The 56,435-nt window shown below is 62.4% G+C and carries 54 protein-coding genes and 7 tRNA genes (1 of these 61 running past the window's edge); 44 read left to right on the top strand and 17 right to left on the bottom strand.

Features of this window, described 5'->3' with window-relative positions; all coding sequences use genetic code 11:
- The 4 genes from O3299_RS11550 to O3299_RS11535 form a co-directional block, all read right to left on the bottom strand.
- Window positions 1–108: the start of an AlpA family transcriptional regulator gene (locus tag O3299_RS11550; RefSeq protein ID WP_289910732.1), read on the bottom strand. Its footprint begins 414 nt before the window's first position; 108 of the gene's 522 nt are visible here — the first part of the coding sequence; the start codon lies at window positions 106–108; its stop codon lies off the left edge, out of view.
- Window positions 109–113: 5 nt separating this feature from the next.
- Window positions 114–392, bottom strand: coding sequence for a hypothetical protein (locus O3299_RS11545; protein WP_251351586.1), 279 nt, complete (start codon window positions 390–392; stop codon window positions 114–116).
- Between the two features lie 72 nt (window positions 393–464).
- A complete protein-coding gene (gene fabI, locus O3299_RS11540) occupies window positions 465–1,253 on the bottom strand; it encodes an enoyl-ACP reductase FabI (RefSeq protein ID WP_099667252.1) in 789 nt (262 codons plus the stop codon).
- 103 nt (window positions 1,254–1,356) lie between these two features.
- Window positions 1,357–2,769, bottom strand: coding sequence for a transglycosylase SLT domain-containing protein (locus O3299_RS11535; RefSeq protein WP_034779271.1), 1,413 nt, complete (start codon window positions 2,767–2,769; stop codon window positions 1,357–1,359).
- 338 nt (window positions 2,770–3,107) lie between these two features.
- On the opposite strand from O3299_RS11535, the gene O3299_RS11530 reads away from it, so the two are divergent.
- Both O3299_RS11530 and O3299_RS11525 read left to right on the top strand, forming a co-directional pair.
- Window positions 3,108–3,680 carry a DUF1415 domain-containing protein gene (locus O3299_RS11530; RefSeq protein WP_305062362.1) on the top strand — a complete coding sequence of 191 codons (573 nt, stop codon included), beginning with the start codon at window positions 3,108–3,110 and terminating at the stop codon, window positions 3,678–3,680.
- Complete coding sequence (locus tag O3299_RS11525) at window positions 3,680–3,874, top strand: DUF1289 domain-containing protein (RefSeq protein ID WP_034779267.1); 195 nt, start codon at window positions 3,680–3,682, stop codon at window positions 3,872–3,874. The genes O3299_RS11530 and O3299_RS11525 overlap by 1 nt, the downstream gene beginning before the upstream one ends.
- An 80-nt stretch (window positions 3,875–3,954) precedes the next feature.
- On the opposite strand, the gene O3299_RS11520 is transcribed toward O3299_RS11525, so the two are convergent.
- Complete coding sequence (locus O3299_RS11520) at window positions 3,955–4,461, bottom strand: DUF1993 family protein (protein ID WP_034779265.1); 507 nt, start codon at window positions 4,459–4,461, stop codon at window positions 3,955–3,957.
- Between the two features lie 259 nt (window positions 4,462–4,720).
- Here O3299_RS11520 and O3299_RS11515 point away from each other — a divergent pair, with 259 nt between their 5' ends.
- The gene (locus O3299_RS11515; RefSeq protein WP_305062361.1) at window positions 4,721–7,858 is read left to right on the top strand and encodes an EAL domain-containing protein; all 3,138 of its coding nucleotides are present in this window, start codon (window positions 4,721–4,723) and stop codon (window positions 7,856–7,858) included.
- Window positions 7,859–7,868: 10 nt separating this feature from the next.
- Window positions 7,869–10,151 (top strand): xanthine dehydrogenase family protein molybdopterin-binding subunit, encoded by a 2,283-nt coding sequence (locus tag O3299_RS11510; RefSeq protein ID WP_305062360.1) that lies wholly within the window; start codon window positions 7,869–7,871, stop codon window positions 10,149–10,151.
- Window positions 10,152–10,153: 2 nt separating this feature from the next.
- Here the strand turns inward: O3299_RS11510 and O3299_RS11505 are convergent, their stop codons facing one another.
- A complete protein-coding gene (locus O3299_RS11505; RefSeq protein ID WP_305052652.1) occupies window positions 10,154–10,585 on the bottom strand; it encodes a thioredoxin family protein in 432 nt (143 codons plus the stop codon).
- Window positions 10,586–10,637: 52 nt separating this feature from the next.
- Complete coding sequence (locus O3299_RS11500; protein WP_305062987.1) at window positions 10,638–10,943, bottom strand: hypothetical protein; 306 nt, start codon at window positions 10,941–10,943, stop codon at window positions 10,638–10,640.
- Between O3299_RS11500 and O3299_RS11495 the strand changes: the two genes are divergently transcribed.
- Window positions 10,863–11,780: a 23S rRNA (adenine(2030)-N(6))-methyltransferase RlmJ gene (locus O3299_RS11495; RefSeq protein WP_070255356.1), complete on the top strand. Its 918-nt coding sequence runs from the start codon at window positions 10,863–10,865 to the stop codon at window positions 11,778–11,780. The two genes, O3299_RS11500 and O3299_RS11495, sit on opposite strands and share 81 nt — an antisense overlap.
- A gap of 76 nt (window positions 11,781–11,856) precedes the next feature.
- On the opposite strand, the gene O3299_RS11490 is transcribed toward O3299_RS11495, so the two are convergent.
- Entirely contained in the window at window positions 11,857–12,606 is a 750-nt protein-coding gene (locus O3299_RS11490; protein WP_289910727.1) for an SAM-dependent methyltransferase, read from the bottom strand.
- Window positions 12,607–12,624: 18 nt separating this feature from the next.
- On the bottom strand, window positions 12,625–13,233 hold the full coding sequence (locus tag O3299_RS11485; RefSeq protein ID WP_305062359.1) for a Maf-like protein: 609 nt from the start codon (window positions 13,231–13,233) through the stop codon (window positions 12,625–12,627).
- 223 nt (window positions 13,234–13,456) lie between these two features.
- On the opposite strand from O3299_RS11485, the gene O3299_RS11480 reads away from it, so the two are divergent.
- The 30 genes from O3299_RS11480 (at window position 13,457) to O3299_RS11335 (ending at window position 36,703) form a co-directional block, all read left to right on the top strand.
- A complete protein-coding gene (locus O3299_RS11480; protein WP_289910725.1) occupies window positions 13,457–13,954 on the top strand; it encodes a DUF177 domain-containing protein in 498 nt (165 codons plus the stop codon).
- Between the two features lie 316 nt (window positions 13,955–14,270).
- Entirely contained in the window at window positions 14,271–14,453 is a 183-nt protein-coding gene (gene rpmF, locus O3299_RS11475; protein WP_034749653.1) for a 50S ribosomal protein L32, read from the top strand.
- A 210-nt stretch (window positions 14,454–14,663) separates the two neighbouring features.
- Window positions 14,664–15,731 carry a phosphate acyltransferase PlsX gene (gene plsX / locus O3299_RS11470; RefSeq protein WP_034779241.1) on the top strand — a complete coding sequence of 356 codons (1,068 nt, stop codon included), beginning with the start codon at window positions 14,664–14,666 and terminating at the stop codon, window positions 15,729–15,731.
- A gap of 15 nt (window positions 15,732–15,746) precedes the next feature.
- Window positions 15,747–16,745: a beta-ketoacyl-ACP synthase III gene (locus O3299_RS11465; protein ID WP_251351580.1), complete on the top strand. Its 999-nt coding sequence runs from the start codon at window positions 15,747–15,749 to the stop codon at window positions 16,743–16,745.
- Between the two features lie 32 nt (window positions 16,746–16,777).
- Entirely contained in the window at window positions 16,778–17,719 is a 942-nt protein-coding gene (gene fabD, locus O3299_RS11460) for an ACP S-malonyltransferase (RefSeq protein WP_305062358.1), read from the top strand.
- A gap of 49 nt (window positions 17,720–17,768) precedes the next feature.
- Window positions 17,769–18,512, top strand: a complete 744-nt coding sequence (gene fabG / locus O3299_RS11455) for a 3-oxoacyl-ACP reductase FabG (protein ID WP_035820245.1) — start codon at window positions 17,769–17,771, stop codon at window positions 18,510–18,512.
- 178 nt (window positions 18,513–18,690) lie between these two features.
- The gene (gene acpP / locus O3299_RS11450; RefSeq protein ID WP_008449912.1) at window positions 18,691–18,930 is read left to right on the top strand and encodes an acyl carrier protein; all 240 of its coding nucleotides are present in this window, start codon (window positions 18,691–18,693) and stop codon (window positions 18,928–18,930) included.
- A 29-nt stretch (window positions 18,931–18,959) separates the two neighbouring features.
- Window positions 18,960–20,210 (top strand): beta-ketoacyl-ACP synthase II, encoded by a 1,251-nt coding sequence (gene fabF, locus O3299_RS11445; RefSeq protein WP_099667260.1) that lies wholly within the window; start codon window positions 18,960–18,962, stop codon window positions 20,208–20,210.
- A 121-nt stretch (window positions 20,211–20,331) separates the two neighbouring features.
- Window positions 20,332–20,862 (top strand): hypothetical protein, encoded by a 531-nt coding sequence (locus O3299_RS11440; RefSeq protein ID WP_305062357.1) that lies wholly within the window; start codon window positions 20,332–20,334, stop codon window positions 20,860–20,862.
- Between the two features lie 66 nt (window positions 20,863–20,928).
- Window positions 20,929–21,552 (top strand): RNA polymerase sigma factor RpoE, encoded by a 624-nt coding sequence (gene rpoE / locus O3299_RS11435; protein WP_171985072.1) that lies wholly within the window; start codon window positions 20,929–20,931, stop codon window positions 21,550–21,552.
- A 72-nt stretch (window positions 21,553–21,624) separates the two neighbouring features.
- Window positions 21,625–21,960, top strand: a complete 336-nt coding sequence (locus tag O3299_RS11430; RefSeq protein ID WP_077406705.1) for a sigma-E factor negative regulatory protein — start codon at window positions 21,625–21,627, stop codon at window positions 21,958–21,960.
- Window positions 21,961–22,197: 237 nt separating this feature from the next.
- On the top strand, window positions 22,198–23,700 hold the full coding sequence (locus tag O3299_RS11425; protein ID WP_305062356.1) for a DegQ family serine endoprotease: 1,503 nt from the start codon (window positions 22,198–22,200) through the stop codon (window positions 23,698–23,700).
- Window positions 23,701–23,755: 55 nt separating this feature from the next.
- Window positions 23,756–24,001, top strand: coding sequence for a glutaredoxin family protein (locus O3299_RS11420; protein WP_289904347.1), 246 nt, complete (start codon window positions 23,756–23,758; stop codon window positions 23,999–24,001).
- A gap of 317 nt (window positions 24,002–24,318) precedes the next feature.
- Window positions 24,319–26,109, top strand: coding sequence for a translation elongation factor 4 (gene lepA, locus O3299_RS11415; RefSeq protein ID WP_034749621.1), 1,791 nt, complete (start codon window positions 24,319–24,321; stop codon window positions 26,107–26,109).
- Window positions 26,110–26,112: 3 nt separating this feature from the next.
- Window positions 26,113–27,030, top strand: coding sequence for a signal peptidase I (gene lepB, locus O3299_RS11410; RefSeq protein WP_099667264.1), 918 nt, complete (start codon window positions 26,113–26,115; stop codon window positions 27,028–27,030).
- 74 nt (window positions 27,031–27,104) lie between these two features.
- Window positions 27,105–27,920: a ribonuclease III gene (gene rnc, locus O3299_RS11405; protein WP_077406693.1), complete on the top strand. Its 816-nt coding sequence runs from the start codon at window positions 27,105–27,107 to the stop codon at window positions 27,918–27,920.
- Between the two features lies 1 nt (window position 27,921).
- The gene (gene era, locus O3299_RS11400) at window positions 27,922–28,824 is read left to right on the top strand and encodes a GTPase Era (RefSeq protein WP_099667265.1); all 903 of its coding nucleotides are present in this window, start codon (window positions 27,922–27,924) and stop codon (window positions 28,822–28,824) included.
- A 28-nt stretch (window positions 28,825–28,852) separates the two neighbouring features.
- The gene (gene recO / locus O3299_RS11395) at window positions 28,853–29,710 is read left to right on the top strand and encodes a DNA repair protein RecO (RefSeq protein WP_251351576.1); all 858 of its coding nucleotides are present in this window, start codon (window positions 28,853–28,855) and stop codon (window positions 29,708–29,710) included.
- Between the two features lie 42 nt (window positions 29,711–29,752).
- Window positions 29,753–30,514, top strand: a complete 762-nt coding sequence (gene pdxJ / locus O3299_RS11390; RefSeq protein ID WP_251351575.1) for a pyridoxine 5'-phosphate synthase — start codon at window positions 29,753–29,755, stop codon at window positions 30,512–30,514.
- 20 nt (window positions 30,515–30,534) lie between these two features.
- Window positions 30,535–30,930, top strand: a complete 396-nt coding sequence (acpS, locus tag O3299_RS11385) for a holo-ACP synthase (RefSeq protein WP_305062355.1) — start codon at window positions 30,535–30,537, stop codon at window positions 30,928–30,930.
- A gap of 24 nt (window positions 30,931–30,954) precedes the next feature.
- The gene (uvrC, locus tag O3299_RS11380) at window positions 30,955–32,835 is read left to right on the top strand and encodes an excinuclease ABC subunit UvrC (RefSeq protein WP_305062354.1); all 1,881 of its coding nucleotides are present in this window, start codon (window positions 30,955–30,957) and stop codon (window positions 32,833–32,835) included.
- 127 nt (window positions 32,836–32,962) lie between these two features.
- Window positions 32,963–33,547 carry a CDP-diacylglycerol--glycerol-3-phosphate 3-phosphatidyltransferase gene (gene pgsA, locus O3299_RS11375; protein ID WP_034749601.1) on the top strand — a complete coding sequence of 195 codons (585 nt, stop codon included), beginning with the start codon at window positions 32,963–32,965 and terminating at the stop codon, window positions 33,545–33,547.
- Between the two features lie 105 nt (window positions 33,548–33,652).
- A tRNA-Gly gene (locus O3299_RS11370) sits at window positions 33,653–33,728 on the top strand.
- A gap of 92 nt (window positions 33,729–33,820) precedes the next feature.
- Window positions 33,821–33,896, top strand: a tRNA-Gly gene (locus O3299_RS11365).
- A 71-nt stretch (window positions 33,897–33,967) separates the two neighbouring features.
- Window positions 33,968–34,043 (top strand) — tRNA-Gly (locus tag O3299_RS11360).
- Window positions 34,044–34,099: 56 nt separating this feature from the next.
- Window positions 34,100–34,175, top strand: a tRNA-Gly gene (locus tag O3299_RS11355).
- An 83-nt stretch (window positions 34,176–34,258) separates the two neighbouring features.
- A tRNA-Gly gene (locus O3299_RS11350) sits at window positions 34,259–34,334 on the top strand.
- A gap of 42 nt (window positions 34,335–34,376) precedes the next feature.
- Window positions 34,377–34,450, top strand: a tRNA-Cys gene (locus O3299_RS11345).
- Window positions 34,451–34,729: 279 nt separating this feature from the next.
- Window positions 34,730–36,217 carry a SulP family inorganic anion transporter gene (locus O3299_RS11340; RefSeq protein ID WP_305052647.1) on the top strand — a complete coding sequence of 496 codons (1,488 nt, stop codon included), beginning with the start codon at window positions 34,730–34,732 and terminating at the stop codon, window positions 36,215–36,217.
- Between the two features lie 33 nt (window positions 36,218–36,250).
- Window positions 36,251–36,703 (top strand): hypothetical protein, encoded by a 453-nt coding sequence (locus tag O3299_RS11335; protein ID WP_251348073.1) that lies wholly within the window; start codon window positions 36,251–36,253, stop codon window positions 36,701–36,703.
- A gap of 25 nt (window positions 36,704–36,728) precedes the next feature.
- On the opposite strand, the gene O3299_RS11330 is transcribed toward O3299_RS11335, so the two are convergent.
- Complete coding sequence (locus O3299_RS11330; RefSeq protein ID WP_251348074.1) at window positions 36,729–38,438, bottom strand: methyl-accepting chemotaxis protein; 1,710 nt, start codon at window positions 38,436–38,438, stop codon at window positions 36,729–36,731.
- Between the two features lie 382 nt (window positions 38,439–38,820).
- Here O3299_RS11330 and O3299_RS11325 point away from each other — a divergent pair, with 382 nt between their 5' ends.
- From O3299_RS11325 to O3299_RS11285, 9 genes are all read left to right on the top strand, one after another.
- Window positions 38,821–40,980, top strand: coding sequence for a TonB-dependent siderophore receptor (locus O3299_RS11325; RefSeq protein WP_289897281.1), 2,160 nt, complete (start codon window positions 38,821–38,823; stop codon window positions 40,978–40,980).
- 295 nt (window positions 40,981–41,275) lie between these two features.
- The gene (fdnG, locus tag O3299_RS11320) at window positions 41,276–44,347 is read left to right on the top strand and encodes a formate dehydrogenase-N subunit alpha (RefSeq protein ID WP_143451508.1); all 3,072 of its coding nucleotides are present in this window, start codon (window positions 41,276–41,278) and stop codon (window positions 44,345–44,347) included.
- A gap of 13 nt (window positions 44,348–44,360) precedes the next feature.
- Window positions 44,361–45,284, top strand: a complete 924-nt coding sequence (fdxH, locus tag O3299_RS11315; protein WP_305052645.1) for a formate dehydrogenase subunit beta — start codon at window positions 44,361–44,363, stop codon at window positions 45,282–45,284.
- Window positions 45,271–45,942, top strand: coding sequence for a formate dehydrogenase subunit gamma (locus O3299_RS11310; protein ID WP_289904359.1), 672 nt, complete (start codon window positions 45,271–45,273; stop codon window positions 45,940–45,942). Before fdxH ends, O3299_RS11310 begins: the two co-directional genes overlap by 14 nt.
- A 150-nt stretch (window positions 45,943–46,092) precedes the next feature.
- Window positions 46,093–47,148, top strand: coding sequence for a formate dehydrogenase accessory protein FdhE (gene fdhE / locus O3299_RS11305; protein WP_305062353.1), 1,056 nt, complete (start codon window positions 46,093–46,095; stop codon window positions 47,146–47,148).
- On the top strand, window positions 47,145–48,554 hold the full coding sequence (gene selA / locus O3299_RS11300; RefSeq protein WP_305062352.1) for an L-seryl-tRNA(Sec) selenium transferase: 1,410 nt from the start codon (window positions 47,145–47,147) through the stop codon (window positions 48,552–48,554). Before fdhE ends, selA begins: the two co-directional genes overlap by 4 nt.
- Window positions 48,551–50,506: a selenocysteine-specific translation elongation factor gene (selB, locus tag O3299_RS11295; protein WP_305062351.1), complete on the top strand. Its 1,956-nt coding sequence runs from the start codon at window positions 48,551–48,553 to the stop codon at window positions 50,504–50,506. The genes selA and selB overlap by 4 nt, the downstream gene beginning before the upstream one ends.
- A 19-nt stretch (window positions 50,507–50,525) precedes the next feature.
- Window positions 50,526–50,621, top strand: a tRNA-Sec gene (locus O3299_RS11290).
- Between the two features lie 153 nt (window positions 50,622–50,774).
- On the top strand, window positions 50,775–51,488 hold the full coding sequence (locus O3299_RS11285; RefSeq protein WP_253192659.1) for an ABC transporter substrate-binding protein: 714 nt from the start codon (window positions 50,775–50,777) through the stop codon (window positions 51,486–51,488).
- 8 nt (window positions 51,489–51,496) lie between these two features.
- Here the strand turns inward: O3299_RS11285 and O3299_RS11280 are convergent, their stop codons facing one another.
- From O3299_RS11280 to fur, 7 genes are all read right to left on the bottom strand, one after another.
- Window positions 51,497–52,237, bottom strand: a complete 741-nt coding sequence (locus tag O3299_RS11280; RefSeq protein ID WP_251348081.1) for a GGDEF domain-containing protein — start codon at window positions 52,235–52,237, stop codon at window positions 51,497–51,499.
- A gap of 3 nt (window positions 52,238–52,240) precedes the next feature.
- Window positions 52,241–52,639 (bottom strand): DUF1987 domain-containing protein, encoded by a 399-nt coding sequence (locus O3299_RS11275; RefSeq protein WP_099667278.1) that lies wholly within the window; start codon window positions 52,637–52,639, stop codon window positions 52,241–52,243.
- A gap of 22 nt (window positions 52,640–52,661) precedes the next feature.
- The gene (locus O3299_RS11270) at window positions 52,662–53,219 is read right to left on the bottom strand and encodes a SiaB family protein kinase (RefSeq protein ID WP_071076508.1); all 558 of its coding nucleotides are present in this window, start codon (window positions 53,217–53,219) and stop codon (window positions 52,662–52,664) included.
- Between the two features lie 64 nt (window positions 53,220–53,283).
- On the bottom strand, window positions 53,284–54,501 hold the full coding sequence (locus tag O3299_RS11265) for a SpoIIE family protein phosphatase (protein WP_305062350.1): 1,218 nt from the start codon (window positions 54,499–54,501) through the stop codon (window positions 53,284–53,286).
- A 172-nt stretch (window positions 54,502–54,673) separates the two neighbouring features.
- A complete protein-coding gene (locus tag O3299_RS11260) occupies window positions 54,674–55,264 on the bottom strand; it encodes an NAD(P)H-dependent oxidoreductase (RefSeq protein WP_099667279.1) in 591 nt (196 codons plus the stop codon).
- A 59-nt stretch (window positions 55,265–55,323) separates the two neighbouring features.
- On the bottom strand, window positions 55,324–55,689 hold the full coding sequence (locus O3299_RS11255) for a MerR family transcriptional regulator (protein ID WP_305052639.1): 366 nt from the start codon (window positions 55,687–55,689) through the stop codon (window positions 55,324–55,326).
- A 69-nt stretch (window positions 55,690–55,758) separates the two neighbouring features.
- Complete coding sequence (gene fur / locus O3299_RS11250) at window positions 55,759–56,196, bottom strand: ferric iron uptake transcriptional regulator (RefSeq protein WP_099667281.1); 438 nt, start codon at window positions 56,194–56,196, stop codon at window positions 55,759–55,761.
- Window positions 56,197–56,435 lie beyond the last annotated feature (239 nt).

Below are 56,435 nucleotides of genomic sequence, written 5' to 3'. Positions count from 1 at the left end.
GCCGGCCAGGGCATCGTCGCAACCGCCGCCGCCCAGGCGCTCGGCCAGCGCATCGAGGTCGGTTTCGTTGTCGGGCAGGCGGTATTTGAGAGTAAAGATGTAATCCATGATGGCTACCCCCTGGATTTGCGTTGCATGCAGTCGTGTATCAGCTTATTGAAAGTGCAATTGTCGACCACCCGCCGTATCGCCTGCGCATGGTTGCCGGGATTTTTCGGCGTGCTCCAGATGCAGGCGATGCAGAATTCGCCGCAGCGGCAGCTGGCATCGTTGTAGGGGCAGTAGATCTTGCCCCAGGCATGGCTGCCACCCACCTCCACGCGCCAGCCCTGGTTTTCCGCGTGGCGCAGCGCCGCTTCGATGTCCTTCTTCGGGTGCGGGGAGCGCGCCATGCGATGCCTCCAATGTAGGTCGATATTCTATGGTTGTCAAGTGACAACCGCAGAGTATCGGCTGCCACCGCATTACTCTACTTCGGGATTGACTGCCATCACTTGCGAAAAGCCGCCATCGACGTAGGTAATTTCACCCGTGATGCCCGACGCCAAGTCGGACAGCAGGAAGGCGGCCGTGTTGCCGACTTCCTCGATGGTGACGTTGCGTCGCAGCGGGGCGTGTTCGGCCACAAAGCCCAGCAGCTTGCTGAAATCCTTGATGCCGGAAGCGGCCAGGGTCTTGATGGGACCGGCCGAGATGCCGTTGGCGCGGATGCCGCGCGGGCCCAGCGATTCGGCCAGGTAGCGCACGGACGCTTCCAGCGATGCCTTGGCCAGGCCCATGGTGTTGTAGTAGGGCACGGCGCGCACGGCGCCCAGGTAGGTCAGGGTCAATACGCAGGCGCCCGGATGCAGCAGGGGCAGGGCGGCCTTGGCCATGGCGGGAAAGCTGTAGGCGGAAATATCGTGCGCGATGCGGAAACTGTCGCGCGACAGGCCGTCGAGGAAGTCGCCGGCGATCGCTTCGCGCGGCGCGAAACCGATGGCGTGCACGAGGCCATCGAGGTGTTCCCAGTGCTGCGCCAGGTCGCTGAAGACGGCGCTGATCTGTTCATCGCTGGACACGTCGCAGTCGAAGACCAGTTCGCTGCCGAATTCCGCCGCAAATTCCGTGATGCGCTCCTTGAAGCGTTCGCCCACATAGGTGAAGGCGAGGGTGGCGCCTTCGCGGTGGCAAGCCTTGGCGATGCCATAGGCGATGGAGCGGTTCGACAGCAAGCCCGTGATGAGGATTTTTTTGCCTTGCAAGAAAGCCATGACGACTCCTGTCTGGGTAGGTGGGCGGGTAAGGCGGATGTGCAACCGGCCGCGACAGCAAAGCTGTGGCGGCCGGTGAGGTAGGTCAATACAGCTCAGGCAATCAGTGACGGGCCTTGGCGCGACTGTTGCCGCCGCCGCGCTGGATGCGTGGTTTCACCAGGGAAATTGGCGCGGCTTGCACCTTGCCTCCCTTGGCGGCGCGGCGCAGTGCCTTGGCGGCCCGTTCCGGACGGTCCGCTTCCAGCAGCATGGTGGCGCTGTCGGCGATTTCCTGGGTGATGTCCTTGTTCATCGTGGCCGAGGTTTTCGGCACGAGGATGGTGGAGCCGGCGCGCAGGCTGGTGCGCTGTGGGATATTGTTGGCCTGGCGCAGCACGTCGGCCGTGGTGCCGAATTTCGACGCCAGGGTTTCGATGCGTTCGCGCGCATTGGTGATCTTGTGCGTCGTCCAGCTCGACAAGGCATGGCCCCATTGCGCCAGGTTGGTGGTGAACTTGGCGGCGTTTTCTTGTGGCAACAGAATCTTGGTCTTTTCGCCGCCGATGATGACGGGGCGGTTAAATTGCGGATTCAAGGCCTTGAATTCATCCATCGACAGTTCGGCCAGCTGGGCGGCGACGGTGATGTCGATGTCGCTGGTCTTGTCGATGGCCGTGAAGTAGGGCTGGTTGTCGACCACGGGCAGGGTCAGGCCGAACTGGGCCGGATTGGCGATGATGTTTTTCACCGCTTGCAGCTTGGGCACGTAGTTGCGCGTTTCGGCCGGCATCAGGTCGGCCAGGCTTTCGAAGTCGGTCGGCTTGCCCAGCGCCTGGTTTTTCTTGATGGCGCGCTGCACCGAGCCTTCGCCCCAGTTGTAGGCGGCCAGCGCCAGTTGCCAGTCGCCAAACATGTCATACAGGCGCTGCAGGTACGTCAGGGCCGCATCGGTCGAGGCCAGCACGCCGCGGCGCTCGTCCTTGAACATGTTTTGCTTGAGGTTGAAATCGCGCCCCGTGGCGGGCACGAATTGCCACATGCCGGCCGCATTGGCGCTGGAGAACGCTTGCGGGTTGAAGGCGGACTCGATGAACGGCAGCAAGGCCAGTTCCGTCGGCATGCCGCGCTTTTCCAGTTCCTGCACCACGTGGAAGATGTAGCGCGAGGCGCGCGCCGTCGTGCGGGCGATGTAGTCGGGGCGGGTGGCGTACCAGTTGACGTGATTGGCCACCAGCTGGTTATTGATGTCGGGAATCGCATAGCCGCTGCGGATGCGGCCCCAGACGTCGGCTTCGCGCAGCGGATCGGAATTGTCGCTGAGGTTTTTCAGCAGGCGGTCGGTCTTTTGCAGGCGGTTGTCGAGGGTGGGGAGTTTCGCCGTGACCTGGGCGGTCATCGGGATCAGGGCAGGTGCGGCGGCGGCGACTGGCGCGTTATCGCTCTCAACACCGGCTTCGTACGCCTGGCTGAGGGCGGGCGCAAGCGCCAGTGCCAACGCCGCCAGGACGGTAGATTTAAAGGAGTTTTCGTGCATAGTGTTCCATTGTTGTCGTCGGAGAAACATCGGACAGACCCATGATCAAGCAGCGAGTGTACGTATATCCACATGCAGGAGTCAAGAATTATGTCAGCATGATGACAGGAAATAAGCGGCAATAAGTGGGATACGGCTGAGTTTCCATTCGCAAATGCTGTCATTATTACAAATTTAATTTGCCCAATGCGTGATTCGGCCGCTGTTATAGCATACATGGCGAAGAGGCTGGCGCAAGCCTGGACAGCGCCGGGCATGAGGCTGCGCAAAAGTGCGTACAATTTGGCTTTGGCCGGCCATTCGGCTGCCGGCCGCCATATTGATAGAGAGTTAAGTATATGAACACCCCGACGCGCCACGACGACGACAACGCCGTCATCATCGCCAATACCGTTGCCTGGCTGGAAAAGGCCGTGATCGGCCTGAACCTGTGCCCGTTCGCCAAGGCCGTGCACGTCAAGAAGCAGATCCGCTACGTGGTGTGCGAATCGAGCAATCCGGAAGATTTGCTGGCGCTGCTGATGGACGAGCTGCAAATCCTGGCCGACACGGATCCCGAGCAGATCGACACGACCTTGCTGATCCATCCATATACCCTGAACGATTTCCTCGACTACAACGAGTTCCTCGATGTGGCCGACGCGGCCGTGGAAGACATGCACCTGGCGGGCGAACTGCAAGTGGCCAGTTTTCACCCTGACTACCAGTTTGCCGAGACGTTCGAGGACGACATCAGCAACTACACCAACCGTTCGCCCTACCCGACCCTGCACCTGCTGCGCGAAGACAGCATCGAGCGCGCCGTCGAGGCATTCCCGGAAGCATCGGAAATTTTCGACAAGAATATTGCCACACTGGAAGCGCTGGGCATTGAAGGCTGGGAAAAGCTCGGCTTGCCGAAGGTATCCTGATGGCGGACAAGGAATTGCCGCCGCGTCCCGATACGCCCTGCGTGGCCGTGTGCTCGACGACGTTCGATGAAATCTGCCGCGGCTGCGGCCGCAGCGTGGTGGAAGTGGCCCACTGGGTGTCGATGACGGATGAAGAGAAGGAAGTGGTGTGGGTGCGCATCCTGGCGCAAGGGTATCCGCGCCGGAATACTTGACGTGTTTGTGTTGCCGAACCCAACGGCAAATGCTGGGGTCAGACCCGACGGGTCTGACCCCATATTTTCAGCGCTAACGATTAATAACTACCAATAAAATCCTTCTTGCCCACTTCGATACCATTATGGCGCAGGATGTCGTACGCCGTCGTCGCGTGGAAGAAGAAGTGCGGCAGTGCGTAGTGGAACAGATAGGTCTGGCCCGTGAAGTGCTTGGTCTTTTCGCCGCTGCCGGTGGTGATGGCGCGCGTTTCGCTGCCGTCGATGTCCGCTTGCGGCAGGCTTTCCAGGAAGGCGATGGTTTTCACGATGCGCGCCTTCAGCTCTGCAAAGCTCTGTTCGCTGTCTTCATACGGCGGCACGGCCACGCCGGCCAGGCGCGCGCCGCAGCCCTTGGCGAAGTCGGTGGCGATCTGGATCTGGCGCACGAACGGCAGCATGTCCGGGAACAAGCGGAATTGCAGCAGGGCGTTCGGGTCGATTTTCTTGTCTTGCGCGTGCGTTTCCGCCTTGTCCAGGATGGCGGCCAGGCTGCCCAGGATCTGTTTGAAGACGGGGATCGAAGCGGAGTAGATGGAGAAGGTCATGATGGTTCCTCTAGGTAAAGTGGCGCGATGATAGCAAGCTGCGCGCTTTTCTGCTGGCGCCGGCCTGGCGCGCCGGCATGCGTGTGGTTTTTCAACCCTGTTTATATGACATCAGGTAGCCGCCGGCGCGTGTTTGTTGGTGACTTTTCCCGCTTTTTGCATGCATAATTGCTCCTGATAAAGATTCGTCCCGCCTCGCCACCCGATTCCCCTGTAAAGTCAATGATCGCCCGCCTGATCCCTGTTGCCCTGTCGCCGCATGTTTAATTCACCTTCTCAGCGCCTGCGCGCCAGCCTGCGCGTGCTGTATGGCTCGTCGATCTATGGCGCCTTGTTGCTGGTGGTCTTTGGCGGGCTGGTCGTGCCCGCCATTTTCGGCAGCTATGTGCTGGTCGGCGTGCATGAGCGCCAGTCGGCGCGCACCAGCCTGAACGAGGCCTTGCAGCGCAATGCCGACATCCTGGCGCTGGGCATGCAGGAGTCGCTGTGGAACATGAATGCGGAATCGGCCCACTCGCTGGTCGAGTCGGTGATGCGCGACCGCTCCGTGCTGCTGGTGAAGGTGCTGGGGCAGGGCGACACGGAATTCATCCGCCTGCGGGCGCCGCAGCGCCCCGTGGGCAATCTGTACCGCGCCGAGCGCGACATCCTCGTGCGCGGCGAACGCATCGGCCACGTCGTCGTCGAAATGGACGATGCGCGCAGCCAGCAGGAGCTGCGCGAAAAGCAGATCTCCTATATTTTCGTGCTGGGCGCGCAACTGGCCGTGTCGATGGCGCTGATCGTGCTGTTCCTGAACCGCCGCCTGTTGAAACCCCTGCGCCGCCTGACGCGCTTTTCCGACCGCCTGTCGCACGGCGATTTCGACACGCCCCTGGCTTCGCACAGCAATGACGAACTGGGGCGCCTGACGGCCCAGCTCGAGCAAATGCGCGCGGCCATCGGCCAGCTGTTCGAGGACGTGGGCCAGCGCGAAGAGCGCTTCCGCACCATCGTCACGCAGGTGCCGGGCGCCGTCTTCCGCTACCGGCCCGACGGCCCCATCGATTTCGTCAGCGACGCCATCGAGGAAATTTCCGGCTATTCGGCGCGCCAGTTCATGCGCGGCACCACGCATGCCTGGGCCGACCTGATCTGCCCGGAAGACCGCCGCGAGCACCGCCGCGCCGTGCGCCAGGCGGTGGCCGAGGTGCGGCCGTATGCGCTGGAATACCGCATCATCGACGCTTTCGGCATCGAACGCTGGGTGGCCGAGAATGGCCAGCCGCAGGCGGGCGAGCAGGGCGTCATATGGGTCGACGGCATCATTGCCGACATCAGCCAGCGCAAGCACCACGAGATGCGCATCGAAGCGCTGCTGACGGAGCAGAGCGCGATTCTCGACAATGTGATGTTCGGCGTGATGTTCGTGCGCCACCGCCGCATCATTTCCGTCAATCGCCGCTGCGAGGAGCTGTTCGGCTACGACCATGCCGAGATGACGGGGCGTTCGACATCCATCGTGTTTGCGAGCGCGTATGACTTCGAGGATGCGGGCGAGCGCCAGTACCCGGCGCTGGCCCAGGGCGGCGATTTCAGCGAGGAGCGCCAGTACAAGCGGCGCGACGGCAGCCTGTTCTGGGCGCTGGTCAGCGGCTGCGCGCTCGATCCGCTGCGCCCCAATGAAGGTAGCATCTGGGTGTATGCCGACATCACGGCGCGCAAGGAAGCCGAGGAAAAGCTGCGCCTGTCGGCCACCGTGCTCGAACATATCGCCGACGGCGTGATGGTGGTCGATGCCAGCGGCATCATCGTCACCGTCAATCCCGCCTTCACGCAGATCACCGGCTATGCCGAGGCCGAGGCGGTGGGCCAGCACTCGTCGCTGACACGCTCGGTGCGCCACGACGCGGCGTTTTACCAGGCCATGTGGGATGAATTGAAGGCCAGCGGTTTCTGGCGCGGCGAAATCTGGCACCAGCGCAAGAACGGCGAACTGTACCTGGAGTGGCTGACCATCAGCGCCGTGCGCGACACGCACGCCACCACCACGCATTACGTGGGCGTGTTCAGCGACATCACCCTGATCAAGGAGTCGCAGGAAAAGCTCGACCACATGGCCCACCACGACCCGCTGACGGCGCTGCCGAACCGCCTGCTGTTCCACGACCGCCTGCAGCACGCCTTGCTGCGCGCCGCGCGCGACCAGGAGCAGCTGGCCGTGCTGTTCATCGACCTGGACCGCTTCAAGAACGTCAATGACACCCTGGGCCACCATGTGGGCGACGAATTGCTGCAAAAGGTGGCCGGCCAGCTGGCGGCCCGCCTGCGCGAAGGCGACACCCTGGCGCGTCTAGGCGGCGATGAATTCATCGTCCTGCTCGAACGCGTCGACGGCGAGTACGGTGCGACGCAGGTGGCGGAAAAGCTGATGACCATGTTCGACCAGCCCTTCACGGTGGCCGACCATGAACTGTTCGTCACCTGCAGCGTGGGCATCAGCCTGTATCCGGACGATGCGCTGGACTTGAACATGTTGATCCGCAATGCCGACGTGGCCATGTACCAGGCCAAGGCGCGCGGGCGCAACGGCTACCGCTTCTATGCGCCGTCGATGACGGGCGAAGGCGTCGAGCGCCTGCGCCTGGAAACCTTTTTGCGCCGCTCGATCGAGAAAAACGAGATGTTCCTGAATTACCAGCCGCAGGTGGAAATCGATACGGGCCGCCTGGTCGGCGTCGAGGCGCTGGTGCGCTGGAACCATCCGGAACTGGGCCTGGTGCCGCCGGCCCGCTTCATTCCGCTGGCCGAGGACAGCGGTTTCATCAACCAGCTGGGCAAATGGGTGCTCGACGAGGCGTGCCGCCAGATGATGCGCTGGCAGGCGCAGGGCTTGCACGTGCCGAAGATGGCCGTGAATCTGTCGGTAAAACAGTTCGAGCGGGGCAGCATCGCCGGCATGGTGGCCGACATCCTGAAGGAAACGGGCCTGGAGCCGCAGCGCCTGCAGCTGGAAGTGACGGAATCGGTGATCATGAACACGGGCGACGCGCTGGGCTTCATCAACGATTTGCACGCCATCGGCGTGGGCCTGGCCATCGACGATTTCGGCACCGGCTATTCCTCGCTCGCGTATCTGAAGCAGCTGCCCGTGCAGACGCTGAAGATCGACCGCTCCTTCATCAAGGATATCTCGACGGACGTCAACGACGAGGCGATTGCGATCGCCATCATCCAGCTGGGCAAGAGCATGCAATTGTCCGTGATTGCCGAAGGCGTGGAGACGGAAGAGCAGGCGGCTTTCCTGCTGCGCCATGGCTGCAAGCTGGCGCAAGGTTATTTTTATAGCCGTCCGGTGCTGGCACAGGATATGCTGGAGCGCTGGACCGATCCGCTGGATCAACCACTAATCAATTAAAGGGTATCCCATGGCCGGAGAAAAAAACACGTCGCGCCGCCGTTTCCTGCTCGGCGGCCTGGGTCTCGGCGTGGCTGGCGTGGGCGCCCTGGTGCTGGGCTGGGGCGTGTTGCCGCCGCGCCAGCGCCTGCATGGCAGCGCGCCGCTGCCGCTGCAGGATGGCGCCGTGGCCTTGAATGGCTGGTTGGCCATCGGCACCGACGGCACGGTGACCCTGGCCATGCCGCGCAGCGAGATGGGGCAGGGCGTGCACACGGCCTTGCCGATGCTGGTGGCCGAGGAACTCGACGTGCCTTTGAGCAGCGTCAAGCTGATCCAGGCGCCCATGGATAAAATCTTCGGTAATGTCGCCATGCTCAAGGATAGCCTGCCGTTCCACCCGGACGACCAGGGCCGCCTGAAGGCGTTGGCGCAGTGGACGGTGGCCAAGGCGGCGCGCGAACTGGGCGTGGTCGTCACGGGCGGCTCGTCGAGCGTGAAGGATGGCTGGGGCCCCATGCGCGAAGCGGGTGCGTCGGCGCGCGCCATGCTGGTGGGCGCCGCCGCCGCGCTGTGGCAAGTGCCGCCCGCGCAATGCCGCACGGAAAATGGCGCAGTGCTCCACCCGGACGGGCGGCGCGCCAGCTACGCCAGCCTGGCGCAGCGCGCCGCCGGCGTCGACCCGGGCACGCCCGTGCTCAAATCTCCCAAGGATTTCAAGCTGATCGGCCAGCCGGCGCCGCGCCGCGACACGCCGTCCAAAGTCAATGGCAGCGCGCGTTTCGGCATCGATGCGCGTCCGCCCGGCATGCTGTATGCGGCCCTGCATCTGCCGCCGCGCCTGGGCGACACCCTGGCCGCGTTCGACGCGGCGCCCGTGCTCGCCATGCCGGGCGTGAAAAAGGTGCTGGACTTGACGCCGCACCTGCCACAGCGCGGCACGTCGGTCACCTCGTGCGCCGCCGTGGTGGCCGACACCTGGTGGCGCGCGAAACAGGCGGCCGCCGCCTTGCCGACGCAGTGGAAGGCTGGTCCGCAGGCGAACCTGTCCAGCGCCGGCGTGTATGCGGAGTTTGCCCGCCTGCTCGACAACGAGGCGGGCCATGCGTACCACGCCAGCGGCGAGGTGGAAAGCAAGGCCGTGCAGGGTTTGCGCAGCGTCAAGGCCGAGTACCGCGCGCCGTTCCTCGCGCACGCCGCCATGGAACCCGTCAATTGCACCGCGCAAGTCAAGGATGGCAAGGTGATGCTGTGGGTGTCGACGCAGGCGCCCGGCATCGCCGTCGATGTGGCGGCGAAGGTGGCCGGCGTCGATGCGAAGGATGTGACGATCGAGGTGCTGCTGCTCGGCGGCGGTTTCGGCCGCCGCCTGGAAGTGGATATGGTGGCCCAAGCCGTCGCCATCGCGCTGCAATGCGGCGGCGCGCCCGTGCAGCTGGTGTGGACGCGCGAGCAGGACACCAGGCACGATATGTACCGTCCCGCCGCGCTGGCCCGCTTCGCGGCCCGCCTCGACGAACACGGCCGCATCGCTTCCTGGGACAACAAATCCGTCAGCGCTTCCATCACGCATCAGTTCTTGCAGCGCAATTTCGGCTTGCCCGGCGCGGGGCCGGACAAGACGACGGCCGAAGGCGAATTCGACATGCCGTATGAAATCGCCAACCAGCGCATCGCCCACGTGATCGCCGACAGTGCCGTGCCGGTAGGCTATTGGCGCTCCGTGGGGCACTCGCACAATGCATTCTTCAAGGAAAGCTTTATCGACGAACTGGCGCACGCGGCGGGGCAGGACGGCGTCGCCTTCCGCCGCGCCATGCTGGTGAAGCATCCGCGCCACCTGGCCGTGCTCGATGCGGCCGTTGCCAGGGCGGGCAGTCCTCCGCCCGGCCATGCGCATGGCGTGGCCTTGCACCAGTCGTTCGGCAGCATCGTCGCGCAAGTGGCGCAGGTGTCCGTGGAAAATGGAGAAATTCGCGTGCAGCGCGTGGTGTGCGCCATCGATTGCGGCATCGCCGTCAATCCGAACATCATCGCCCAGCAGATGGAGTCGGCCGTGCTGTTCGGCCTGTCCGCGGCGCTGGGCGGCGAAATCACGTTCAAGGAAGGCAAAGTGGAGCAAAGCAACTTCCACGATTATCCCGTGCTGCGCATGGGGCAAACGCCCGAGGTGGAAACCGTGATCATCGCCAGCGCGGAACACCCCGAAGGCGTGGGCGAGCCGGGCACGCCGCCGATCGCGCCGGCCGTGGCCAATGCCGTGTTCAGCTTGACGGGAAAACGGCTGCGCAGCCTGCCGCTGCGCCTGGGCTGATCTTACTGATCGAGTGTCGCGGCCAGCATGTGGCGCAAGTTGCAGTCGCGCTGCCAGTCGCGGCGTTCCTGCGTGCTGGTCGACAGCCGCGCCAGTTCCTCGACGCCGAGCGCCTGCTGCGCCTGCACCATGCGGTGCGCCAGGCCGCCGTCGGGCAGCACGGTGCCGAAGAAGGCCACGTTGTCGTCGTGCTGGATCAGCAGGGTGGGGAAGTTGTCGATGTCGAGGTCGCCCACCACGTCGGCCTGGTCTTCGATGTCGACCCAGACGAACACGGTGTCCGGGTGGCGCGCTGCCAGTTCCTCGAACGTGGCGCGGTAGCTGCCGCAGGTGCCGCACCACAGCGCGCACAGGCAGGCCACCGTCCAGCGCGGGCCGGCCAGGGCTGCCGCGACGTCGGCGCGGTTATCGGTCGTGAGGGTCAGGCTGTGCATGGTCGTATCTATTCAGTAGGGCGATGGGCGCCGGGCGCCCGATGCGCGTATTCTACCGCGCCCGGCGACGCCAGTCGCGGGAATGCATGAGCTTGTTTATCCGTGTTTTTTGATGCAACGCACCTTTCTGGTGGATAATGCTGGTAATTGCGCGCTGATTACGCTGGTCCATGTTGTTTCCTGGCCCCGCAGCCTGACCCCTCCAGTCTGTTTTCATGCCCTGCCCGGTGTCAGCGCTCCCGCCTTTATTTATTTTTATTATGGAATTAGCCAGCTTATGTTGAGTTACCGCCACGCCTTTCACGCGGGTAATCACGCCGATGTGTTGAAACATTATGTGCAGATTCAGTTGTTGCAATATCTGAATCAAAAAGATACCGCCTATAGTTATATCGATACCCATTCCGGCGCGGGCGTGTATGCGCTCGACGGCGGCTATGCATCGAAAAATGCCGAGTACGAAACGGGCATCGCGCCCCTGTGGGACCGCACGGACTTGCCAGCTTCGCTGGCCGAGTACATGAAGTTGATCAAGGAAATGAATCCGAGCGGCAAGATGCGCTATTACCCGGGTTCGCCGTACTGCGCCGACAAGGTCAGCCGCGAGCAAGACCGTCTGCGCCTGTTCGAGCTGCATCCCGCCGATGCCAAGATTCTGGCCGACAACTTCCGCAAGGTCGAGGCGCATGCGCTGGCCCAGGGCGAGCGTCCTACCGTGCGCGGCAAGCGCGTCATCATCACCAAGGCGGATGGTTTCCAGAGCCTGAAAGCCCTGCTGCCGCCGCCATCGCGCCGCGCGCTGGTGCTGATCGATCCGCCGTATGAAGACAAGATGGATTACCGCAAGGTCAAGGACACCCTGGCCGACGCCCTCGTGCGCTTCCCTTCGGGCATGTATGCCGTCTGGTACCCCGTACTGCAGCGCATGGAATCGCGCCAGTTCGCCGACAAGCTCAAGCAACTGCCCAGCTCGGACTGGCTGCACGTGACCCTGACGGTGAACACCCCGTCGCCGGACGGCTTCGGTTTGCACAGCAGCGGCATGTTCATCCTGAATCCGCCGTACACCCTGGAGCCGATGTTGCGCGAAGTCATGCCTTACCTGGTGAAGGTGCTGGGCCGCGACGACGGTGCCAAGTTCGTATTGGAAACGGGCAAGGGCGGACAGAAGAATACGGGCACCAGAAGAGTGTAATCCTGCTTGTCTTGGTAGTACTGTAATAAAAAACGCCACGGGCAATATACCCGTGGCGTTTTTTATGGGCGGGAGTTTACTGTCCCAGCAGCAAGAACACGGTCGGTTTCTTGTGGAAGTCCGGGGCCTTGCCGGCAGCCAATTGTTTCTTCCACTGTCCGCCATTCCACGTTTGCACGCTTTCCGTGTCCAGACTCAGGTCGGTGGCGACGCAGATCAGGGTCGATGGCGCGCATTGCGCCACGAGGGCGTCGAGCATGGCGGCGTTGCGGTACGGCGTTTCGATGAACAGCTGGGTCTGCTTTTCATTGCGCGAACGCCCTTCCAGTTCTTTCAGGCGCTTGGCGCGCAGGGCCGCGTCCGTGGGCAGGTAGCCGTTGAAGGCGAAGCTCTGGCCGTTCAAGCCGCTGGCCATCACGGCCAGCAGGATCGACGACGGACCCACCAGCGGACGCACTTTAATGCCGTGCTGATGCGCCAGGCGCACCAGGTCGGCGCCGGGATCGGCCACGGCGGGCACGCCCGCTTCCGACACGAGGCCCGCATCGCGCCCCGCCAGCAGGGGCGCCAGCAAGCCGGCCAGCGCTTGCGCCGGAGTATTCACGTTGAGTTCGGAAATCGTGATTTCCTGCAGCGGCTTGGCCAGCGGATGCTGGTTGCCGATCAATTTCAGGAAGGCGCGCGCCGTCTTGGCGTTTTCCGCAACGAAATAATCGAGCTGGGACGTGATGTGCCGTACTTGCTCCGGAATGATGTGGGCCAGCGGGTCGGCCGGGCTGTCGGACAGGCCGAGGTGGTTGGGGATCAGGTACAGGGTGCCGGTCATATTCTTATTGTCGGTAAATTAAAGGGTGAAAAACGCCACGCCTGCCTTGCGCAGCATGCCGGTGAGGGCGATCAGCGGCAACCCGGTGAGGGCGGTCGGGTCCGTGGTGGCGATGCGTTCGAGCAGGGCGATGCCCAGGCCTTCGTTCTTGGCGCTGCCGGCGCAATCGTACGGCTGCTCGATGCGCAGGTAGGCGTCCAGTTCCGCGTCGGGCAAGTCGCGCACGGTGACGAGGGTCTGGATATCTTCCACCTGCGCCACAGGCGGACTCTGGCGGCCGTCGAGCAGGCACAGTGCCGTGTGGAACACGGTCTGGCGTCCGCGCATGGTTTGCAGTTGCAGCAGGGCATTCGCATGGTTGCCGGGCTTGCCGATCTGCGCGCCATCCAGGGTGGCGACCTGGTCGGAGCCGATGACGAGGCTGCCAGGATGGCGGTCGAGCACGGCCTGCGCCTTGGCCTGGGCCAGGCGCAGGGCCGTGGCGCTGGGGCTTTCGCCTGGCAGGGGGCTTTCGTCGAGATCGGGCACGGCGACTTCGAAAGGCAGGCGCAGGCGTTCCAGCAATTCCTTGCGGTAGGTCGAACTCGATGCAAGAATCAAGCGCAATGGGGCGGAAGTTGGTATCATTCGGTAGTGGATGGCGGCCGGCATGGCCGCGCTGGTCAATGTCAGTGGAATTTCACGCAAATTCCAGGGCGCAGAGCCCCTGACTGAGGCTCCATGCGGCATGACGGTGTTAATGAAATTGTCATGTTTATGGCAATGATTGCGTCAAAAAAGATGCTTAGCCTTTGACTCCGTGCTAAAAACCCTGTTATTATCGCAGGTTTTCCGGGGAAATTTTCTACCAATGAATGCTTTTGTGATCGACGCCTTTGATTTTTGTCGTATCAGCGGGAGCCGCGAGGGTGTAACTCCTGTCGCTGAAATGACCCGGTTGACCAAGGATTGTGCAGATAATTCCGGCGAGATCGCCTGGAAGATCGTCGGCGGCACCAGCAAGCTGGGCTACCCGCAACTGACCTTGTCGGTCAACGGCACCGTTCAGCTGGTTTGCCAGCGCTGCCTGACTCCGTATGCTTACGTGATAGATTCTTCGACTGTTCTGATGCTGGGCAAGGATGACGAGCACGCGGACGAGATCGAAGAAATCATCAACGATGAAACGATCGACGTGATCGTCGGCAGCCGCAGCATGGATGCCGCGGCCCTGATCGAAGATGAAGCCTTGCTGGCCCTGCCGCAGGTACCCAAACACGACGTCTGCCCCGATACGGCGCAGCTCGATGCTCTCAAGACTGAAAAGAAGTCGCCGTTCGCGGCACTGAAAGACTTGAAGCCAGAATAAAGTAGTGTAAGAAAGGAAGCTTTAAAAAAACCGTAGCGAGCGGCCCAATATCGTCTTGAGTAGCGCAAGCGTACAGAAGTACGCTGAGCAACGCCGAGGCGATAGTGGGACGCGCAGTAGGTTTTTTATGCTTCCTGTAAAGAACGTGTCAAACGCGTGTAGTAATCGAGTATGGCAAGTGTAGTGAAATGTAATTGTAATAAACGATGTCGGTCCGGGCTATTTTCGGGTAGTCTTTGCCGCTGGGATACTCGATTCGCATGTATTTGCTAATCGATTGTGCTAAAATTTTAGAACTTATGTATTAGGAGTCATCATGGCAGTTCAACAGAACAAGAAAACCCCTTCCAAGCGCGGCATGCACCGTTCGCACGACTTCCTGGTCGCGCCGCAATTGAGCGTCGAGCCAGTTACCGGCGAAACACACATGCGTCACCATATCAGCCCTAACGGCTTCTATCGTGGCCGTAAAGTGTTGAAGACCAAAAACGACGAGTAATCGACGTTTTTGTTGGGTAAGATGAAAGCGGTGTTGCGTGGTTATTCGGCGTGGCGCCGCTTCTTCTTTTTTATCGGCTGCAATTCATCTTGCGCACCCGTCATTTTGAATCAAGCTTGCTCAGGCGGTGCATGACATGCTGCGCCCTGCATATGCTCCAGTCCGATTCACATCTTGCCGCACGCCCGCAGCGGTATTGAATCAACACAAATGACAATCAAAATTTCTATCGACTGCATGGGCGGAGATCACGGTCCCTCAGTCACTATCCCCGCAGCAATTTCCTTCGTAAAACATGAGCCTGAAGCCGAACTGATCCTTGTTGGATTGGAAGACGTGATCCGTGCCGAACTGAAAAAACATAAAGCCGACACGCATCCGCGCCTGTCGGTATTGCATGCCTCCGAACAAGTTACCATGGACGATCCCTTGGAAGTGGCCCTGCGCCGCAAGAAGGATTCCTCCATGCGCGTGGCCATCGAACAGGTCAAGAACGGCGTGGCGCAAGCCTCCGTTTCCGCCGGTAATACGGCAGCCCTGATGGCCGTGTCGCGCTATGTATTGAAAACCATGTCCGGCGTCGACCGCCCGGCCATCTGCAGCATCTTGCCGAATCAAAAGAACGGCCCCACCTACATGCTGGATCTGGGCGCCAACGTCGATTGCGAACCGCATCACTTGCACCAGTTCGCCATCATGGGTTCCGTGCTCGTGTCCGCCATGGAGGGCATCGCACGCCCCACGATCGGCTTGCTGAACGTGGGCACGGAAGATATCAAGGGCAATGAAGTGGTGAAGCTCACCTCGAAGCTGCTGCAGGCCGACCACGAGCGTGGCGCGCTGAACTTCTACGGCAACGTGGAAGGCAACGATATCTTCAAGGGCACGACCGATATCGTCGTCTGCGACGGTTTTGTCGGCAATGTCACCCTGAAAGCCATCGAAGGCCTGGCGCGCTTCATGAAAGACGTGCTCACTTCCGAATTCAAGCGCAATCCGATTACCATGCTGGGCGCGCTGATTGCCCGCGGGGCCCTGAAAGCCATCGGCAACCGCTTGAATCCATCGCGTTACAACGGCGCCAGCCTGCTGGGCTTGCGTGGTCTCGTTTTCAAGAGCCATGGCAGCGCCGATGCCTATTCCTTCGAATGGGCCTTGCGCCGCGCCTTTGATGCGGCAAAAAATGACGTGCAAGCGCACCTGGCCAGCCTGATCGCCGAGCTGATGCCGCGCACGCCAGTACCGGACGAACCTACATCAACAAGCTCTACCATTTAGTGGACGGGTATTTGCATGACTGTTTTTAGCAAAACTTACAGCAAAATTATCGGTACCGGCAGCTACTTGCCGGAGAAGCGCGTCACCAACCAGGATTTGACCGAACAGCTCGCCGCCAAGGGCATCGAGACGTCGGATGAATGGATCGTGTCGCGCAGCGGCATTTCGGCGCGCCATTACGCGGCGCCGACGCAAAACTCCTCGGACCTGGGCGTGGAAGCGGCCAAAAAGGCCCTGGAAATGGCTGGCCTGAACGGCAACGACCTGGACCTGATCATCGTCGCCAGCTCGACCCCCGATTTCTTCGGCAGCTTCCCCAGCACGGCCTGCATCGTGCAAAACAAGCTGGGCATCACGAACAACTGCGCCGCCGTCGACGTGCAAGCCGTCTGCAGCGGTTTCGTGTATGCGGTGGCCACGGCCGACAGCTTCATCCAGTCGGGCATGCACAAGAACGTGCTGGTGATCGGCGCCGAAGTGTTTTCGCGCATCCTCAATTTCGACGACCGCGGCACTTGCGTGCTGTTCGGCGACGGCGCCGGCGCCATCGTCATGACGGCATCGAAAGAGCCGGGCATCCTGGCCACCAAGCTGCACGCGGACGGCCGTCACTCGAACATCCTCAGCGTGCCGGGCAGCCTGGCTGGCGGCGCACTGGACGGCAGCGCCTTCCTGTACATGGATGGCCCGGCCGTGTTCAAGCTGGCCGTGTCCGTACTGGAAAAAGTCGCGCACGAAGCCCTGGAACATGCCAACATGACCTCGGACCAGATCGACTGGCTGATCCCGCACCAGGCGAACATCCGCATCATGAACAGCACGGCCAAGAAACTCGGCTTGCCGCTGGACAAGATGGTCGTCACCGTCGACCAGCATGGCAATACCTCGGCCGCCTCGATTCCGCTGGCGCTCGACATCGCCGTGCGCGACGGCCGCGTCAAGAAGGGCGACAACGTCATGATGGAAGGCGTGGGCGGCGGCTTTACCTGGGGCGCCGTGCTGGCGCGCATGTAATCCCGCAACATTATTAAAAAAACGGAGTCGACATGACACAATTTGCATTTGTTTTCCCAGGCCAAGGCTCGCAAGCGATTGCGATGCTCGACGGTTTCGCCGGCAACCCCGTGGTTGCGCAGACCGTCGCCGAAGCGTCGGACGCCCTGCAATTCGACCTGGGCAAGCTGATCGCCGAAGGTCCGAAGGAAGAACTGGATCTCACCACCAACACGCAACCGGTGATGCTGACGGCGGCCGTGGCCTTCTACCGCGCCTGGCTGGCGGCCGGCGGCCCCGTGCCGACGATCGTGGCCGGTCACAGTCTCGGTGAATACTCGGCGCTGGTCGCCGCTGGCGTCATTTCCTTCAAGGATGCCGTGCCGCTCGTGCGTTTCCGCGCGCAAGCCATGCAGGAAGCCGTGCCCGTCGGGCAGGGCACGATGGCTGTCGTGCTGGGCCTGTCGGATGACGACGTGCGCGCCGCCTGTGCGGAAGCGGCGGCGGAAAACCCGGCCCTGGTGGTCGAGCCCGTCAATTTCAATGCGCCAGCGCAAGTCGTCATCGCCGGCCACACGGCTGCGGTCGAGCGCGCATGCGAACTGGCCAAGGCCAAGGGCGCCAAGCGCGCCATGAAACTGCCCGTCTCCGCGCCATTCCACTCGTCGCTGCTGAAGCCCGCGTCGGACCGCTTGCGCGAATACATGGCCGGCCTGACGTTCGCCGCGCCGCAGATCGCCCTGATCAACAACGTCGACGTGGCCATCGTCAACGACGTGGCCGGCATCAAGGATGCGCTGGTACGCCAGGCGGCCAGCCCCGTGCGCTGGGTGGAAACCATGCAAAAGGTTGCCGCGGATGGCATCACGCAAGTGATCGAATGCGGTCCGGGCAAGGTCCTGATGGGCCTGGCCAAGCGCATCGACCCGGTGCTGGTGGGCGACGCCATCGTTGACCAGGCTTCGCTGGAACGCATTTTGACGCAGCTCAAATAAACATCAGATCGCGGCAGGCTGCCTGCCGCGGTTGCTCTTAAGGATACTCATGAATTTAGCAAATCAAGTCGTGCTGGTCACGGGCGCCTCGCGCGGCATCGGCCGCGCCATCGCCACCGAACTGGGCAAGCAGGGCGCCACCGTGGTCGGCACCGCCACCTCGGAAAGCGGCGCGCAAGCGATCACCGATTACCTGGCCGCCGAAGGCGTGGCGGGCAAGGGCCTGGTCCTGAACGTGACCGATGCGGCGCGCTGCGCGGCCGTCGTCGATGAAGTGCAGAAAACCTACGGCAGCCTGTCGATCCTCGTCAACAACGCGGGTATCACGCAAGACCAGCTGGCCATGCGCATGAAGGATGAAGAGTGGGACAGCGTCATCTCGACGAACCTGTCGGCCGTCGGCCGCCTGTCGCGCGCCGTGCTGCGTGGCATGATGAAAGCCAAAACTGGGCGTATCATCAACATCACGTCGGTCGTGGCTTCGTCGGGTAATCCGGGGCAAATGAATTACGCGGCGGCCAAGGCCGGCGTGGAAGGCATGAGCCGCGCCCTGGCGCGCGAAATCGGCAGCCGCAACATTACCGTGAACTGCATCGCGCCGGGCTTCATCGATACCGACATGACCAAGGCTCTGAGCGAAGAGCAGCATGCGGCCCTGTTGACGCAAATTCCCCTGTCCCGCCTGGGCAAACCGGAAGACGTGGCAGCGGCCGTGGCCTTTTTGGCCTCGCCGCAAGCGGCGTATATCACGGGCACGACCCTGCACGTGAACGGCGGAATGTACATGAATTGATGTGAAAGGTAGACAGGGCGGGCGTTTGTGGCATGATTCAACGGTCGTTTTTGTCTATAATCGCATCTTTTAGCAGCAGCTTCGGTTGAATTAGCAGCAGACACCGAAATTAGTATTCGGACGCGCAAACCTGATAAAATGCGCGCACTTTCCGTAACACACACTTTGGAGCCATAACATGTCGGATATCGAACAACGCGTTAAGAAAATCGTCGCTGAGCAACTGGGCGTTGCAGAAGCAGACATCAAAATCGAATCCTCCTTCGTCGACGACCTGGGCGCCGATTCCCTGGACACCGTGGAACTGGTGATGGCCCTGGAAGACGAATTCGAAATGGAAATCCCTGACGAACAAGCTGAAAAAATCACCACCGTGCAACAGGCGATCGACTACGCCACCGCACACGTCAAGGCCTAAGCCTGTCTGACCGACTTCAGGAGAATCGCTTGAGCCGTTCTAAAAACCGTCGTGTTGTTGTCACCGGCCTGGGTTGCGTTTCACCAGTCGGCAATACTATTGCCGAGGCGTGGGGCGCAATCATTGAAGGTAAATCCGGCATTGCCACGATTACCAAGTTTGATGCACAGCCATTCACCACGCATTTTGCCGGTGAAGTCAAAGGTTTCAATATCGAAGAGTACATCTCCGGTAAGGAAGCCCGCCATATGGATACCTTTATCCATTACGGCATGGCTGCAGGCATCCAGGCGATGCAGGACTCCGGCCTGGAAGTGACCGAAGAAAACGCCGAGCGCATCGGCGTGATCATCGGTTCCGGTATCGGCGGCTTGCCGCTGATCGAGGAAACCAAGTCCGAGTACGAAAAGCGCGGTCCGCGCCGTATCTCGCCATTTTTCGTGCCTGCCTCGATCATTAACATGATCTCTGGCAACCTTTCGATCAAATATGGTCTGAAGGGCCCGAACCTGGCGATCGTTACAGCGTGCACCACCGGTTTGCACAGCATCGGTGCCGCAGCGCGCATGATCGAGTACGGCGATGCCGACGTCATGATCGCCGGCGGTGCCGAATCGACCGTGTCGCCGCTGGGCCTGGGCGGTTTCGCTTCGGCACGTGCCTTGTCGACCCGCAACGACGATCCGGCAACGGCATCGCGTCCGTGGGATGCCGACCGCGACGGCTTCGTGCTGGGCGAGGGCGCTGGCGTCATGGTGCTGGAAGAGTACGAGCACGCGGTGGCCCGCGGTGCCAAGATCTATGCCGAAGTGCATGGTTTCGGGATGAGCGCAGATGCTTATCACATGACCTCGCCGCTGGAAGATGGTAGCGGCGGCAGCAAATCGGTGATCGCGGCCCTCGACAACGCAGGCTTGAACGCGGATCAGATTCAGTACCTGAACGCGCACGGCACGTCGACCCCGCAAGGCGACGTGGCGGAAGTGATGGGCATCAAGCGCACCTTCGGTGATCACGCCAAGAAACTGGTCGTCAACTCGACCAAGTCGATGACGGGCCATTTGCTGGGCGGCGCGGGCGGTCTGGAAGCGGTGTTTACGGTCCTGGCATTGCACCATCAGGTGTCGCCTCCGACCATCAACATCTTCAACCAGGATCCGGCGTGCGATCTCGATTTCTGTGCCAACACGGCGCGTGATATGAAGATCGATTATGCAGTGAAAAATTCGTTCGGCTTCGGCGGCACGAATGGCACGCTGATTTTCGGTAAAGCGAAATAAGCAGGAACTTTCAAGCGCTCGCTACGGTCAAATCGTAGTGAGCGCTGATTCGCCGCCAACGTTCGTTGGCGGCTGAATTTGCCCGGCATGGTGCCGGCGCGCCTTTTTTCTCCCATGAACTATGTCGATCGCGGTAGCGGCTGTCATTCGCACGCCTGTCTGTTTGCGCCTGTTGCAAGCGGTGCTGGGACTGTGCGCCTTGCTGGCCGCCTGGCCCTTGAGCGGTCTCTGGCGCAGTCTGCCCGCGTCCGGCCAGCTGGTGGGCGGCTATGCGCTGGGCTGGAGCGGTGCCTTGCCGAGTGCGGCTGGCGGCGTGTTTTTGCTGGCTTTGCTGCGCCGGCGCAGAAAGCCGCAGGCGCTTGATATTTCGCCGGTCGGGCAGTTGCGGCTGGCGGTATATCTGGAGCATGGCGCGGCGCCGGACGCCGGTGCTGCCGGGCTGGTGCAGCCGGCCGGGCCGGGGCCTGTGGCGGCGCCTGGGCTGCGCCTGTTGCCGGGCTCGACCCTGTGGCCGTCGCTGCTGGTGCTGTGCCTGGCGGATGCCGCCGGACGGCGCACGGCGGTGTTGGTGCAGCGCGGCGGCAGTTGCACCGCCTTCCGCCCGCTGGCCGTGGCTTGCCGGGCGATCGCGGCGCGGAACAGGGAAGAATAAAAGTGGGACGAACACTGAACTTCTTGCAGCGGGCCAACTCTATATCCATACAGGCGCCCACGCTGCATGACTACAGGGACATCGGGCGTGAGGACAGAGCGCGAGTATGATCAGTTGCTGGTCGAGCGGGTGCAGGCTGGCGACAAACGGGCATTCGATGTGCTGGTATCGAAATATCAGCGCCGCTTGATGCGCCTGGTGTCGCGCCTCGTGCATGACCCGGCGGAGGCCGAAGATGTGGTGCAGGAAACCTTTATCAAGGCATACCGGGCGCTGCGCCATTTTCGCGGCGAGGCCGCCTTTTATACCTGGTTGTATCGCATCGGCATCAATACGGCCAAGAATTATCTCGTCACGCAGGGGCGGCGCGCCGCCACATCCAGCGACGCCGACGCCGAGCAGGCGGAGTCTTTCGATGACGGCAATAAATTGCGCGACAACAATACACCCGAATCGGTGCTGGCCAGCAAGCAGATTGCCGCCACCGTCAATGCGGCCATGGATGTGCTGCCCATCGAATTGCGCACGGCCATCGTGCTGCGCGAGATCGAGGGCCTGAGCTATGAAGAGATATCGGAGATCATGGCGTGCCCCATCGGTACCGTGCGCAGCCGGATTTTTCGCGCGCGCGAAGTGATTGCGGAGAAATTGAAGCCGTTGTTGGACATGCCGATTGACAAGCGCTGGTAATCTGGAGAGTATGAGGTTGGCATGGCTGCGACCGGTTTCCGCACCGATCCTCTTGAAATGGCAGGACCCATCATGGATACGCATACACGATTGCACGAGACTATTTCCGCGCTGGCCGATGGCGAGCTGGCGGCGAGCGAACTCGAACTGGCGTTTGCCGCCCTCGATACGCCATCGGGACGGCAAGCCTGGGATGCCTATCGCCATATCGGTGAGGTGCTGCGTTCGGAGCAGTACGGCCATGCGCTGAGCGCCCAATTCGATGCGCGCCTGGCCAGCCGCCTGGCCGCGGAGCCGGCACCAGAAGAGTCCGCTGCCCATGCGGAACCGCTGCCGCCGCTGGCCGCCGGCATCGTGCCGCCTGGCGTGGCCGAACCGCTGGAGGCGGGGCCGCTGGCGCAGCGTTAGCGGGCGCCTCGTCCATCTTATGCCTGGCTTAACCTTCCCGTCGCCCCCTTGACACTGGCCTTCCGTACGATTGACACTGTGCGCAGGCAATATCTTGCTTTTGCGATATATTGTTGCTGCCATGCGCGCTGTCAGGTGGGTTTGCCCCTGGATTTCCGTCATGACGGCCAATCATGCGCGCAGGCAATCGCCTGATCCGCGTTTTGAACCGTTTATATACTCGAAAAGATCCTTTCCATGAAAAAAAACATGTGTGCCGCCAGCAAGTCGTTTTCAGTGAAGACGCTTTCCGCCTTATTGTTCGGTACGGCTGGCATCTTCCTTGCTCCCACCATGCTGGGCCTGGCGCCACAGGCGCAGGCCGCCGTGCCGGCCGTGAAACTGCCTGATTTCTCGGACCTGGTCGACGCCGTCGGCCCGGCCGTGGTGAATATCCGCACCACCGAACGCCTGAAAATGGGCGGCGCCGGGGCTGGCGCGGGCGGTCAGGACGAGCAGGAAATGCAGGAATTCCTGCGCCGCTTCTTTGGCGGCGCCATGCCCGCGCCGCGCCAGCAGGCGCCCCGTGGCGGCCGCCGCGCCGTGCCGCAGGAGCAGGAAGTGCAGCGCGGCGTCGGTTCCGGCTTCATCATTTCGGCCGATGGCTACGTGCTGAGCAACGCCCACGTGGTCGACGGCGCCGACGAAGTGTATGTGACCCTGACGGACAAGCGCGAATTCAAGGCCAAGGTGATCGGTGCCGATGCGCGCACCGACGTGGCCCTGCTGAAAATCGAGGGCGCCAACTTGCCGCGCCTGACCATCGGCGACTCGAACAAGATCCGCGTGGGCGAGTGGGTGATCGCCATCGGCTCGCCATTCAACCTGGAAAATACGGTGACGGCCGGCATTATTTCCGCCAAGTCACGCGATACGGGCGATTACCTGCCCCTGATCCAGAGCGACGTGGCCGTCAACCCCGGCAACTCCGGTGGTCCGCTGATCAATATGCGCGGCGAGGTGATCGGCATCAATTCGCAGATCGCCACCTTGTCCGGCGCCTACAATGGCATTTCGTTTGCCGTGCCCATCGATGAAGCCATGCGCGTGGGCGAGCAGCTGAAAAAAACGGGGAAAGTCGTGCGCGGACGCATCGGCGTGCAGATCGGCGAAGTGAGCAAGGACGTGGCGGAATCGCTGGGCTTGCCGAACGCCAAGGGTGCGCAAGTGTCGATGGTGGAGCCGGGCGGGCCGGCCGACAAGGCGGGCATCAAGCCGGGCGACATCATCCTGAAATTCAACGGCGCGCAGATCGAGCGTTCCTCCGACCTGCCGCGCCTGGTAGGCGGCGCCGCCGTCAACGGCAAATCCACGGTCACCGTCTGGCGCAAGGGCGCGCAGCAGGACATTCCCGTCACCGTCGTCGAGCTGGAAAGCGAGAAAACGGCGAAGAAGGGCGCCAAGGAGCCGGAAGCGCAAGCTGTCAATGCGCTGGGATTGAAAGTCAGCGACGTGCCGGCCGCGAAGAAGCAGGAGCTGAAGATCGAGGCTGGCGTGCTGGTCGACGATGCCGACGGCGTGGCGGCTGTGGCCGGCTTGCAGCCTGGCGACGTGATCTTGCAATTGAACAACGTTGCCGTGAAAGATGCCAAGCAGTTCAATGCCCTGGTGGCCAAGCTCGATCCGAAAAAGTCGTCGGCCGTGCTGGTGCGCCGTGGCGACGTGGCGCAATTCGTTTCGCTGCGTCCGTCTGCCAGGTAAGTTTCTGATTCCATCCGCATCCCGGCTCCGGCCGGGATGCCTTTCCCTTTTCTTCATGCACTTCACCCTCTATTCCCGCAGTTATTGCCATTTATGCCAGGACATGCTGGACGCCTTGCTCCTGCTGCAAGCGCCCGGAAAGCCATTCACCGTGGACGTGATCGATATCGATGCGTCGCCCGACGCCTCGCTGCTGGCCCGTTTCGACGAGCTGGTGCCGGTGCTGTTCGGTGACCTGGCGCAGCCCGAGCTATGCCATTATTTCCTCGATGAGGCAGCGGTACGGCGCTGCCTGACGTAGCTTAAATACCAATATTGACACTGCATTGCACCATTCTGGTGCTGAAAACAGCCGAAAATGTCGGCTTGGCCCGGTGCCGGCCTCATAAGACGGGCTTTCTACTCTGAAATCCGGTAAAATGGGGAGGTCGAAAAAGCTACTGTCCGAGGCAGCAGCTTCTGTCGCTTCAAAAGCGCTCGCCTGGGCATGCAGATGTCCTGCTCGGAGCGCTTTTTTCATCATGAGTGGGGCGCCTGGTTCTGGCCCTGTTTGGCCCGGACATGATTCCCCTGATTCCTGTTAAAGCAGTGTCGTCAACTTCGCACTTATATTAGTTAATGAACAACATACGCAATTTCTCCATCATCGCCCATATTGACCACGGTAAATCGACCCTGGCTGACCGCATCATTCAATTGTGCGGCGGCTTGTCCGACCGCGAGATGGAGGCGCAGGTGCTCGATTCGATGGATCTGGAGCGCGAGCGCGGCATTACCATCAAGGCGCAAACGGCGGCCCTGCACTACAAGGCGCGCGATGGCCAGATCTACAATCTGAACCTGATCGATACGCCAGGCCACGTCGACTTCAGCTATGAAGTGTCGCGCTCGCTGTCGGCGTGCGAAGGCGCGCTGCTGGTCGTTGACGCATCGCAAGGCGTGGAAGCGCAAACCGTGGCCAACTGCTACACGGCGCTGGACCTGGGCGTGGAAGTGGTGCCCGTGCTGAACAAGATCGACTTGCCGAACGCGGATCCTCCGAGCGCCATTGCCGAGATCGAAGACGTGATCGGCATCGACGCGGGCGACGCCGTGCATTGCTCGGCCAAGACGGGCTTCGGCGTGCTGGACGTGCTCGAGCAGCTGATCGTCAAGGTGCCGCCACCGAAGGGCGACCCCGATGCGCCGCTGCAGGCGCTGATCGTCGACTCCTGGTATGACGCCTATGTGGGCGTGGTCATGCTGGTGCGCGTCATCAACGGCACCCTGAAACCAAAAGACAAGATCCGCCTGATGGCCACCGATTCGGTGCAGCTGGTGGAAGACATCGGCGTGTTTTCGCCCCGTTCCCAATCCTTGCCGCAACTGTCGGCAGGCCAGGTGGGCTTCATCATCGCCGGCATCAAGGAATTGAAAGCGGCGAAAGTGGGCGACACCGTCACCCTGGCCAACCGTCCTGCCGCCGCGCCATTGCCCGGCTTCAAGGAAGTGCAGCCGCAAGTGTTCGCCGGCCTGTTCCCCGTGGAAGCGAACCAGTACGACGCGCTGCGCGACTCGCTGGAAAAACTGAAACTGAACGACGCGGCCCTGATGTACGAGCCGGAAGTGTCGCAGGCGCTGGGCTTCGGCTTCCGCTGCGGCTTCCTGGGCTTGCTGCACATGGAAATCGTGCAGGAACGCCTCGAACGCGAATTCGACATGGACCTGATCACCACGGCGCCTACCGTGGTGTACGAAGTGATCCAGCGCGACGGCACCATGATCAACGTCGACAATCCGTCGAAGATGCCCGATCCGTCGCGCATCGAGGAAGTGCGCGAGCCTATCGTCACGGTCAATCTGTACATGCCGCAGGAATACGTGGGTTCCGTGATCACCCTGTGTATCGGCAAGCGCGGCATCCAGATGGACATGAGCTACCACGGCCGCCAGGTCAAGCTCGTGTATGAAATGCCGATGGCCGAGATCGTGCTGGACTTCTTCGACCGCCTGAAATCGACGTCGCGCGGCTATGCCTCGATGGATTACGAGTTCAAGGAATACCGCGCGGCCGACGTGGTCAAGGTCGACATGCTGATCAACAGCGAAAAAGTCGATGCGCTGGCCATCATCGTCCACCGTTCGAACAGCCAGTACCGCGGCCGCCAGGTGGCTGCCAAGATGCGTGAACTGATTCCGCGCCAGATGTTCGACGTGGCCATCCAGGCGACCATCGGCGCGAACATCATTTCGCGCGAGAACGTGAAAGCCTTGCGCAAGAACGTGCTGGCCAAGTGCTATGGCGGCGACATCAGCCGCAAGAAAAAATTGCTGGAAAAACAAAAGGCGGGTAAGAAACGCATGAAGCAAGTGGGTTCCGTGGAGATCCCGCAAGAAGCATTCCTGGCAATTTTACAAGTGGATGGTTAATACATGAACCTGCAAGTGATTTTAGGAAATTTCGCTTTAATCCTGTTCGTGCTGATGGTGTTGACGGGCCTGGTCTGGTGCCTGGATGTGTTTTATCTGTCCAAGCAGCGCCGCAAGGCGGCCGACCTTGCCCTGGCCGAGTTCGATGCGCGCCAGTCCAAGCTGGCCGCCGAGGGCATCAAGTCCGATGCGGGCGGCAGCCGCGCCACCATCGAGGCGGCCCTGTTGCGCCAGCCGACCTGGGTCGAATATTCGGGCAGCTTCTTCCCCGTCATCGCCCTCGTGTTCTGCCTGCGCTCGTTCCTGTACGAGCCATTCAAGATCCCGTCGAGCTCGATGGTGCCGACCTTGCTGGTGGGCGATTTGATCCTGGTCAACAAGTTTACTTATGGCATTCGTTTGCCGATCGTCAACAAGCGCATCATTGAAGTCAACGATCCGCAGCGCGGCGACGTCATGGTGTTCAAGTACCCGAAAGATATGTCGCAAGACTATATCAAGCGCGTGATCGGTGTGCCCGGTGATAAAATCACCTATGAAAACAAGCGCTTGACGGTCAACGGCAAGGAAGTGCAATACACGCCGCTGGACGACTACCTGGACGACGAAAGCACCGTTTACCACAAGCAGCTGGAAGAAAACCTGACGGGCGTGAGCCACCGCATCCTCAACGACGAGCCCGCTCCTACGTTGAACTTGCGCGAAGTCAAGGATTTCCCGCACAAGGAGTCGTGCGACTACAACGAAGACGGTTTCACTTGTGTGGTACCAGCAGGAAACTACTTCATGATGGGCGACAACCGCGACAATAGCGCGGACAGCCGCTACTGGGGCTTCGTGCCGAACGAGAACATCGTCGGCAAGGCTTTCCTGGTGTGGATGAACTTCAGCAATCCGAAAAGAGTGGGCGGCATACACTAAGCCGTCCCTATGGCTGCCGCGCCGATTCCCCGCGCGGCGGCCAGCCGAATTACTCAGATGACACAGAAACAACAATGAATCTTCAGTTATTGCAAACCCGTTTAGGCTATACGTTCCAGGATGCTGGCCTGTTGCAGCAAGCCTTGACGCATCGTAGCCACAGCAGTTTGCATAACGAGCGGCTGGAATTCCTCGGCGACTCCATCCTCAACTGCGTGGTCGCTTCCATCCTGTACGAACGCTTCAAGTCCATCGACGAGGGCGACCTGTCGCGCCTGCGCGCGAATCTGGTGAAGCAGCAGTCGCTGTATGAAATCGCGCAAAAGCTGGAACTGTCGCAATTCCTGCGCCTGGGCGAAGGCGAGCTGAAATCGGGCGGTTTCCGCCGTCCGTCCATCCTCGCCGACACCCTGGAAGCCTTGCTGGGCGCGATTTTCCTCGACACGGGCTTCGACGCCGCCAGCACGGTGATCCGCGCCTTCTACATCCCCATCCTCGACTCGGTCGATCCGCAAACCCTGGGCAAGGATGCCAAGACCCTGCTGCAGGAGTTTTTGCAAAGCAAGAAAATTTCGCTGCCACAATACAACGTGGTGGCTACCCACGGCGCCGCCCACAGCCAGGAATTCGAGATCGAATGCCTGGTGCCGAAATTGAACATCCAGGTCTACGGCCGTGGCGGAAGCCGCCGCGCCGGTGAGCAAGCCGCCGCCAAACTGGCGCTCGACGTGGCCGAGCAGGCGCTGTTGAAGTCGCCAGCCGCCAGCCGCAAGCCGAAACCGCGCGCCGCCCAGCTCAAGCTGGCCGGCATTGCCACCATCCAGAGCGACGACGCGGCAGCCCCTGCTGCCCCGGCGATCGCCGCTCACACTAAACAGAATCGACACTAGCATGACAGCCACCAAAATGCCCGACAACTTCCGCTGTGGCTATATCGCCATCGTGGGCCGCCCGAACGTGGGCAAATCGACCCTGATGAACGTGCTGATCGGCGCGAAGGTCAGCATCACTTCGCGCAAGGCGCAAACGACGCGCCACCGCATCACGGGCATCCAGACGGTGCCGGATGCGCAATTCATCTACGTCGACACGCCGGGCTTCCAGACGCGCCACTCGAACGCGTTGAACAAGACGCTCAACAAGACCGTCACCAACACCCTGATTTCCTCGGACGTGATCTTGTACGTGATCGAGGCGGGCACCTTCGGCCCGGCCGACCAGCAAGTGATGGACCTGCTGCCGAAGGAAGTGCCGTGCATCCTCGTCATCAATAAATCGGACCGCGTGAAGGACAAGGCCGTGCTGCTGCCGTTCGCGCAAAAGATCGCCGCCATGCGCGACTTCGCCGCCATCGTGCCTGTGTCCGCCAAGCTGCACTTCCAGCTGGAAGGCTTGCAGGACGAGATCAAGCGTTTCCTGCCGGAAAACCAGCCGATCTTTGGACCGGACGACATCACGGACCGCAGCGAGAAATTCCTCGCCTCGGAAATCGTGCGCGAAAAACTCTTCCGCTTCGTCGGCGACGAACTGCCGTACACGAGCACCGTGCTGATCGAGAAATTCGAGCAGGAAGGCGATCTGCGCCGCGTGTTTGCCGCCATCCTGGTCGAGCGCGATACGCACAAGTCCATGATTATCGGCAACAAGGGCGCCCGCCTGAAGGAAGTCTCCACCCAGGCCCGCCTGGACATGGAAAAGCTGTTCGGCGGCCCCGTGTACCTGGAAATCTGGGTCAAGGTCAAATCGGGCTGGGCCGACAACGAGGCGGGCTTGCGCGCCTACGGCTACGAGTAATCCGCAACCCGGGGGCGACGCCACACGCATGAGCACCACCACGCCAGCGCTGCACGATCTTGCGCCAGCTTCATCTGCTGCATCCGCACCTGTCCCCGCGCCGGCGGCCATCGCGCCGCCGGCCGCAGCTCCTGTCACTCCTGCCGCGCCGCGGCGCAGCCGTCCGCCCGCGCGCGACGGACGCATCACGGGCCAGCCAGCCTTCGTGCTGCACAGCTATCCGCATAAAGAAACCAGCCTCATCGTCGACGTGTTTACACGCGAATACGGCCGCATCGCGCTCGTCGCCAAGGGCGCCAAGCGGCCCCATTCGCAGTTGCGCGGCGTGCTGCAAACCTTCCAGCCCCTGCAGGCGGGCTGGACGGGCAAGTCCGAGCTGCGCATCTTGACGGGCGCCGAATGGGTGGGCGGTATGTTGCCGCTGGAAAAGACCGCCTTGCTGTGCGGCTTCTATTTGAACGAATTGCTGGTCAAATTGCTCGCGCGCGACGATCCGCATCCCGTCCTGTTCGACCACTACGTTGCCACCTTGAATCAACTGGCGCACAATGAGCCGCCGCCCATCGTGCTGCGCAAGTTCGAGCGCGCCCTGCTCAAGGAAACGGGCGTGGCGGCCGACCTGACGCGCTGCACGGGCACGCGCCAGGCCGTCGAGGCGGGGCAGGTCTATGTGGTCGACCCGGAACGGGGGCCGCGCCCGGCGCGCGCCAGCGATGCCTGGCCCAGGATCACGGGCAAGACCCTGCTCGACATGGAGCGCGAAGATTATCTGGACGCGGCCACGCAGGCGCAAAGCAAGCTGCTGATGCGCTTTTTGCTGGCCCATCAACTGGGCGGCGCCACCTTGAATACGCGCCAGATACTGATCGATTTAATGCAGCTGTAGCTGCGGTTTGCAGCAGGACAGCACTTTACGGATACCATCACTATGAGCTTTTTGCAGCCTTCCGGCCCCGTCATCGACCTGGGCGTCAATATCGACCACGTGGCCACCTTGCGCAATGCGCGCGGCACCGCCTACCCGGACCCGATCCGCGCGGCCCTGCTGGCCGAACAGGCGGGCGCCGACGCCATCACCCTGCATCTGCGCGAAGACCGCCGTCACATCAAGGATGCGGACGTGATCGCCATCGCCCCGCAATTGCTCACGCGCATGAACCTGGAAGCGGCCGTCACGCAAGAAATGATCGACTTCGCCTGCCGCATCAAGCCGGCGGACGTGTGCCTGGTGCCGGAAAAGCGCACGGAAGTGACGACCGAGGGTGGCCTGGACGTGGTGCGCTATTTCAAGGAAGTGCAGGCGGCCGTGCAGCAGCTGCAAGGCGAGGGTATCCGTGTGAGCCTGTTCATCGATGCCGATGAGCAACAGATCGCCGCTGCCGCCGAGCTGGGTGCGCCCGTGATCGAGCTGCACACGGGCCGCTATGCCGATACGCAAGGCGCCGAGCAGCTGGCCGAGCTGGAACGCATCAAGGCGGGCGTGCTGTTCGGCGTGGGCCGCGGCTTGAAGGTCAACGCGGGCCACGGCTTGCATTACACCAATGTGCAGGCGATTGCCGCCATTCCCGATATTGCCGAACTGAACATTGGCCACGCCATCGTCGCGCACGCCGTGTTTGTCGGCTGGGAAAATGCCGTACGTGAAATGAAGGCTATCATGGTGGCCACGCGCATCGCCGGCAAGGCATAAGCGCGCACAAAGGAGGCAGCATGATCTACGGTATCGGTACCGATATCTGCAAGATTCCCCGCATCGAGGCGGCCCTGGCGCGCCACGGCGAGCGTTTCGCGAAAAAGATACTGGGGCCGCAGGAGCTGGAAAAGTTCCGTGCCCGCAGCGCCAAGAATGCCATGCGCGGCGTGCGCTTCCTCGCCACGCGCTTCGCGGCAAAGGAGGCGTTTTCCAAGGCCATCGGCCTGGGCTTGCGCATGCCGATGACTTGGCCCGCTGCGCAGATGCTGAACCATCCCAGCGGCAAGCCGATGATCGTCTGCAGCGGCGTGCTGGCCGAGTTCATGGAACAGCACCGCCTGAGCGCGCAAGTGACCATCAGCGATGAAGAAGAATATGCGGTCGCGTTCGTGATCGTGGAGCAAGCAGTGTAACTATAAGTGCGCAATGAGCCAGCAATGACCGAAGCAAGCCCAGAATCTTCCTTGGCGGAAACACCGCCCGACCCGCGCGCGCAGGTGCTGGCCACCGTCGCCAAGCTGCCGAATTTGCCCGGCGTGTACCGCTATTTCGACGCCGCCGACAAGGTGCTGTACGTCGGCAAGGCGCGCGACCTGAAAAAGCGCGTCTCCAGCTATTTCCAGAAGAACCTGGCCAGTCCCCGCATCGCCATGATGGTCGAGCGCATCGCGCGCCTGGAAACGACCGTCACGCACAGCGAAGCGGAAGCCTTGATCCTGGAAAACAACCTGATCAAGGCGCTGCAACCGCGCTACAACATCCTGTTCCGCGACGACAAGTCGTATCCGTACCTGAAGATCACGAATGGCGATGCGCCGCGCATGGTGTATTACCGCGGGGCGGTGGACAAGAAAAGCCAGTATTTCGGGCCGTTCCCCAGTTCCTGGGCCGTCAAGGAATCGATGCAGATACTGCAAAAGGTTTTTCTCATCCGCACCTGCGAGGACAGCGTGTACGCCAACCGCACGCGGCCCTGTTTGCTGCACCAGATCGGCCGCTGCAGCGCGCCGTGCGTTGACCTGATCAGCAAGGAAGACTACAAGAACGACGTGGAAAACGCGGCGCGCTTCCTGCGCGGGCGCCAGAGCGAGGTGATGGCCGACCTGGAAAAGAAGATGCATGCGTTTGCCGCCGAGCTGAAGTTCGAGCAAGCCGTGGTGGTGCGCAACCAGATCGCCTCGCTGTCGCGCGTACTGCACCAGCAAAGCATGGAAACGACGGGCGACGCCGATGTCGACATCCTCGCCGTGCTGGTGCAGGGCGGGCGCGCCTGCGTCAACCTGGCCATGGTGCGCGGCGGACGCCACCTGGGCGACCGCGCCTACTTCCCCAGCCAGCTCAGCGATGCGGCTGCCATTGCCGAGGAGCCGATCGAGGTGGAAGTGCTGGCCGCCTTCCTGGCGCAGCACTACACGGAAAAATTCATTCCCGGCACCCTGATCCTGAATATCGAATTCGACCAGCCAGCCCTGATGGTGGCGCTGATGGAGCAGTGCGGCCACCGCATCAACCTGATCTTCCAGCCGCAGGGGCAGCGCCGCCAATGGCTTGAGATGGCGCAAAAGGGCGCCGAGATTTCGCTGGCGCGATTGTTGTCGGAGCAGGGCTCGCAGCAGTCGCGCACGCGCGCGCTGGCCGAGGCGCTGCGCCTGGAAACGGAAGACCTCGACAGCCTGCGCGTGGAGTGTTTCGACATCAGCCACACGCAGGGCGAGGCGACGCAGGCGTCGTGCGTCGTATTCCACCACCACGCCATGCAGAACGGCGAATACCGGCGCTACAACATCAACGACATCACCCCCGGCGACGATTACGCGGCCATGCGCCAGGTCCTGATGCGCCGCTACGAGAAAGTGGCGAATGGCGATGGCGTGATGCCCGACGTGGTCTTGATCGACGGCGGCAAGGGCCAGATCGAAATGGCGCGCCAGGTGTTCGCCGAGCTGGGACTCGATATCAGCTTGATTGTCGGCGTGGCCAAGGGGGAGGGGCGCAAGGTGGGCCTGGAAACCCTGCTGTTCGTCGATGGCCGCGCGGCCCAGGAGCTGGGCAAGGAATCGGCGGCCCTGATGCTGATCGCGCAAATCCGCGACGAGGCGCACCGCTTCGCCATCACGGGCATGCGCGCCAAGCGCGCCAAGACGCGCCAGACGTCGCGCCTGGAAGAGATCGAGGGCATCGGCGCCAAGCGCCGCCAGAAGCTGCTGTCGCGCTTTGGCGGCTTGCGCGGCGTGGTCGACGCCAGCGTCGAGGACCTGATGTCGGTGGAGGGGATTTCCACGCAACTGGCGGAAGAAATCTACAAGCAGCTGCACTGATGATAGAACCGCCTGGTCAGGTGCCGCGGCAACCGGACTAGGCTAATACCCTGGGGCCATGTAGACTAGTGGCGCTTTCTTCACGCTTTCCTCATGTTCAATTTACCCGTCGGCCGATTGCTCTCTTATGCCTTTTAATATTCCCATCCTTTTGACCTGGCTGCGCGTGGCCCTGATACCGCTCGTCGTCGGCGTGTTTTATTTGCCGCCGTCGATGCTGCTGCATGGCGACCAGAACCTGGTTGCCACCCTGGTCTTCATTGTTGCCGCCGTCACAGACTGGTTCGACGGCTTCCTCGCGCGACGCTGGAACCAGACGTCGGCCTTCGGCGCCTTCCTCGACCCGGTCGCCGACAAGCTGATGGTGGCGGGTGCCTTGCTGGTGCTGGTGCAACTGGACCGTGTCAATGCCGTGCTGGCCTTCATCATCATCGGCCGCGAAATCACGATTTCCGCGCTGCGCGAATGGATGGCGCAGATCGGCGCCTCGAAGTCGGTGGCCGTCAGCTCGATCGGCAAGATCAAGACGGCCGCGCAAATGACGGCCATTCCCTTGCTGCTGTACCACGAAGTGATCTTTGGCGCGATCGATACCCATGTGTGGGGCGAGAAGCTGCTGTGGATCGCCTGCGTGCTGACGGTGTGGTCGATGTTTTACTATTTGCGCCTGGCGTGGCCTCTCATCAAGGAAAAGGCTGGAAATCTGCACTAAGAACAGGCAGGCGGCTGCTTTGTGCGGAATATTTTGCAAAAGACCAGATATTGCCCGTTGACAGCCCCTGTAATCCCTCTATAATGCTGGCCTGTTGTTGATGACGCGGGAGTAGCTCAGTTGGTAGAGCGCAACCTTGCCAAGGTTGAGGTCGAGAGTTCGAGACTCTTCTCCCGCTCCAGTTTTCTGGATCGTGTCATAGGTAAAAACAGCGAATGCAGTAAAAAGTAGTACTGGCGATGTAGTAGAGCTTCTGATACAATGTTGTCCACTGCGGGAGTAGCTCAGTTGGTAGAGCGCAACCTTGCCAAGGTTGAGGTCGAGAGTTCGAGACTCTTCTCCCGCTCCAGTGAATACTGGATCAGCAGTAAAGCAGCACTGGTAAACGGTAGCAAAAGGCAGTAAAATAGCGGTTCGTATGCGGGAGTAGCTCAGTTGGTAGAGCGCAACCTTGCCAAGGTTGAGGTCGAGAGTTCGAGACTCTTCTCCCGCTCCAGCGAAAGCTGAAGCAGTACAGCAAGAATGGCAGTAGCAGAAAATAGAAGCTCCAATGCGGGAGTAGCTCAGTTGGTAGAGCGCAACCTTGCCAAGGTTGAGGTCGAGAGTTCGAGACTCTTCTCCCGCTCCAGAATTCTAAAGGGAAGCTAAGCTGGCTTCCTTTTTTTATCCGCCGCCATGCGCGGCGCGATTATGCGGTAACCAAGCTCCAATGCGGGAGTAGCTCAGTTGGTAGAGCGCAACCTTGCCAAGGTTGAGGTCGAGAGTTCGAGACTCTTCTCCCGCTCCAGTTTTCAAGGTGGGCCGCAAGGCGCATCCAAGCAGTTCCTCTGGCGAGGTAGCAAAGAGGTTATGCAGCGGCCTGCAAAGCCGTTTAGACGGGTTCGATTCCCGTCCTCGCCTCCAGATGAAAAAAATAGCCCACTTTCGAGTGGGCTATTTTTTTGTCTGCGCTTTGGCCAGACTTTTGCCGATGGCGCATCTTGTATAATGCCGGCAAGCTCAGCCGCGCCGCCTGGCGCCTTGATGAACCTCCCCCTTTCCGCCATACCGATGTAGTCACTGACGACTTTCCTGTTCCGTTCGACCTCAGCGCCGCGTTTCTGTGACGCCCGCTGGCATGGCCGCGCCTGATTATTCTCCATCCGGCCGGCATTTTCCTGTTCCGACTTTGGATACGCATCAATGATCAACACAACTTTTCGGGATGAGTGGTACTCGAACCTGCAAAAAAACGTCTTGGCGGGCTTGACCACGTCATTTGCCCTGGTGCCAGAATGCATCGCCTTTGCCCTGGTGGCGCAGCTCAATCCCCTGATGGGCCTGTATGGCGCCTTCATCATCTGCGCCATGACGGCCATCTTTGGCGGACGTCCCGGCATGATTTCCGGCGCCGCCGGCTCCATGGCCGTCGTCATCGTGGCGCTGGTGGCGCAACACGGCGTGCAATACCTGCTGGCTACCGTGGTGCTCGGCGGTATCTTGATGGCGTTATTCGGCATCTTGCGTCTGGGCAAGCTGATTCGCATGGTGCCGCATCCCGTGATGCTGGGTTTTGTGAATGGCCTGGCCATCGTCATCGCCATGTCCCAACTGGAACACTTCCGCCAGGCCACGCCGCAGGGCGAAGCCTGGCTGCAAGGCACGCCCTTGCTCGTGATGGGTGGCCTGGTGCTGCTCACCATGGCCATCGTCTACGTGCTGCCGCGCCTGACAAAAGCCGTGCCGCCGGCGCTGGTGGCCATTCTGGGCGTGGGCGTGCTCAGCCATGTTTTGCACCTGCCCACGCGCACCCTGGGCGACCTCGCGCATATCGCGGGCGGCTTGCCGGCCCTGCATTGGCCTGCCGTGCCGCTGGACATGGCCACCTTGCACATCATTTTTCCGTATGCGGCGCTGATGGCCATGGTGGGTTTGCTGGAAACCTTGCTCACTTTTAATCTCACGGATGAGATAACAGAAACGCGGGGGCAGCCGAACCGCGAATGCATCGCTCTCGGCGCATCGAACGTCGTCTCGGGCCTGTTTGGCGGCATGGGCGGCTGCGCCATGATCGGGCAGACGATGATCAACCTGAGTTCCGGCGGCCGCTCGCGCCTGTCGGGCGTGACGGCCGGCGTGATGATCTTGCTGTTCATCCTGTTCCTGTCGCCGCTGATCGAGCGCATCCCGCTGGCGGCCCTCGTGGGCGTGATGTTCGTCGTGGCGCAGCAGACGTTTGCCTGGGGTTCCTTGCGCGTGCTGGGCAAGGTGCCGTTGCAGGATGCGCTGGTGATCGTCGCCGTGACGGTGATCACGGTATTCACGGACCTGGCGATGGCCGTGCTGTGCGGAATCGTCATCGCCGCCTTGAATTTTGCCTGGCAACATGCGCGCGACATGCGTGCCGACATCGATGACAGCACGCAAGGCATGCGCGTCTACTTGCCGCATGGCACCCTGTTTTTTGCTTCCACCACGCATTTCCAGGAACTGTTCCAGGCAGCGTCGGACCCGGCCCGCGTCATCCTCGACTGCCGGCACCTGCACATGGCCGACCACTCGGCCATCGCCGCCATCGAATCGCTGTATGAGCGCTATGACAGGGCAGGCAAGCATCTGCAGGTGACGCATCTGTCCGCCCGCAACGAGGCCTTGCTGCAGCGGGCCGGGGTGGATGTGGGCGTGGCGTAAAATATTGGATTGCTGAATGTCTGTGGAGTGTGAATGCTGTCGAACGAACAAGAACAATTATTGCAACAAAGCCAAACGGCTTTTGACGCCTACTATGACGCGCTGGGCGCTTCGCTGGTGAATTTCGTCGAGCGCCTGGGCATCCAGCCGGCGCACGAAGTGTTGACGAACGCGGCCGAATACCTGCCGTACATCGATGCGGCCATGCGCACCATCGTCATTCGCGACGAGAGCTGGCAGTGGGTAAAAACCATGCTCGGCTACTTTATCGGCGAGTATTTCGTGCAAGGCCATGCGGGTTGCTGGTATGTGGAAACGCGGGCGGAGTCGCCGTATTTCTGCCGCATCATGGTGGGCGGCTTCGAGCATGGCATGCCCGTGGACGCCGCCATTGATCCGGAAGCGCTGGCGCTGGAATTTCTGGGGCAATCCGCGCCGCGCGAGCTGGCGGCACTGATCACCCAGGCGCAAGCCCGCGCGGCGTGATGCCGCACGGCTTGCAGAAGCGGATTTAAAACTCTTCCCACTCGCCTTCGGCCGGGCTTGTTGCCTTGCTGCTGGCGCGCGTCGCGGGCAGGCGCAGGGCGGGGGCCGTAGCCTTGCGAGCCGGTGCGGCTGCTGGCGCTGCGGGCGCGCTGCGTTGCGCCGCCTTGGTGCTGAAACGGTCGGTCGCGGCTGCATTGGCGTCCAGGCGGAAGACGCTGACCACCTGCGCCAGTTCGCTCGCCTGTTCCTGCATCGCTTCGGCCGCCGCCGAGGCTTCTTCCACCAGGGCTGCATTTTGCTGCGTTACCTGGTCCATTTCGGAAATGGCCTGGTTGACTTGCTCGATGCCCGCGCTCTGTTCTTCGCTGGCGTTGCTGATCTCGCTCATGATGGACGTGACGAAGCCGATGCTTTGCACGATTTCTTCCATCGTCTTGCCGGCCTTGTCGACCAGGTCCGTGCCCACGTCGACTTTTTGCACGGAGTCGTCGATCAAGCCCTTGATTTCTTTTGCCGCCGCTGCCGAGCGCTGCGCCAGGTTGCGCACTTCCGTGGCGACCACGGCAAAGCCGCGACCCTGTTCGCCGGCGCGCGCCGCTTCCACGGCCGCGTTCAAGGCCAGGATGTTGGTCTGGAAGGCGATGCCATCGATGACCGAGATAATATCGACGATTTTCTTCGACGAGGTATTGATCTCGCTCATGGTGGCGACCACTTCGGCCACCACGGCGCCGCCGCGGCTGGCGATGCCGGCCGCGTCGCCAGCCAGTTTATTCGCCTGGCGCGCATTGTCCGCGTTTTGCTTGACGGTCGAAGTCAGTTCTTCCATCGACGAGGCCGTTTCTTCCAGCGAACTGGCTTGCTGTTCCGTGCGCGACGACAGGTCCTGGTTGCCGGCGGCGATTTCCGCGGAGGCCGTGGCGATGGTGTCGGTACCGCTGCGCACCTGGCCGACGATGCCGACGAGGCTATCGTTCATGGTTTTCAGGGCATGCATCAGCTGGCCCGTTTCATCGCGGCCCTGGGCCGTGATGACGCTGCTCAAGTCGCCCGCTGCCACGGTTTCCGCCACTTTCACGGCGGCGCGGATGGGGCCGGTGATCGAACGCGTGATCCACCAGGCAAAGCCGATGCCCATCAGCACGGCCAGCACGCCCATGGTGATCAGGAAGATGCGGGTGCCGCTGTAAGCTTCGATGATGCTGGCGCCGACGCCGTCGGCCGCCTTGATCTGCATGCCGGCAAAGCGCTTCACTTCGGCCAGGTAAGCCACGGTGATGGGCGCGACTTCCTTGTCGAACACGATCTTGGCGCCCGCCACGTCGCCGTCGGCCTTCATCTTGAAGGCGCGTGCGCGCGTCGTCACGTAGTCGGTGCGCACCTTGCGCACCACCTTGAACTGCTCGATCACGGCCGGGTTGAGCAAGGACGCGATGATGTCGTCCTGCAGCTTGCTGGAACGCTCCGCATCGACCTTCAAGTCTTCCTCGATCTTGGCGCGCACGACCGGATCGGTGATCTCGAACGAGGCGACGCCGCGCACGCTGTTCAGTTCAATGATCTTCGACCATTCGGCCACCATGCGCTGGTTCTTGATGCTGGTATTGATGAGGCGATAGGTCAGGTCGCTGGCCGTTTGCATGCGCACGAGGGCGGTGATGGTCAAGGCGGCAAGCAACAGCAATACGACAGCAAAGCCGACGCCAAGGCGGCTGCCGATGTTCAGGTTTTTCATGTAATTCCTAACAGTTTAATAGTCATGATCGCCGCCGCCAGCAGGGGCGGACAGGCGCCGCAAGGCGCAGGGGATCGGGGTCTTCGGGTGCCGCGTGATAGCTGTGCGGCGCGCCACGCTGAGCGTGGCGATGGAGGTAAAGCAAGGGGCATATCGGTCAGGCTGACCGCTGCCCAGCAAGCCGCAAGTATAGCATTGACGCAGGGAAATAGTTTCTGGCGGCAATTTTAATTATTTTTTGATATTGATTTCCTGTTGCTTTTTTACGTCAAGTACCTAGTTAATAAGTACTATCACTTACATTCATCCTTACTTTTCCCATCGCTGGCTGATAAAATACTAATGATAATCATTCGTATTAAAACTTCGACCAGGGAATTGTATGCAGCAACAGCGCAAGCCAGGATGTAAACCGATCACCATCGCCGTACTGGGCGCCTTGACCTTGGGCGCCACGCCACTGGCGGCCTGGGCACAGGAAAGCTTGCCCGCCGTCACCGTGACGGCGTCGAAGGACAAGGATGGCTACGTGGCCGCCACCTCCGCCAGCGGCACCAAGACGGAAATGGCCTTGCGCGACGTGCCGCAAACGATCAACGTGGTGCCGGCCGCCGTCATCCGCGACCAGAACGCCATGTCGATCCAGGACATCATGAAGAACATCCCCGGCGTGGGCTTGTCGACGGGCGACGGCCAGCGCGACCAGGTGTTCATCCGCGGCTTCACGGCCATTGGCGACCAGTTCGTCGACGGCTTCCGCGATGACGCGCTGTATTTCCGCGACCTGTCGAACGTGGAGCGCCTGGAAGTGATCAAGGGACCGGCCGCCGTGCTGTACGGCCGCGGTTCCTCGGGCGGCCTGGTGAACCGCATCACGAAGAAGCCGGGCGTGGACATCGCGGATGTGGCCCTGAGCTTGACGAACACAGCAGGGCGCCGCGGCGAAGTCGACGTGGGCCGTGTCGGCGAGACGGTGGACTGGCGTGTCACGGGCGCGCGCGAATTGTCGGACAGCTACCGCGACCAGCAATTCATCAACCGCACGGCGCTGGCGCCGTCGGTGGCTATCCGCCTCTCCAGCGCCACCAAGCTGCTGCTGCAGGGCGATTACCTGGAAGACCGCCGCCTGACGGACTTCGGCATCCCGTCCTACCACGGCCGTCCCGTGGCCGTCGATGCGGGCACATATTACGGCGCCGCCAACGCCCGCGATGCCGACTTCAGCCAGTCGCGCGTGGTGTCCACGGCCGCCACCCTGACGCACAAATTCAGCGATAGCTTGTCGCTGCGCAATGCCTTCCGCTACTACGACTATCACCTGGACCGCAACAACACGAATATTTCTGGCAACGTCAACGAAGTCAAGGGCACGATGAGCCTGGGCCACGCCAAGCTCAACCGCGACGAGAGCGGCTGGTTCAACCAGACGGAACTGACGCAAAAGCTGGTCACGGGCACCATGCGCCACGAAGTGCTGTACGGCGCCGAATTCGGCAAGCAAAACAAGGATGCCAACAGTTGGGCCGCCATCGCTGTAACGACATCTGCGAAGCCCGTGTCGATCTTCAATCCTGTTCTGCCCGTCGTCGATCGCAGCAAACTGGGCGCGCGCAGTGATACCTTCGGTACCTACGACACGGCCGCCGCCTACGTGCAGGACGCCATCAGCTTCAGCGACGAGTGGAAGGCGCTGGCCGGCTTGCGCTACGACCGCTACAAGCAGCAGTCGCGCCTGGCCAATGCGCTTGGCGTGACGACGGCGGATTTGTCGCGCACGGATTCGGCCTACAGCCCCCGCGCCGGCCTCGTCTGGCAGCCGGGCGCGACGCAATCGTACTACGCCTCGTGGAGCCGTTCGTTCCAGCCGAGTGGCGAGAACTTCGCCCTGGCCGCCAACAATGCCGACCTGGCGCCGGAAACCACGCGCAACACGGAAGTGGGCGCCAAGTATGACCTGTGGGGCGGCCGCGCCAACGCCACCGTGTCGCTGTTCCGCCTGGAGCGCGACAATATCAAGACCAGCGACCCGATCACGAACCGCATCGTGCCCGTCGGCACGCAGCGCACGGATGGCCTGGAACTGACCTTCAACGCGGACTTGCACGATGGCTGGAAAATGATGGCCGGCTACGCTTACCTGGACGCCACCATCACCGATTCCATCGCCAAGGACAAGAGCGTCAATGTGCCGGGCGGCACCGTCGCCAGAGAAGTGCCGGTCAAGGGCAAGCGCGCGACCTTGACATCGCGCAATACGGCCAACCTGTGGCTGACGAAAGACCTGGGCCACGGCTTCACGGTGGGCGGCGGCGCGAACGCCGTCGGCAGCCGCTTCGCCAATCCGGGCAACACGGTGGTGCTGCCAGGCTATGTGACGGCCGACGCCATGGCCGCGTACCGCACGGGCCGCTATGAAGTGCAGCTGAACGTCAACAATATCGGCGACACGCGTTACATCGTGTCGGGCCACGGTTCCAGCCCGAACCTGAGCTTGCCGGGTGCGCCGCGCAATGTGGCGCTGACCTTGCGCTACAGCCTGTAATTTGGCCTGGCAGTTCGGCCGCATCCCCAAAAACCCGCTCGCGAGCGGGTTTTTTTTCGTGGGTGGGTAGCGATGTGCAAGCGTGCCGGGCAGGCTGGCATTGTTTAGAGGGAACGTTCGGTATCGTCAAATTAATATTGACTAAAGGCAATTTTTTCCAGCGGACTAAGCCTTGTCGGAGTTTGAGGGGTAAAATACTGTCATACGGCACAGGCATGGTGCTTATATCTTGGTGATATGACACTACCACGACGCCGTATGACTTTTTATTTACTCACATCATAGAGGCCTGAATATGGTTCAGATGTCCAGGCGCCAGTTCCTTCGGGTAACTGGCGCGACCATTGCTGGTTCCAGCCTCGCCCTGCTCGGTTTCGCACCGGGCCAGGCGATGGCGGAAGTGCGGCAATACAAGCTGTCTCGCACCACCGAGACACGCAATACCTGTCCCTACTGTTCGGTAGGATGTGGCGTCCTGCTGTATGGACTGGGCGACGGCGCGAAAAACGCCGTCTCCAGCATCATCCACGTGGAAGGCGATGCCGATCACCCGGTGAACCGCGGCACCTTGTGCCCGAAAGGCGCCAGCCTGGTCGACTTCATCCACAGCCCGAACCGCCTGAAAGTGCCCGAGTACCGCGCACCGGGCGGCACGGAATGGCAACCGATCTCCTGGGATGTGGCGCTCGACAAGATCGCGCGCCTGATGAAGGATGACCGCGACGCCAACCTGATCGAAAAGAATGCCGACGGCAAGACCGTCAACCGCTGGCTCTCCACCGGCATGCTGGCCGCGTCCGCCGGCAGCAACGAGGTGGGGTATCTGACCCACAAGACAGTGCGCAGCATGGGGATGCTGACCTTTGATAATCAGGCGCGTGTATGACACGGACCGACGGTGGCAGGTCTTGCCCCGACGTTTGGCCGTGGCGCGATGACGAATCATTGGGTCGATATCAAGAATGCCGATGTGATCCTGGTCATGGGCGGCAATGCAGCAGAAGCACATCCTTGCGGATTCAAATGGGTAACGGAAGCGAAGGCGCATAACAAGGCCAAGCTGATCGTTGTCGATCCGCGTTTTACCCGTACCGCATCCGTGGCAGATTACTACTGCGCCACGCGTACCGGCACGGACATCGTCTTCCTCGGCGCGATCATCAATTATCTGCTGACGAACGACAAGATCCAGCATGAGTACGTGCGCAACTACACGGACATGCCCTTCATCGTGCGCGAAGACTATGCGTTCGAGGACGGCCTGTTCTCGGGTTTCGACAAAGAAAAAGGCAAGTACACCAACAAGGCCACCTGGGATTACGAGATCGGCGAAGATGGCTATGCCAAGGTCGACCCGACCCTGGAACACCCGCGCTGCGTCTACCAGATGATGAAGAAGCACTACGCGCGCTACACGACCGAGATGGTCGAGCGTACGTGCGGCGTGTCGGCCGACAAGTTCCACAAGGTGGCGGAAGCCCTGGCTTCGACCGCCGTGCCGGGACGCGCCGGCACCATCCTGTACGCGCTGGGCTGGACGCACCACTCGACGGGCGCGCAAACCATCCGCACGGGCGCCATGGTGCAGTTGCTGCTGGGTAATATGGGTATCGCGGGCGGCGGCATGAACGCCTTGCGCGGCCACTCGAACATCCAGGGTCTGACCGATCTGGGCCTGATGTCGAACCTGTTGCCAGGCTACATGACCTTGCCGAACGAGTCCGAGCAGGATTTCGACGGCTATATCGCCGCGCGCGCCACCAAGCCGCTGCGGCCTAACCAGCTCAGCTACTGGAGCAATTACCGCAAATTCCACGTCAGCTTCATGAAGACGTGGTGGGGCGACTTTGCCACGGCGGAAAATAACTACGCCTTCGACTACCTGCCGAAACTCGACAAGCCGTATGACTTGATGCAAGCCATCGAGAACATGCACCAAGGCAAGATGACGGGCTATATCTGCCAGGGCTTCAATGTGCTGGCGTCCGCGCCGAACAAGCAGAAGGTCACGGAAGCGCTGTCGAAGCTGAAGTTCCTCGTCATCATGGATCCGCTGGCCGTGGAAACGGGCGAATTCTGGAAGGCGCACGGCCAATACCACGAAGTCGATCCCACCAAGATCATGACGGAAGTGTTCCGCTTGCCGACCAGCTGCTTCGCCGAAGAGCGCGGTTCGCTGGTGAGTTCCTCGCGCGTGCTGCAGTGGCACTGGCAGGCGGCCGAACCGCCGGGCCAGGCGCGCAGCGACCTGGAGATCATGTCGGGCCTGTTCTTGCGCATGCGCAACATGTACAAGAAAGAAGGCGGCAAGTTCCCCGATCCTATCGTCAACCTGACGTGGAATTATGCGCAGCCGCATAACCCGCAGCCGGAAGAAATCGCCCGCGAATTCAATGGCAAGGCGCTGGCCGACTTGTACGATCCGAAAGATCCGACCAAGCTGCTGGTGAAGAAGGGCGAGCAGCTGGCCTCGTTCGCGCAATTGCGCGACGACGGCACGACCACCAGCGGTTGCTGGATCTTCGCCGGCAGCTGGACCCAGGCGGGCAACCAGATGGGACGGCGCGACAATAGCGACCCGACGGGCATCGGCCAGACTCTGGGCTGGGCCTGGGCGTGGCCGGCGAACCGCCGCGTGCTGTACAACCGCGCTTCGTGCGACTTGAAGGGCAAGGCTTTCGACCCGACGCGCAAGTTGATCGAGTGGAATGGCACGAACTGGAGCGGGGCCGATATTCCCGACTTCAAGGTCGACGAACCGCCGGAAAACGGCATGGGTCCGTTCATCATGCTGGGCGAGGGCGTGGCGCGCTTCTTTGCGCGCGGCGCCATGGCCGAGGGGCCGTTCCCCGAGCATTACGAGCCGTTCGAAAATCCGCTGGGCTACAACCCCATGCATCCGAAAAACCCGCAAGCGACCAGCAATCCGGCCGCGCGCGTGTTCGCCGATGACCGGAAAATGTTCGGCACGCATGAGGAATACCCGCATGTGGCCACCAGCTACCGCCTGACCGAGCATTTCCATTACTGGACCAAGCATGCACGCCTGAATGCCATCATCCAGCCGCAGCAATTCGTCGAAATCGGCGAAGAACTGGCCAAGAGCATCGGCGTCGTTGCCGGTGGGGAAGTGCGCGTCAGTTCCAAGCGGGGTCACATCATCGCCAAGGCCGTCGTCACCAAGCGCATCAAGGCTTTGATGATCGAGGGTAAGCCGGTGCATACCGTGGGCCTGCCGCTGCACTGGGGCTTTACGGGCGTGGCCAAGCCGGGGTATCTGATCAATACCCTGACGCCGGGCGTGGGGGATGCGAATTCGCAAACGCCGGAATTCAAGTCCTTCCTCGTGAAGGTGGAAAAAGCATGATGGGAGCTCAATAATGGCACTGCAATCCTTAGATATCCGGCGCCTGTCGGCTACCACGGTAACGCCGCCGCAAGCACGCAGCCCGGTGACGGGCACCGTGGCCAAGCTGATCGATGTGTCGAAATGCATCGGCTGCAAGGCTTGCCAGACGGCGTGCATGGAATGGAACGACTTGCGTGACGAAGTCGGTGAAAACCATGGCACCTATGACAATCCGACGGACCTGACGCCGCAATCGTGGACGGTGATGCGTTTTGCCGAACACGAAAACAACGACGGCAACCTCGAGTGGCTGATCCGCAAGGATGGCTGCATGCACTGCGAGGACCCGGGCTGCCTGAAAGCCTGTCCGGCGCCGGGCGCCATCGTGCAATACACGAACGGCATCGTGGATTTCCATCAGGAAAACTGCATCGGCTGCGGCTATTGCGTGGCCGGCTGTCCTTTCGACGTGCCCCGCATTTCGACAAAGGACGACCGCGCCTACAAGTGCACGCTGTGCTCGGACCGCGTCGCCGTGGGCCAGGAACCGGCCTGCGTGAAAACGTGCCCGACGGGCGCCATCGTCTTCGGCACCAAGGAAGACATGAAGGTGCATGCGGAAGAGCGCATCGTCGACCTGAAGTCGCGCGGTTTCGAGAATGCGGGCCTGTACGACCCGCTGGGCGTGGGCGGCACGCACGTGATGTACGTGCTGCACCATGCCGACAAGCCGAAGCTGTATTCGAACTTGCCGGAACGTCCGCGCATCAGCCCGATGGTGGGCTTCTGGAAGGGCTGGTCCAAGCCGCTCGCGGTGGCCGGCATGGCCGCCACGGCGCTGGCTGGCTTCTTCCATTACACGCGTGTCGGTCCGAACGAAGTGAGCAAGGACGAAGAGCACGAGGCGCTGGAAGAGGCCAAACGCATCCGGGAGGAAGACCATGAGCCACAGTGATCTGCATGATGGAAAGCTGCGTGACAAGGATGGCAACCCGCTGATCCAGCGCTACGACCCGAACGAGCGCACGAATCACTGGGTGACCGCCATCACCTTCGTCATGCTGGCCCTGTCCGGCCTGGCCATGTTCCATCCCTCGATGGCGTGGCTGGCGAACCTGTTCGGCGGCGGGCAATGGACGCGCATCCTGCATCCGTTTGCCGGCCTGGTGATGTTCGTCTCGTTCGCGATCCTGGTGGTGCGCTTCTGGCACCACAACAAGTTCGAGGACGGCGACAAGCAGTGGCTGAAACAGATGGACGACGTGCTCAACAACCGCGAAGAAAAGCTTCCGAAGATCGGCAAATACAATGCCGGCCAGAAGATCCTGTTCTTTGTGCTGCTGGCCTGCATGGCGGGATTGTTGCTGTCGGGTATCGTGATCTGGCGCGCGTATTTCGCGTTCTACTTCCCGATTCCCGTCATCCGCGCGGCCGCCTTGCTGCACGCCGTGTGCGCGTTCGGCATCATCTGCGCCATCATCGTGCACATCTATGCGGCCCTGTGGGTCAAGGGTTCGATCGGCGCCATGGTGCGCGGCACCGTCACCTACGGCTGGGCGCGCAAGCACCACCCGAAGTGGTTCGAGGCGGTGATGCGCAGTACAAAAGACTAAGTTCTTGCTATTGATGCCAGCGGCATTACCCGGGGTCAGTCCCAGGACTGACCCCTTTCTTTTTATCGATTAAAATACTTTCGAAACACAGCCGCATCCGCCGGATGGGCTGGCCAGCTACGCTCGGCCTTTTTTGATGGGAAAACTCCATTGGTACAACGCATTCTTCAGCCAGGCGAAATCGAAGGCCTGGACCACAACGCGATTCCGCGCCTGCTGCTGCCGCAGCCTGACAGCCTGTTCAAGGCGCGCGCCTCGCGCCTGCGCGAACTGGCGCAGGGAAACATCAAGGGCATCCCCGTCGACGCGGGCATGCAGGGTTACCTGGTGCTGATGGCCGCGCTGGCCGACGCGCAAGCCGCCGTGGTGGGAAAACTGGCGCCCGGCGCCGTGCCTGCCGCCGACCCGGACGCGCTGCGCCGCGCGATGCAGCACCGCATGCCGGTGCTGCCCGTCAACGGCGCCCGCCCGCCCGTCTGGCGCGACATATTCGCCAGCCTGCTCGATGAACTGGCCGCCACGGCGGCAAGCCAGCCGGCCCTGTCCGGCGGCCTGACGCAGGTGCTGGCCCAGCTGCGCGCGCTCGATGCGCCAGCGCTGGACGCCTGCGCCGACGCCGTACTCGATGAAAATGGCGATAACCTGAACCCCATGCATGCGCCGTTCGTCGCGGCCGCCCTGCAAATCTTGTGGTCGGTGTCGGCCAGCGAATTGCGCGCTGCACGCGTGCCGGACCTGGAAACGGGCACTCTGTGCCCTGTCTGCGGTTCGCACCCCGTCGCCAGCGTGATCCGCATCGGCGGCGGGTCGCAGGGCTACCGCTATCTGCACTGCGGCATTTGCGAAAGCGAATGGCATATGGTGCGCGTGAAGTGTTCGACCTGCGAACAGAATGGCAAGATCGCTTACCAGGGCCTGGACGCGGCTGACGCGGCGCCGTTCGACCCCGTGACGGCAAAGGACGACAAATTGCCGAACAAGGCGAATGATCCGAAGAAGGTGGCGCGCGCGGAAACCTGCGACGATTGCCATACCTACCGCAAGGTCTTCAACCAGGAACACGATTACAACGTCGAGCCCCTGGCCGACGACCTGGCCAGCCTGATGCTCGACCTGCTGGTGGGCGAAGCGGGCTACCAGCGCGCCAGCGGCAATCCGCTGCTGTGGCTGGGGAAGGGCGACAGCAGCGAGGGCCAGACAGCATGACGACGGGGCAAACCGTGCGCCTGCCATCGGTAGACCGTATCCTGGGCGACGCGGCTTGCCTGGCCCTGATTGCGCATTACGGTCGCGCGCAGACCCTGGCCTGCGCGCGCGCCGTGCTGGCCGAACTGCGCACGGCCATGCTGGCGGGCGCAGTCTGCGAAGAGGGCGCATCGATCGCCGCCATCGCCGCGCAGATGGCCGAACGGCTGCAGGCGCAATCGCGTTCGCAGCTGCGCGCCGTCTTCAACCTGACGGGCACCGTGCTGCACACGAACCTGGGCCGCGCGCTGCTGCCCGACGCCGCCGTGCAAGCCGTGGTGGAAGCGTTGCAGTGGCCGATGAACCTGGAATTCGACCTGGACACGGGCAAGCGGGGCGACCGCGACGACCTGGTCGAGGAATTGCTGCGCGAATTGACGGGGGCCGAAGCGGCCACCATCGTCAACAACAATGCGGCCGCCGTGCTGCTGATGTTGAACACCCTGGCGCAGGGCAAGGAGGTGGTGGTGTCGCGCGGGGAGCTGGTGGAAATCGGCGGCGCCTTCCGCATCCCCGACGTGATGACGCGCGCGGGCGCCGTGCTGCGCGAAGTGGGCAGCACCAACCGCACCCACCTGGCCGATTACGCGAATGGCGTGAATGCGGATACGGCCCTCTTGATGAAGGTCCATTGCAGCAATTACGCCATTACCGGCTTCACGAAAAGCGTGGAACTCGACGAACTCGTGCCGCTGGCGGCACAACACGGCGTGCCGACGGCCGTGGACCTGGGCAGCGGCACCCTGGTTGACCTGGCGCAATACGGTCTGCCGCATGAAACGACGGTGCGCGAAACCATCGAGGCGGGCGCCGACCTGGTCACCTTCAGCGGCGACAAACTGCTGGGCGGCCCGCAATGCGGCGTCATCGTCGGACGCGCCGACCTGATCGCGAAGATCAAGCGCAACCCCCTGAAACGCGCGCTGCGGGTCGGCAAGCTGACTCTGGCCGCCCTGGAACCCGTGCTGCGGCTGTACCGCGCGCCGGATTTGCTGGCCGAACGGCTGACCACCTTGCGCTTGCTGACGCGCCCCGCCGCCGCCATGCGCGCGCAGGCGGACACTCTGCTGCCGCTGCTGCAAGGGGCGCTGGGCGCCGCGTACGCAGTCACGGCCGAAGCGATGACCAGCCAGATCGGCAGCGGCGCCTTGCCCGTCGACCAGCTGCCCAGCTTTGGCCTGGCCATCCGCAGCGCGCCAGGCTCGCGTCTGAGCAATCCCCTGGGCGCGCTGGAGCAGCGGCTGCGCGCCTTGCCGTGCCCCGTGATCGGGCGCATCGGCCAAGACACCCTGTGGCTCGATTTGCGCTGCCTGGAAGCGGCGCACGAGACGGCCTTCATCGCGCAGCTCGCCGAGTTGTCCGCATGATCGTCGGCACCGCGGGCCATATCGACCATGGCAAGACGACGCTCACGCGCGCGCTGACGGGCGTGCACACGGACCGCCTGAAGGAAGAGCAGGCGCGCGGCATCTCGATTGAACTCGGCTACGCCTATCTGCCGCTGCTTGACGGCACGGTGCTGGGCGTGATCGACGTGCCGGGCCACGAAAAATTTATCCGCACCATGGCTTCCGGCGTGACGGGCATCGATTTCGCCTTGCTCGTGGTGGCCGCCGACGATGGCGTCATGCCGCAGACGCACGAGCACCTGGCCATCTTGCAGCTGCTGGGCGTGACGCGCGGCGCCGTGGCGCTGACGAAGGTCGACCGCGCCGACAGCGCCCGCGTGGCGCAGGTGGAAGCGGACATCGAGGCACTGCTGGCCGGCACGCCGCTGGCGGGCAGCCCGATTTTCCCCACCGCCGCCAATCTCGACGGCGATGCCGGCGTGGCCGCCCTGCTGGCGCACCTGACGCAGGTGGCGCGCAGCTTGCCGCAACGCGACGAGCGGCGCTTGTTCCGCCTCGGCGTGGACCGCGTGTTCACCTTGTCGGGGCAGGGCACCATCGTCACCGGCACGGCGCTGGCGGGATGCGCGCGGGTGGGCGACATGCTGCAGCTGGCGCCCGGCGGCGCGCCAGCGCGGGTGCGCAGCATCCATGCGCAGAACCGCGCCGCCGGGACGGGCACGGCGGGTCAGCGCCTGGCGCTGAACCTGGCCGGCATCGACCGCGAGCGCATCGAGCGGGGCAACTGGATCGTCGCGCCCGAGCTGGCGCAGTGTTCCGAACGCCTCGACGTGGAACTGACCCTGCTGCCCGACGCGGGCGTGCAATTGAAAGCCTGGTCGCCGCTGCACGTGCACCTGGGTGCCGCACACCAGCTGGCGCGCGCCGTCATGCTCGATGGCGAAACCCTGTCGCCGGGACAGACGGGCAGAGTGCAGCTGGTGTTCGATGCGCCCATGCACGGCGTGCCGGGCGACCGCTTCGTCGTGCGCAATGCGCAAGCGACCCAGACGGTGGGCGGCGGCATGGTGCTCGATCCGTTCGGCCCCGCGCGCAAGCGGCGCAGCCCGGCCCGGCTGGCGTGGCTCGATGCGCTGGCCGCGTTCGTCGCGCACGGCGACTATGCGGCCCTGCTGGCGCAAAGTCCGCTGGGGCTGCGTGTATCGCTGCTGGTGCGCCTGTCCCTGCTGCCGGCGGGAGCCCTCGCGCTGCCGCCCGACACGCGGCGTATCGCCCTGCGCGCCGGCGACGCCCTGCTGCTGGCGCCGGATGCGTTGCTGGCGCTGGAAACGCGCGTGCTGGCAGCCCTGGACGTCTTCCACGCGCGCGCACCCGACGAGGCGGGACCGGAACTGTGGCGCCTGAAACGCATCGTCGACGCCGAGATGGAAGACGCCTTGTGGAGCCACCTGGTCGAAGGCTTGCTGGCGCGCGGCGAGATCCTGGCGCGCGGCGCCAGCCTGCATTTGCCGACGCACAGCGTGGAACTGACGCCGCAGGAGCAGGCCATGGCCGAACCCTTGCTGGCCGCCCTGGAGCAGGGGCGTGCCGATCCGCCGTGGACGCGCGACCTGGCGCGCGGCTTCGGCCTGGCCGAGGATGAAACGCGCCGGCTGTTGCGCAAACTGGCCAAGGCAGGGCAGATCAGCCAGGTCGTGCACGACCTGTTTTATCATCAGGCGGCGCTGGCCGAGCTGGCGCAACTGGTGCGGCAACTGGCGCACAAGGCGGAAGAGGATGCAGGCTTGCCAGCGGGCAATGGCGCCGTGGGCGCGGCCACGTTCCGCGACGCCAGCGGCCTGGGCCGCAAGCGGGCGATCCAGGTCTTGGAATTCTTTGACCGCGTCGGTTATACTCGCCGTGTTGGCAATGGGCATCTATTGCGCCCGCAAGCGCTGTGGTCCTACACCGCGGCCTTGCCCAACAGCTAAGTACTAGCTCAGGCACCGCGGAAAGCACACTCATCCGGTGATGTGGCCGGGCTTCAAACCCGGTGGAGGGCGTCAGACGTTCTCCCGTAGGTTCGACTCCTACTGTTTTCCGCCAGTTATTCTTCCTTCCCCCTGCACGGTGATCGTCCCGGCGTTGGCCTGTTGTCACGTTGCGGTAAATAAGTGGTGTTATTGATAATATGCAACGATGCCAGGGTGAGCCGATGGTAACATCGGCTTGTATCCCCTGTGGCAGATGAAAGCAAGCATGAAACAAGCAAGCATGGCGTGGCTGCTGGCAGTGGCGCTGCTGATGCCGGCGCTGGCCGCGGCGGTGGACGTGCGCATCGTCGGCGAGCATTTGCCGCCGTCGAGCATGATGGAAGGCAATGTCGTCGTCGGACGTGAAACGCTCAAGGTGCGCGACATCATGGCGCGCGCCGGTCTTTCCTACAGCATCGAACTGCTGCCGTGGAAGCGCGCGTATGCGCAGGCGCTGCGCGAAGCCGACACCTGCATCTTTTCCACCAGCCGCACGCAGGAGCGCGAAGCGCAATTTCGCTGGATCGGGCCCCTGAACGAAGCGGAATGGATACTCTACGGCCTGGCCGAACGGCATTTGGCGCTGCGCACGCTCGATGATGCGCGCGGCCTGGTGATCGGCACGGTGCTGGGCGACGCGCGCGACGATTACCTGCGCCAGCGCGGCCTGAACGTGGCGCCCGTGACGCAGGAGTGGCTCAATCCGCAAAAGCTGCTGCTCGGACGCATCGACCTGTGGGCCGTCGGCATGGCGGTGGGCAGCAAGCCGTTTGCCGGCAAGGAGTGGGAGGGCAAGGTGGTGCCGCTGCTGACCTTCAACCGCGTGCAGACTTACCTCGCCTGCAACAGGCAGTTGCCCGAGGCGCAGGCCTTGGCCATGCAGCGGGCGGCGGCGGCCATGCGCCGCGACGGCAGCATGGCGCGCGAACATATCCGCTAAGGCCCGCTTCAGCTTTCCAGCCACTGGCGCACGCAGTTGCGCCCCTCGCGCTTGGCCTGGTACAGGGCCTGGTCCGCGTGGCTGTAGGCCGTTTCGAAGGCCGTGCCGGCGCGGTTCCAGCTCAGGCCCACGCTGACGGTGATGGCGCGCGTGATGGGCGCCGCATGGCGCTGGCGGCCGACGCTCTCGCAAATGCGCTGCGCCACTTGCGCCGCGTCGTCTCGCGAGGAAGTGGGCCAGACCACGGAAAACTCTTCGCCGCCGACCCGGCCGATGGCCGTTTCCTGTCCCAGCAGTGCCTTCAGGCAGTCCACCACGGCCTGGATCACGCCGTCGCCGGCCGGGTGGCCGAAATCGTCGTTGACCTGCTTGAACAAGTCGATGTCGAGCACGATCAGCGCCATGTCGCCCTGCGCCAGGCAGCGCGAGGCGTGGTCGATCACGGCGCCGCGGTTCAAGGCGCCCGTCAGCGGGTCGTGCGTGGCGCGGTATTCGAGCTGGCCGGCCAGGGTTTGCAATTGGCGGTTCAGCAGATGCATGTCGCGCTCGGCGCGGTCGCTGCGGCCGATCAGGCGCCGCGTCTCGCGCATCAGTCGTTCGTAGTGATTGATCAGCTCACCGAGCACGCGCCGCTGCGCCTCGCCGCTGGCGTGAGTATCGGCGTGCATGCGGCGCGCGGCAGCCAGCGCCGCCGCTTCCACGGTGAACAGGTCGGGCTCCAGGTCGGATTCGGAGATGGCGGCGCGCATGCCCTAGCTGCCCTGCACGGGATGGTCGTGGAAGTCCAGCGCCATGAAGTCCTGCTGCAGCTCCTGGCCGAATTCCAGGATGGTGTCGTCGTCCTCGTCGTGATACCAGTTCAGGCGCACCTGGTTGCCATCGACGGCCGCCTGGTTCAGGGTGTCGAACAGGGTAAACAGCATCTTCGTGCTGGAGCTGTTGAAATAGGCCAGCGAGACGTTGACGGTGATGGCGCTTTCGCGGCAGCCTTCCAGGTAGGCGCGCACGGCGGCGATCAGCGGGCCATAGAAGGCGGCTGCGTTTTCCGGATACGACTCGCCCTTGATCGACAGGGTGTGCTGCTCGAAACGGAAGTCGATTTCGGGCGAACTCGGGGTCGCGGCGATGAACAGTGGTGACGGTAATTGCATATGCTTTCCTGAGTCGGCTCTTTCAAATGATGGCTTTGATGCAGAAGATGGTGTGGCCCGGCTCCTGGGGATCCTGGACGAATTCGAATTCCAGCGGCTCGCTGGCGTCGCGCGCCATGGTCAGAAAACCCAGGCCCGCGCCCTTGCTGTCGGCCGGCGCTTCCTCGCGCAGGGCCTTCTTGTAGGCCAGGCGGATTTCTTCCATCGTCATGGTGTGCAGCGGCTCCAGCCGGGCGCGGATCTGCGCCACGTTGTCCGTCGAGACGGGGTTGGCGCACAGGAGGAAAAAGCTGTCGCCGCGCGTGCCGATGCAGAAGGAACCGCGCCGCATCTGCTGGTCCAGCTGCGCATCGGGCGTCAGGCTGTCGGCGGAATAGTGCATGATGTTTTGCGACATCTCGATGAACGAGGAAAAGATGCGCCGCCGCGTGGGCCCGGCCGCGCCGGCCGTGTCCAGGCGCGCCTTGATGGTTTCGGAAATGGCGCTGACCACGTGCTGCGAGAAATAGCCCACGTAAAAAAAGATGATGTTGCGCTTGCGCGCCACATCCCAAAACTCGTTGAATTCTTCGTACAGCACGTCCGTGCTCCTGGCTAGCCGGTGACCCGGTTTCTTGTTGATAAGGTGGCTCGATGGCGCCCGACTACAGGCGAAAACAGAAAAAGGTCAGGTCGTCGCGGCGCGGCTGCTTGCCTTGCCATGCCGCGCTGTCCTGCAGCAGCGCCGTCGCCACGTCGCCGGCTGGCGCATCGCGCTGCGCCAGCAGCTGTTCGCGCATGCGCCGCTTGCCGTAGGCGATGTCGCGCGCGCCGCCGATCTGGTCGAGCAGGCCGTCGGTGGTGAGGAACAGCAGGCTGCCGGCGGGAATGTCCAGCGTCTCGTTGTGCCAGCAGTAGCCGGCCGGCGTGTCGACATAGCCCACGCCCATGCGCGCGCCATCGATGGCGCGCACGGCCTCTTCGCCCGGCGCGACCACGTGCAGCGCCAGTTTCGCCCCCGCGAAACGCAGGCTGGCGCCCGCCGTGTCGTAGCACAGGAAGGCGCAATCCATGCCGTCGTTCGAGCCGGCGTGGCCGGTGGCTTCGCCGCTGCTGGCGCCGTCCTGGCCCAGCAGGGTCTTGATGGCGCGGCTGACGGCGCCGATCAGGGCGGCCGGATCGTGCGGCCCCAGCTCGCGCAAGGCCTGGCTCAGGGCCGACGAGGCGATCAGGGTCATGAAGGCGCCCGGCACGCCGTGCCCCGTGCAGTCGGCGATGGCGGCAAACCAGCCGCCCGCGTGGCGCTCGAAAAAGTAAAAATCGCCGCCGACCACGTCGCGCGGCTGCCATTCCAGGTGCGCGTCGGGCAGGGTGGCGCGCAGTTCCGCATCCGAGGTGCGCAGCAGCGCGCGCTGGATCACGCTGGCGTAATCGATGCTGTGCATGATTTGCCGGTTCTTTTCCGCCTGCATGGTGGCGACCACGTTCATCAGCTGCAAGCCGAAGCCCACGCCGGCCAGCGCGCCATCCTCGGTGATGATGAAGCCGTCGGCCAGCGCCTTCTCGCCCGCTTCCACGGCGCGGAAGGTGAGGTCTTCGATGCTCATGGCGCCGTCGACGATCAGCGGTTCCTTGTCCATGAAGGCGATGCAGCTCTTCTTGCCGTACACCTCGTGATAAAAGGGCTTGGACATCTGCGACATGAAGATATTGCGGCTGATCAAGCCGATGGGCTTCTGCTGCTCCGTGACGGGCAGGCTCATCATGTCGCGCCGTTCCGTGAACAATTCCAGCACGGCGAAATTGCTGGCGTCGGCCTGCACGGATTCCGTGGGAATGCACAGATCAAACGCCACGGACGTGCGATAACGGGGAAGATGCAATCGAGAAGCGTTGAACTCCACAGCGGCTACCTTTACATGACGATCGGACCCTTGTTGTCGCGACGGCAAGGCGACTGACAAACAGGCAATATCATCATGGTAGCCTTGGAATATGACGGCTTGATTACCAGCTTGTCAAAACCGTATGCAAGATGGCTGCATGGCAAGCAACTTACAGGCGCCGGGCCAGCGCCTGTGCCTGGGCCAGCCAGCGCGCGCGCTGCGGCTCGGTGGAATCGAGGAGGGGGCCGAAGCTGGCCACCCTGACGGGCTTGATGCCGCAAAATTCGAGCGTCGTCTTGCGCAACTGGTGGATGCCGGGCATGCGGTAGACCCAGCGGAAATACCAGGGCGGCGTATCCATCGTCACCAGCAGCTGCGCCGTGCGGCCCTTCAGCAATTGCGCCGGGAAGGCCTTGCCGGGGCGGTACTTGAAAGCGTAGCCGGGCAGGAAGACGCGGTCGACGAAGCCTTTCAGCAGGGCTGGCGCGCCGCCCCACCAGATCGGGTAGGCGAACACCAGGTGTTCGGCCCACCTGATGGCTTCCTGCGCGGCCAGCAAGTCCGCTTCCAGCGGCTGCACCTGGCGGTAGCCTTCGTGCAGGATGGGATCGAAGTCCAGCTGGCCCAGGCGCAGCTCGCGCACGGTGTGGCCCGCGCTGCGGGCCGTGGCGGCATAGGCTTCGGCCAGGGCGGCGCAAAAGCTGTCGCCCGACGGGTGGCCGAGGAGTATCAAAATGCGCTTGGGTGTCGTCTTGGTCATGGTGCAGGCTGTCCGTTAAAGAAGAGCTTGCATGCTAAAGCCTGCCCCTGAGGGCAGAGTCAAGCGGCCGCTTGAAGGTATTGGTGCGCCAGGCAGTCGTGGATTTCCGTGTCGATGTCGGCCAGTTGCGCGTCGAGCTGGCGCAGGCGGGCGATATCCTGCCGTATCTGCGTGCGCTTGGCGGCGATGTGCTGCGACAGGGCGGCCCAGTCCGTATCGTCGCCGGCCAGGATGGGCAGCAGTTCGGCCAGGCGGAAGCCCAGCGCCTGCGCCTGGCGTATGAGTTTGACTTGCGCCAGGTCTTGCTGCGTGTAGACGCGGTAGGCGCCGGCGCGGCGCACGTCGCCCAGCAAGCCCAGCGCTTCATAGTGGCGCAAGGCCTTGGGCGAGGTGCCCGCCAGGCGGGCGATTTCTCCGATGTACATGGGTGATCCTTTCTCAAGCTTGAGCGAATCTTACCGTATGGCAGCGGCGCCCAAACGGCCCAGGCATCTTCAGGCCCGGCGCGGCGGCACTTTCTTCGCCGTGCACTCGGCGCAAGTGCCGTACAGCGACAGCGCGTGCTCGTGCAGCACGAAGCCCCGCTCGGCGGCGATCTCGTTCTGGCGCAGTTCGATGCCTTCGTCGACGAATTCATCGACCTTGCCGCAACCCGTGCAGACCAGGTGGTCGTGGTGCTGCCCTTCGTTCAGTTCGAAGACGGCGTGGCCCGATTCGAAATGCCGGCGAAACAGGATGCCCGCTTCGGCAAACTGCATCAGCACGCGGTAGATGGTGGCCAGGCCCACGTCGATCTTTTCAGCCAGCAAGAGTTTGTAGACATCGTCCGCACTCAGGTGCTTGATCGTGCCTTCTTGAAACAGCTGCAGAATCCGCAAGCGGGGGATGGTCACTTTCAAGCCCGATTCACGCAGTTCCCTCAATATATCCATGTCTCCCATTCCTTTTTGTAGTCGCCCTAGCGAGGTATTGCATTATATCGCAAATGATAATCATTACCATTCTCATGTGTGTGCTGTAAATAGTATGCCGCGCGGGCGGGCGGCAATCCAGTGACATCGGCGCAAGTGGTGCTTGCGTGGCGGGCAACTGATGCCGGCAGTATTGGTTGCTGCTGAAAAGTGGCGGTCGAATCGCTATACTGTGCGGCAGGAAATAACAATGGAGGGGG

The organism is Janthinobacterium sp. SUN176 (genome assembly GCF_030587335.1).
GTDB classification, from domain to species: domain Bacteria; phylum Pseudomonadota; class Gammaproteobacteria; order Burkholderiales; family Burkholderiaceae_D; genus Janthinobacterium; species Janthinobacterium kumbetense.
This window is presented reverse-complemented; position numbering and strand designations above follow the sequence as displayed.

What these genes read in the sequence shown, in the direction of transcription:
- O3299_RS11545 (WP_251351586.1), bottom strand. Translation starts at nt 392, where the DNA reads ATGGCGCGCTCCCCGCACCCGAAGAAGGACATCGAAGCGGCGCTGCGC.
- fabI (WP_099667252.1), bottom strand. Translation starts at nt 1,253, where the DNA reads ATGGCTTTCTTGCAAGGCAAAAAAATCCTCATCACGGGCTTGCTGTCG.
- O3299_RS11535 (WP_034779271.1), bottom strand. Translation starts at nt 2,769, where the DNA reads ATGCACGAAAACTCCTTTAAATCTACCGTCCTGGCGGCGTTGGCACTG.
- O3299_RS11530 (WP_305062362.1), top strand. Translation starts at nt 3,108, where the DNA reads ATGAACACCCCGACGCGCCACGACGACGACAACGCCGTCATCATCGCC.
- O3299_RS11525 (WP_034779267.1), top strand. Translation starts at nt 3,680, where the DNA reads ATGGCGGACAAGGAATTGCCGCCGCGTCCCGATACGCCCTGCGTGGCC.
- O3299_RS11520 (WP_034779265.1), bottom strand. Translation starts at nt 4,461, where the DNA reads ATGACCTTCTCCATCTACTCCGCTTCGATCCCCGTCTTCAAACAGATC.
- O3299_RS11515 (WP_305062361.1), top strand. Translation starts at nt 4,721, where the DNA reads ATGTTTAATTCACCTTCTCAGCGCCTGCGCGCCAGCCTGCGCGTGCTG.
- O3299_RS11510 (WP_305062360.1), top strand. Translation starts at nt 7,869, where the DNA reads ATGGCCGGAGAAAAAAACACGTCGCGCCGCCGTTTCCTGCTCGGCGGC.
- O3299_RS11505 (WP_305052652.1), bottom strand. Translation starts at nt 10,585, where the DNA reads ATGCACAGCCTGACCCTCACGACCGATAACCGCGCCGACGTCGCGGCA.
- O3299_RS11495 (WP_070255356.1), top strand. Translation starts at nt 10,863, where the DNA reads ATGTTGAGTTACCGCCACGCCTTTCACGCGGGTAATCACGCCGATGTG.
- O3299_RS11490 (WP_289910727.1), bottom strand. Translation starts at nt 12,606, where the DNA reads ATGACCGGCACCCTGTACCTGATCCCCAACCACCTCGGCCTGTCCGAC.
- O3299_RS11485 (WP_305062359.1), bottom strand. Translation starts at nt 13,233, where the DNA reads ATGATACCAACTTCCGCCCCATTGCGCTTGATTCTTGCATCGAGTTCG.
- O3299_RS11480 (WP_289910725.1), top strand. Translation starts at nt 13,457, where the DNA reads ATGAATGCTTTTGTGATCGACGCCTTTGATTTTTGTCGTATCAGCGGG.
- rpmF (WP_034749653.1), top strand. Translation starts at nt 14,271, where the DNA reads ATGGCAGTTCAACAGAACAAGAAAACCCCTTCCAAGCGCGGCATGCAC.
- plsX (WP_034779241.1), top strand. Translation starts at nt 14,664, where the DNA reads ATGACAATCAAAATTTCTATCGACTGCATGGGCGGAGATCACGGTCCC.
- O3299_RS11465 (WP_251351580.1), top strand. Translation starts at nt 15,747, where the DNA reads ATGACTGTTTTTAGCAAAACTTACAGCAAAATTATCGGTACCGGCAGC.
- fabD (WP_305062358.1), top strand. Translation starts at nt 16,778, where the DNA reads ATGACACAATTTGCATTTGTTTTCCCAGGCCAAGGCTCGCAAGCGATT.
- fabG (WP_035820245.1), top strand. Translation starts at nt 17,769, where the DNA reads ATGAATTTAGCAAATCAAGTCGTGCTGGTCACGGGCGCCTCGCGCGGC.
- acpP (WP_008449912.1), top strand. Translation starts at nt 18,691, where the DNA reads ATGTCGGATATCGAACAACGCGTTAAGAAAATCGTCGCTGAGCAACTG.
- O3299_RS11440 (WP_305062357.1), top strand. Translation starts at nt 20,332, where the DNA reads ATGTCGATCGCGGTAGCGGCTGTCATTCGCACGCCTGTCTGTTTGCGC.
- rpoE (WP_171985072.1), top strand. Translation starts at nt 20,929, where the DNA reads ATGACTACAGGGACATCGGGCGTGAGGACAGAGCGCGAGTATGATCAG.
- O3299_RS11430 (WP_077406705.1), top strand. Translation starts at nt 21,625, where the DNA reads ATGGATACGCATACACGATTGCACGAGACTATTTCCGCGCTGGCCGAT.
- O3299_RS11425 (WP_305062356.1), top strand. Translation starts at nt 22,198, where the DNA reads ATGAAAAAAAACATGTGTGCCGCCAGCAAGTCGTTTTCAGTGAAGACG.
- O3299_RS11420 (WP_289904347.1), top strand. Translation starts at nt 23,756, where the DNA reads ATGCACTTCACCCTCTATTCCCGCAGTTATTGCCATTTATGCCAGGAC.
- lepA (WP_034749621.1), top strand. Translation starts at nt 24,319, where the DNA reads ATGAACAACATACGCAATTTCTCCATCATCGCCCATATTGACCACGGT.
- lepB (WP_099667264.1), top strand. Translation starts at nt 26,113, where the DNA reads ATGAACCTGCAAGTGATTTTAGGAAATTTCGCTTTAATCCTGTTCGTG.
- rnc (WP_077406693.1), top strand. Translation starts at nt 27,105, where the DNA reads ATGAATCTTCAGTTATTGCAAACCCGTTTAGGCTATACGTTCCAGGAT.
- era (WP_099667265.1), top strand. Translation starts at nt 27,922, where the DNA reads ATGACAGCCACCAAAATGCCCGACAACTTCCGCTGTGGCTATATCGCC.
- recO (WP_251351576.1), top strand. Translation starts at nt 28,853, where the DNA reads ATGAGCACCACCACGCCAGCGCTGCACGATCTTGCGCCAGCTTCATCT.
- pdxJ (WP_251351575.1), top strand. Translation starts at nt 29,753, where the DNA reads ATGAGCTTTTTGCAGCCTTCCGGCCCCGTCATCGACCTGGGCGTCAAT.
- acpS (WP_305062355.1), top strand. Translation starts at nt 30,535, where the DNA reads ATGATCTACGGTATCGGTACCGATATCTGCAAGATTCCCCGCATCGAG.
- uvrC (WP_305062354.1), top strand. Translation starts at nt 30,955, where the DNA reads ATGACCGAAGCAAGCCCAGAATCTTCCTTGGCGGAAACACCGCCCGAC.
- pgsA (WP_034749601.1), top strand. Translation starts at nt 32,963, where the DNA reads ATGCCTTTTAATATTCCCATCCTTTTGACCTGGCTGCGCGTGGCCCTG.
- O3299_RS11340 (WP_305052647.1), top strand. Translation starts at nt 34,730, where the DNA reads ATGATCAACACAACTTTTCGGGATGAGTGGTACTCGAACCTGCAAAAA.
- O3299_RS11335 (WP_251348073.1), top strand. Translation starts at nt 36,251, where the DNA reads ATGCTGTCGAACGAACAAGAACAATTATTGCAACAAAGCCAAACGGCT.
- O3299_RS11330 (WP_251348074.1), bottom strand. Translation starts at nt 38,438, where the DNA reads ATGAAAAACCTGAACATCGGCAGCCGCCTTGGCGTCGGCTTTGCTGTC.
- O3299_RS11325 (WP_289897281.1), top strand. Translation starts at nt 38,821, where the DNA reads ATGCAGCAACAGCGCAAGCCAGGATGTAAACCGATCACCATCGCCGTA.
- fdxH (WP_305052645.1), top strand. Translation starts at nt 44,361, where the DNA reads ATGGCACTGCAATCCTTAGATATCCGGCGCCTGTCGGCTACCACGGTA.
- O3299_RS11310 (WP_289904359.1), top strand. Translation starts at nt 45,271, where the DNA reads ATGAGCCACAGTGATCTGCATGATGGAAAGCTGCGTGACAAGGATGGC.
- selA (WP_305062352.1), top strand. Translation starts at nt 47,145, where the DNA reads ATGACGACGGGGCAAACCGTGCGCCTGCCATCGGTAGACCGTATCCTG.
- selB (WP_305062351.1), top strand. Translation starts at nt 48,551, where the DNA reads ATGATCGTCGGCACCGCGGGCCATATCGACCATGGCAAGACGACGCTC.
- O3299_RS11285 (WP_253192659.1), top strand. Translation starts at nt 50,775, where the DNA reads ATGAAACAAGCAAGCATGGCGTGGCTGCTGGCAGTGGCGCTGCTGATG.
- O3299_RS11280 (WP_251348081.1), bottom strand. Translation starts at nt 52,237, where the DNA reads ATGCGCGCCGCCATCTCCGAATCCGACCTGGAGCCCGACCTGTTCACC.
- O3299_RS11275 (WP_099667278.1), bottom strand. Translation starts at nt 52,639, where the DNA reads ATGCAATTACCGTCACCACTGTTCATCGCCGCGACCCCGAGTTCGCCC.
- O3299_RS11260 (WP_099667279.1), bottom strand. Translation starts at nt 55,264, where the DNA reads ATGACCAAGACGACACCCAAGCGCATTTTGATACTCCTCGGCCACCCG.
- O3299_RS11255 (WP_305052639.1), bottom strand. Translation starts at nt 55,689, where the DNA reads ATGTACATCGGAGAAATCGCCCGCCTGGCGGGCACCTCGCCCAAGGCC.
- fur (WP_099667281.1), bottom strand. Translation starts at nt 56,196, where the DNA reads ATGGATATATTGAGGGAACTGCGTGAATCGGGCTTGAAAGTGACCATC.